We start from the raw sequence: 57,671 nt of genomic DNA, 5'->3' as shown, positions 1-57,671 counted from the left end.
CCCCCGCTCCGGCGAACATCTCGCCCATGTCCATTTGCAGCGCTTTGCCAATGGCCGCGAAGTTGTCGTAGCCGAGCGCAAGCTGGCCACGCTCCGCGCGCGAGATAGTGGTGATGGATACGCCGGACAGCTCCGCAAGGTGGGCCAGCGTCCAGCCGAGCGCCTTGCGCGCGCCGCGCAGGCGCTTGCCGAAGGTCTCCCGGTCCAGCGTGCGCGACGGGTCCACGTGCGCCGAGGCATTAGTCTCTTTCAAGCCAGGATCCTTTCGTGATGACGTGTTGTTGAGCCCGGCACACCCCCCGCGTAGGGGTATGCCCTTGGCATCCGCAATTTATCCGATAATTTGCGTATCCGCAATTTGCGTATTCGCAAATTCTTGAATACACTCGCTGGACCCATGAGCCTGCGCCTCGCCTCGCGCCGGCGTGCAACGTCCCCAAGCACCCCTTGCCAATGACTGCAACCACGGCCCCACTCCGCTCTGACTTTCTGGTAATCGGCGCAGGTATCGCCGGCGCCTCCGTCGCGTACTGGCTCGCGCCGCACGGCAGCGTCACCGTGCTGGAGCGGGAAAGCCAGCCGGGCTATCACTCCACCGGCCGATCCGCCGCGCTGTTCATGGAAAGCTACGGCACGCCTCAGGTGCGCGCGCTGACGATGGCCAGCCATGCCTTTCTCGCAAATCCGCCGCAGGGCTTTGCCACGCATCCGCTGCTGACGCCGCGCGGCGCGCTGATGGTTGCCGCGCCCGGGCAGCAGGCCCTGCTCGACGAGCACTGGGAAATCCTGCGCGCGATGGCGCCCGAGGCCGAACTGCTGACCGCCCAGCAAGCTTGCGAACGCGTGCCCGTGCTGCGCCCGGAGATGGTGATCGGCGCGGTCTACGAGCCCGGCGCGGCCGACATGGATGTCCATGCGATCCATCAAGGCTACCTGCGCGGCATGCGTCAGGCGGGTGGCAAGCTGGTCTGCGACGCTGAGGTCCGCGCCATCACGCGTCATGGCGATGTCTGGCGCGTGGAAGCAGGACATGCCGTCTACGAAGCGCCGGTCGTGCTGAATGCCGCCGGTGCGTGGGCCGACGTGATCGCGCGCCAGGCCGGCGTCTCCCCGCTTGGCCTGCAGCCCTGCCGGCGCTCGGCCTTTGTCTTCCAGCCGCCCGCCGGCATCGACAGCCATGGCTGGCCCATGGTGCATAGCGCCGACGAATCCTGGTACATCAAGCCCGACGCTGGCATGTTGCTCGGCTCTCCGGCCAATGCCGACCCGGTCGAGCCGCAGGACGTGCAACCCGAGGAACTGGATATCGCAATGGCGATCCACCGCATCGAGGAAGCCACCACGCTGACGATCCGCCATCCCGCCCGTACCTGGGCCGGCCTGCGCTCCTTCGTGGCGGACGGCGACCTGGTCGGTGGCTTCGACGATCGCGCGTCAGGCTTCTTCTGGGTGGCTGCGCAAGGCGGCTACGGCATCCAGACGTCCGCGGCCATGGGCGAGACCTGCGCCGCGCTGGCGCGTGGCCTGCCTGTGCCCGCGCACGCCGCGTCCTTCGGGCTGACCGCGGAAATGCTGGGGCCCGCGCGGTTGCGCCGCACAGTGGCCTCATAGCAGCGGGCCCGGCATCCACGGGCCACACGCAGACGAAACGAAAGCACAACGACAGGTACAACAACGACTCCAGGAGACAGCCGTGCGTGTGTTCAGCGCTTCCCTAGCAACCGAGACCAATACTTTCGCGCCGATGCCGACCGGGCTCGCATCGTTCCGCGACCGTGGTTACTTCCCGGCCGGCCAGCATCCGGACCAGATGACCTTCTTCTCCGGGCCGCTGTGGGCCGCGCGCCTGCGCGGCAAGGAGCGCGGCTGGACGTTGCTGGAAGGCATGGTTGCCGGCGCTCAGCCCAGCGGCACCACCACGCGGCACGCCTATGAAACGCTGCGCGAGGAACTGCTGGCCGATCTGCGCGCGGCGCTGCCGGTGGACATGGTGCTGCTCGGCCTGCACGGCGCCATGGTCGCCGACGGCTACGACGACTGCGAAGGCGACCTGCTGCAACGGGTGCGCGCCATTGTCGGCCCCGATGTGGTGATCGGCGCGGAACTCGATCCGCACTGCCACCTGTCGCCCGCCATGACCACGCATGCCGATCTTCTGATCGCCTTCAAGGAGTACCCGCACACCGATGTGCTCGAACGCGCGATCGAACTGGTCGACCTGTGCGCGGCCAAGGCGGCGGGCAAGATCCGTCCGGTCCCGGCGGTGGTCGACTGCGGCATGATCGTCACGGTGCATACGTCGCGCCAGCCTGCGCGTGGCTTCGTCGACCGCATCCAGGCACTGGAAGGCCACAACGGCGTGCTGTCGATCTCGATCGCGCACGGATTCTCCTGGGGCGACGTGCCCGAGATGGGCACCAGGGTGCTCGTCTACACGGACGGCGACGCCACCGCGGCCCAGACGCTCGCACGCCGTCTGGCCGATGAACTGATCGACATGCGCGAGGCGCTCGACGTGCCCTACCCCGGCATCGACGCCGCACTGGACGAGGCACTGGCCTTTGACGGTGGCCCGGTGGTGCTGGCGGATGGCGCGGACAATCCGGGCGGTGGCGCGGCGGGCGACTCCACCTTCATCCTGCGCCGCATGATCGAACGCGGCATAGGCAATGCGGCCATCGGCCCAATGTGGGACCCGATCGCGGCACGCATCGCGTTCGAGGCCGGCGTGGGCGCGCGCCTGCCGCTACGCATCGGCGGCAAGATCAGCCCGCTCTCCGGCGAGCCGCTGGATCTGGATTGCACGGTCAAGGCGCTGATGCCCGACATGGTGATGACCGGCCTGGCCAACGCTCCCATGCAGATGGGCGACAGCGCGCTCGTGGAGGCCAACGGCATCGACATCGTTCTGATCACGCTGCGCAACCAGGCCATGGGAACCGATCTCTTTACCCAGCTTGGCTGCGACCTCGCCGCAAAAAAGATCATCGTGGTCAAGTCGTCGCAACACTTCTACGCGTCCTTCGCGAAGATCGCGCGCCACGTGATCTATGCCGGAGCGCCGGGCGCGGTGACGCTGGACCTGCGCACCCTGCCCTACCGCAAAGTTCACCGCCCGAAGTGGCCGCTCGATCCCGCCTGATTCACGGGACGCTGAGACTCCAATACCAAGACACCTGACAAGCATCAGGACAAAGCAAGACAAGGAGGAGACAAGACATGCAACACCGACCGCTCGCCACGCTCGTCATTGGCACCCTGTTGCTGGCCGGCACCAGCCTGCCGGCGCAGGCACAGGCACAGGCCCCCGCCAGGACGCTGAAGATCGTGCCGCACGCCGACCTGAAGATCCTCGACCCGACCTTCACCACGGCCTACATCACGCGCAACTTCGGCTATATGGTCTACGACACGCTGTTCGCGCAGGACGCGACCGGCAAGCCGCAGCCGCAGATGGTGGAGAAGTACACCAGCAGCAAGGACGGCAAGCAGTGGAGCTTTACGCTGCGTCCCGGCCTGAAGTTCTCCGATGGCAACGCCGTGACCGCCGCGGACGCCGTGGCATCGTTGCAGCGCTGGGGCGCGCGCGACAGCCTGGGACGCTCGATGGGCGAGGCCGGCGCCGAGTGGAAGGTCGTCGACGCGCGCACCTTCACGCTGACGCTGCAGCAGCCCTTTGGGCTGGTGCTGGAAGCGCTGGCCAAGCCCTCCGGCTTTCCGCCGGTGATCCTGCCCGAACGCCTGGCCAAGCAACCGGCCACCGCCCCGCTGACCGAAGTGGTGGGTTCCGGCCCCTATCTGTTCAAGCGTGACGAATGGGTACCGGGCAACAAGGCCGTGTTCGTGCGCAATCCCAACTACACGGGCCGCCGCGAAGCTCCAAGCGGTCTGGCTGGCAACAAGACCAGCCACTTCGATCGCATCGAATGGCTGTACCTCCCCGACGCCAACAGCGCCGTCGCCGCCCTCAAGCGCGGCGAGGTGGACCTGATCGAGCAGCTGCCGCCGGACTACATCACGCCGCTGCGTGCCGATAACAGCCTCAAGGTCGGCTCTGGCGGCACCTACCAGGGAATGCTGGTGATGAACCAGTTGCACCCGCCCTTCAATAATCCGAAGGTACGCCAGGCCCTGCTGCAGGCAGTCAGCCAGGAGCGCTTCACCGCGGCCATGGGTTTCCCGCTGGACATGCGCATGAACTACTGCGCCACGTTCTTCATTTGCGGCAGCCCCAACGACACGGCCGCCGGCGCCGAACCCTTCCGCAAGCCGGATGTCGCCAAGGCCAAGCAGATGCTGGCGGTCTCGGGCTACAAGGGCGAAAAAGTAGTGTTGCTGGTGCCCACCGACATCACCGCGCTGAACGCCGAGGCGCTGATGGCCGCGCAGACCATGCGCAGCATTGGCATCAACGTCGACATGCAGAACATGGACTGGGCCTCGATCGGCGCGCGACGTGCCAAGCGTGACGCGCCGGATGCCGGTGGCTGGAACATGTATGTGACCGTGGCCGGCGAGTTCGACGTCAACACCCCGGTCACCAACGCCTACCTCAGCGCCGCCTGCGGCAACAGCCTGCCCGGCTGGCCGTGCGACAAGCCGCTGGACGAGTTGCGCAGCGCATGGGTGCGCGAGATGGTGCCGGCCAAGCGGCGCGATCTGCTCGATGCCTTCCAGAAGCGCGCCTATGAAGCGGTGCCGTACGTGAACGCCGGGCAGTACTCGTCCGCGTTCGCCGCGCGGGCCAATCTGAAGGGCCTGGACAAGCTGTGGGGCGGCGTGCCCACGGTCTGGGCGCTTGATCGCTGAGCGAGTCTGCCATGGGTTACCTGATCCGCCGCCTGCTGGCCACGCTGCCGGTGATGGCCGTGGTGGCCATCGTGGTCTTCCTGCTGATTCACCTGTCGCCGGGCGACCCGGCGGCACTGATCGCAGGCGACCTTGCCACCGTCGAGGACATCGCGCGCCTGCGTGCCACCCTGGGCCTCGACCAGCCGCTGTGGCAACAGTTCGGGCTCTGGGCCGGCCGGCTCGCCAGCGGAGACCTGGGCACTTCCATCTTCACGCAGATGCCGGTGACCGAGCTGCTGGCGCAGCGGCTGGAGCCGACGCTGTCGATCGCCGCGCTGACCATGCTGCTGACGCTGCTGGTATCGGTACCGCTGGGCACGCTGGCGGCCTATCGCGCGGGTAGCTGGATCGACCGGCTGGTGATGCTGTTCGCCGTGCTGGCGTTCTCGCTCCCGGTATTCCTGGTGGGCTACCTGCTGGTCTATGCGTTCGCAATCCAGTTGCCGTGGTTTCCGGTGCAGGGCTATGCCCGGCTGGCCGATGGCGCCGGGGGTTGGCTGCGTAGCCTGGTGCTGCCGTGCGTCAATCTGGCGCTGGTGTACATCGCCCTGATTACCCGCATGACGCGCGCCACGGTGCTGGAAGTGCTGCACGAAGACTACATCCGCACCGCCCGCGCCAAGGGGCTCGGTGTGCTGCCGGTACTCGGCCATGCGCTACGCAACGCGGCCATTCCGATTGCGACCACGGTCGGCACCGGCATCGCGCTGCTGATCGGTGGCGTGGTGGTGACCGAGACCGTATTCGCGATTCCCGGCGTTGGCCGGTTGGTAGTGGATTCAGTGCAACGCCACGACTACCCGGTCATCCAGAGCGTGCTGCTGCTCTCGGCAGGTGCCTATGTACTGATCAACCTGATGATCGACCTCAGCTACCGGCTGTTCGATCCCCGCATCAAATACTGAGCCGCCATGACCGCTACCCTGCCCTCGCGCCAGGACGCCGCCGCACGGCCGGCGGACGACGACGCGCCGTTCGTGCTGCCCCGCTGGTACTGGGCGCGCAAGCATCCCACCCTCCTCATTGGCGCCGTGCTCCTGCTGGCCGTTGCCGCGCTGGCGATCGCCGCGCCGTGGATCTCGCCGTTCGACCCGCAGGACATCGACCCGCTGGCGCGTATGCAGCCGCCTTCCGCCGAACACTGGTTCGGCACCGATGCGCTGGGCCGCGACGTGTTCAGCCGCGCGGTCTGGGGCGGCCGCGTGTCGATGATCGTCGCCCTCTCGGTCGGCCTGCTATCCACCGTGCTGGGCGTCATCATCGGCCTGACCGCCGGCTTCGTGCGCTGGACCGATGGCTTTCTCATGCGCGTGATGGACGGGCTGATGGCCATCCCGGGCATCCTGCTGGCGATCGCGCTGATGGCACTGACCCAGGCCAGCCTGGGCGCGGTGATCGTCGCCATCACCATCCCCGAGGTGCCGCGTGTGGTGCGGCTGGTTCGCTCGATGGCGCTGACCCTGCGCGAGCAACTCTATGTCGAAGCCGCACACGCGGTGGGCACGCGGCTGCCGGTGATCCTGCTGCGCCACGTGCTGCCCAACATGGTCGCGCCGCTGATCGTGCAGGCCACCTTCGTCGCGGCGGCGGCCGTGCTGACCGAGGCGGCGCTGTCCTTCCTTGGGGTGGGCGTGCCGGCGCAGACGCCAAGCTGGGGCAACATCATGGCCGAGGGTCGCAACTTCGTTGCCGTGGCTTTCCACATCCTGCTGTATCCCGGCCTGCTGCTGGCCGCCACCGTGCTCGCTATCAACCTACTGGGCGACGGCCTGCGCGATGCGCTCGATCCGCGCCTGGCGCGTCAACTCTGAGATGGGAACTGCCATGACGTCCACCCGCAAGGCGCTCCCCGCCGGCACCCCACTGCTGGAAGTGCAGGACCTGCACGTGCGCTTCGACACCCTGACCGGCCCCGCGCGATCGGTCAACGGTGTCTCCTACACGGTGCGCGCCGGCCAGACACTGGGTGTGGTCGGTGAATCCGGCTGCGGCAAGAGCGTGACCGCGCTCTCCATCATGCGGCTGCTGTCCACGCCACCCGCGCACGTGACAGGTGCCGTCCTGCTCGACGGGACCGATCTGCTCACGCTTAGCGAGCGGGAGATGCGCCGCATCCGTGGCAACCGCATCTCCATGATCTTCCAGGAGCCGATGACCTCGCTCAATCCGGTCTTGACCATCGGCCGCCAGATCGCGGAAACCGTGCGCCTGCACCAGGGGGCGAGCCATGCCGAAGCGCTTGCGCGCGCGATCGACATGTTGCGCCTCGTGCAGATCCCCGAGCCCGAGCGGCGCGCGAACGAGTATCCGCATCAGCTCTCTGGCGGCATGCGCCAGCGCGTGATGATCGCGCTCGCGCTGGCCTGCAATCCCGAGGTGCTGATCGCCGACGAGCCCACCACCGCGCTGGACGTGACCATCCAGGCGCAGATCCTCGACCTGATCCGACGCCTGCAGCAGGAGCTGGGCACCGGCGTGGTGATGATCACGCACGACCTCGGCGTGGTGGCGGAGAGCTGTCATCGCGTGGTGGTGATGTACGCCGGGCGCAAAGTCGAAGAAGCGAACGTGGCCGATCTGTTCGACCGCCCGCTGCATCCCTACACACGCGCCCTGATGGCATCCATGCCGTCGATGAACACCGGCAGCAGCCGCCTGACCGAGATCCCCGGGCTGGTGCCGTCGCCCCAGCAACCACAGCGCGGCTGCGCCTTCGCGCCACGCTGCGCCCAGGCGCAGGCCCGCTGCCACACGGAAATGCCCCGGCTTTCGGCACAGGGCGCCGACCACTTTGTGGCCTGCTTCGCCGTCGAGGCAAGTCAATCCGATCGCGTCGCGCCAGTCGACAGTACCCCGGAGACCCTTGCATGAACCCCTCTCAGGAACCTATCGCGGCGACCGCGCAGGCCGCGCCGCTGCTGCAGGTGGACGGGCTGCGCAAGCACTACACTGCGCCGCGCCGCTGGCCCTCGCCGCCGCCCCGGCCGATCCAGGCGGTTGATAACGTCTCCTTCACGGTTGCTCGTGGCGAAACACTGTCCCTGGTGGGCGAATCCGGCTGCGGCAAGACCACCACCGCAAAGTCCGTGCTGCGTCTGGTAGAGCCCACCGCAGGCTCGGTCAGGCTGGACGGCGAGGAACTGCTGACCCTGTCGCCTGCGGAGATGCGCCGCCGCCGGCGCGAACTACAGATCATCTTCCAGGACCCGTACGCTTCGCTGAGCCCCCGTCTGACTGCGGGAGAAATCGTCGCGGAGCCACTGCGCAACTTTGGGATGCGCTCCCGCGCGGAGCGCGAGGCGCGCGTGCAATGGCTGTTCGGCAAGGTCGGCCTGCGCCCCGAGGCCGCCGCGAAGTATCCGCATGAGTTCTCGGGCGGGCAACGCCAGCGGCTCGGCATTGCCCGCGCACTGGCCATGCAGCCCAAGCTGATCGTGTGCGACGAACCGGTCTCCGCGCTCGACGTATCGGTGCAGGCCCAGGTCGTCAACCTGCTGATGGACCTGCAGCAGGAGTTCGGCATCGCCTATCTCTTTGTTGCCCATGATCTGGCCGTGGTGCGCCATATCAGCCGCCGCGTGGCCGTGATGTACCTGGGTCGCATCGTCGAACTGGCCGATCGCGATGCGCTGTTCTCGACGCCGCGCCACCCCTATACCGAGATTCTGCTGTCGGCCGTGCCGGTGCCAAACCCGCGCGCACCGGCACGGCGCATTCTGCTGCAGGGCGATCCGCCCAGCCCGGCCAACCCACCCTCTGGCTGCCACTTTCATACGCGTTGCCCGCTTGCGCAGCCCATTTGCCGCGAGCAGGCACCGGCGCTGACGGCGCGCCCGACGGATGCGCCGGGCGGCCACCAGGTCGCCTGTCATTTCCGTTGAAGGACACACCCATTCCATTTCAGGAGACCCGTAGCATGGCTGAGCAGGCTTCGAACCATCATGATCTGCTGATCCGGGGCGGCACCGTGATCGACGGTAGCAAGGCACCGCGATTCACCGCCGACATTGCCGTGCGCGATGGCCGCATCGCCGCTGTCGGCGACCTTGCCGGTCACACTGCCGAGCACACGCTGGACGCCACTGGCCGCATCGTCGCCCCGGGCTTCATCGACTCGCATACCCACGACGACCAGGCGGTGCTGTCGCAGGCGGCAATGCCGTTCAAGATCTCCCAGGGCGTGACCACGGTGGTGGCCGGCAACTGCGGCATCAGCGCTGCGCCGCTACGCGCCGACATGGACCTGCCGATGCCGCTGGGCCTGATCGATGCACCGCCTGAAGGCCGCTTCACAACCTTCGCCGCCTATCTGGACGCCCTGCGCGCCACCCCCAGCTCGGTGAACGTGGCAGCGATGGTGGGTCACTCCACGCTGCGTGCGGTCACCATGTCCGCGCTGGATCGCCCCGCGAACGACGACGAGATCGCAGCCATGCAGGCGCTGGTCGAGGAAGCGATGCAGGCGGGTGCCATCGGGATGTCGACTGGTACCTTTTACCCGCCGGCGATCAAGGCCACCACCGAGGAGATCATCGAAGTCTGCCGCCCGCTGAGCGCGCGCAAGGCGCTCTATGTCACGCACATGCGCAACGAGTCCGATCAGGTCATGGAAGCGCTCGAGGAGACCTTCCAGATCGGCCGCGCGCTGGACGTACCCGTGGTGGTGTCGCACCACAAGGTGCAGAACACGCCAAACTTCGGCCGCAGCCGCGTCACCCTGCCCTTTATCCAGGAGACGATGCAGCACCAGTGCGTGTCGCTCGACTGCTATCCCTACACCGCCGGCTCCACCATGATCCGCACCGAACCCGCCATGCTCGAGGGTCGCGTGCGCATCGCCTCCAGCGTGCCGCACCCGGAATGCACGGGCCGCGACCTGGATGACATCGCCCGCGAATGGGGCGTCGCCAAGCAGGAAGCCGCGCGGCGGCTGCAGCCCGGCACGGCCATCTATTTCCTGATGGACGAAGCCGACGTGCAACGCATCCTGGCTTTCGACGAAACGATGATCGGATCGGACGGCATCCCGGTCGGCGAGAATCCGCACCCGCGCCTGTGGGGCACTTTCCCGCGTGTGCTGGGGCATTACTGCCGCGAGGTCGGCCTGTTCCCGCTGGAAACCGCGGTCTGGAAGATGACCGGCCTGACCGCGCGCAACTTCGGCCTGCATGGGCGCGGCACGCTGGCGGTCGGCAATCATGCCGACATCGTGGTCTTCGACGCCGGCACCATCCGCGACGCCGCCGACTACGACACGCCCACGCGCCCGGCCGAGGGCATCGACACCGTTATCGTCAACGGCGCCATCACCTGGCACGGCGGGCAGCATACCGGCGCCAGAAACGGCCAGGTCATCAGGCGTCGTCACGCCGCCTGATGACCTGGCGGGAAGCACCGAGGCCGAGTGCCATGAGCCCCGGCCTCGGATGCTTCCGCGTAGCGGCTAGAAGCGGTGGCGCACCCCCACGGCCACGCCGATCATGTTGTCCGCTCCGGCACCCAGGTAGTAAGCATTGGCAAAACTGATCGCCGACGTGTCGAAGTTCAACCCCGAGTTCTTCGAGTAGGCGGTGGTCAGGTAGACGTCGGTACGCTTGGAGAAGGCGTAGTCGGCGATGAAGGTGACCTGCCACGGGTTCTTCACGTTGAAGCCCGCTACGTTCCTGATATCGTCGTAGTAGTAGGCCAGTGTCAGGCCAAGCGCGGCAGTCGCCTGGTAGTTCGCGCCGATCCAGTAGTAGTTGTCGCGCAACAGCGTCGCGTCGGTGGTCCCCTTGTTCAATCCCCAGCGGTATCCACCCATCACCTTGACCGGCCCGGTCTCATAGCTGGCCGCAAGCGCGACTTTCCGGAATGCGCCGGTTGCCCCCGTTGTCGCGGACAGCGTGGGGTTGTATTGGTCGTAGACCACCGTCGCCCCGAACGGTCCGCCGGAATAGCTCAACGAGGCACCGTATCCGGTATCGCGGCGGAACTGGCCCGCGACCTCGCCGGCACCGGCAACACCGTTGCCGAACGACCAGTAGCCACCTGCGGTGACGCCCCCGAACTTGCCGACATACTTGATGACGTTGTCCGAGCGGTAGTTCAGGCCGAGCTGCATGGCAATCGGCTCGTACTGCACGCCGTAGCGGGTAGGCGAGAAGTCGGCCAGCGCGCTGAAGATCGTGGTGTACTGACGGCCCAGCGTGATGGCACCAACGCTGTCGCTCTGCAAGCCCACATACGCCTGACGGCCAAAGATCCGGCCACCCTGCTGCAACTTGCCGTCGTCGCTGCCAAAGCCGTTTTCCAGCACGAACAGCGCCTTCATCCCGCGGCCGAGATCTTCGGTCCCGCGAATCCCCCAACGCGAGCCAGACAAACCGCCGGGCGTCATGCCTATTTTGCTGTGCGCAGGGCCCGGAAAGCCGGGTTGGGTCGGCGCGATGGAGGAATAGTGGCTGACGTACTCGATGTTTGCATCGACGACGCCATATAGCGTGATCGAACTCTGCGCCAGTACGGGCGCGGATGCAGCACTGAGTACAGCAAATACGGTTCCCTGTTTCATGTTTGATGTCTCCTTGTTGGTCTTGGGTGTTACGGGCACTGCACGAAAAAAAAAGGCAAAGCACAGCCAACGCCCCAGGGCGGAAATCCCTGGGGACGGCGTGGTGAAAAAAAGGCAAATGCCGGACTGACCGGGGTCGCGCTGCTACCAGCGCGCCGGCATCATGACCTTCGCAATATGGGGGCGTGAAGAGGAACCTGGAGCTGTGCCTTCAGCTCGGAGGTTGACATTGGCATGGCATCCGGAGATGCCTTTCTAGATTCCAGTGCAGGTACGGGTGCCTGCTGACAATTACTCCGGTTCGATACCTGCTGCCTTGATGGTTTTGGCCCACTTCGCGGTTTCGCTGCGGACAAACGCCGCCAGCTCTTCCGGCGTCGAAGACAGCGGCTGCCCGCCCGTCTTGCCGAAGTGCTCCGCCGCCGCGCTGCTGCCCATGGCCTGCTGGATAAAGCTGCTCATCTGGTCGACGACAGACGTGGGTGTGCCGGCGGGGAAGAATGCCGCCACCCAAGCCGTCAATTCATAGCCCGGCAATCCGCTCTCGTCCATCGTGGGCACGTCCTTGAACAACGGATGCCGCTGTGCGGTAGTCACCGCGATCGCGCGCAGCTTGCCGGCCTGGATCAGCGGCCGCGCCGGCGAGATGTCGGAGATCATGAAGTCGATCTGATGGCCCATCAGGTCGGTCAGCGCCTGGGGCACCCCCTTGTAGGGGACATGCAGCGCTGGCGCTCCGCTCATGATCTTGTAGAGCTCGCTGGCGATACGGGTGGAGGAACTGCCGCTCCCGAACGTCAGCTTCCCCTGCCGTTGCCGGGCCAGCGCCGTCAGATCCGCCACGGTGCGCACCGGGCTGTCGGACGGCACCACCAGTACCAGGCCACTCTTGGCGATCAGCGAAACCGGAGCAAAATCCTTGATGGGATCGTAGGGCAGCTTCTTGAACAACGAGGCATTGGCCGCGTGCGTGGTGTTGGTGGTGATCAGCATGGTGTAGCCGTCGCCCTGCGCAGTGGCAACGGTCTTTGCCGCGATGAATCCGTTCGCGCCGGGGCGGTTCTCGACCACCACGGACTGGCTCGTCTGCATCGTGATGCTTTGGGCCACATAGCGTGCGCTTTCGTCGGTGCCGCTTCCCGCCGGGAACGGCACGACTACGCGTATCGGCTTGTCCGGATACCCCTTGGTCACGGCCGCCGAAGCCATCTCTGGCGCCGTTGCCGATACCGCCAGGGCAGGGAGCAGCCCGAGAAAGCGCCGCCGGTTGATCTGCTGTTCCATTGTGTCTCCTTCTATTTTTGTCTCTGGTAATCCGTCGCAGCGTCGCGCGTCAGGTCACGGCGTCGTGCGCGCGGATGACGATGAATGCCGAGGGAGCACCACCGGCCGCGATGCGTAGAACATGGTTCTCCGGCACGAAGACCCAATCGCCCGCGATCGCGCGGAACGGGTGATCGCCGACCTGGCCGTCCAGCTTGCCGCTGCGCACGAACAGCACCTGTTCCGCGTCCTGTAACGCGTGGGGGGCCACATAACCGTCGGCGGCAAGTTGCACCATGTAGATATCGAGGAACCGGGCGCCCACCGTCTGATGCGAGATGGCCGGGCTGACCCGCGCGCCCACATAGAAGTCCAAGTCAATCGGCGGCGCATCGGTCGGCACGTCACGTACGTCGCCGGCACCGTCCTGGAGGCGCGGATCGTCGATGCCGTCCGCCACCACGGCGGCATTCGGGTTCTCGCTGTAGGGTGGCGCGTAGACCACCATGACTTGCACCGGCTCTTCGCTCACGACTTCGAAGCGGTGAAACATGCCGACCGCGTTGAAGCTCCAGTCGCCCGCCCTCAGCGTGCGACGGTGGCCCGGCAGCACGCCCACGCCCTCGCCGGCCAGCAGGTAACTGGCCTGTTCGAGGTTCGGGTGTGCATGAGGCAATGCGCCATGGCCACGCGTGATGGTGCCAAGCAGCACCTCTACCCGCCGGGCGCCTACCGTTTCCTTGCCGATGATGCGCTGATTGGCGGTACCGGTATGGTTCGCCGGCGAGTAGGTCGCCACGTCCGCTGCACGCAAAACAAATGGGGATGCCATCGTCTGTCTCCTTGTCACGTTGCGATGCAGGACTAGCGACGCGCTTCAGGAATCGTCAAGTCCGGATAGTGTTCGCTCAGTGTCGCCGGGAGCGCGACATCCAGCACGAAGCGATCACCGCGATACCAGAAGAAGCCGGCCATCAGGACATTGCCGTCGACATCGAGAATCGACCGGGCCATCTTCGCGACCGGCGCGCCAAAGATGTAGCCGAGATCGCGCACCAGCACATAGTCCGCGGGCTCGACCGTCAGCGTCATGTACGTGGCACCCATCCGGTCGCCCACGACCTGACGCAGCAGCTGGACAAGCTTGTGCCGTTTCTCGCCACCGCGCGGAAACCGGGCATATACGGAAGTCGCCACGTACATCTCGATGGCGCAGAACGGTGCACCGTCCTGGATATGGAGCTTGCGCACCATCGCATAGGTGTCGTGTGCCTTGCCGAATCTCGACAGCGCTGTCGGCAGGCTGACGCCGTCCCGCTTCTCGAGAATGCGGATCTCGAGATCGGCGGCGCCAACCGCATCATCGTTGATGGCGGCACGCAGACGCTCGTCGAATCCGGATGGCGCCTTGATGACGTGAGTGCCGCGCCCGCGCTGGCTGCTGATCAGCCCCTCTTCGGCCAGCAACGCGAAGGCCTGCCTCACCGTGACCTTGGCGATCCCGTGGGACTGCGCCATCGCGTCCACCGTCGGTAGCTGGTGACCAATCGGGTACTCGCCCGAGACGATCTTGTGCCGAATGACGCTGGCGAGCTGCCGATAACGGGTTACGCCATCGGTGCCGTCTTCGCCCAGCACGCTGTTGTCATTGGCAGACGTGTTAGCCGTGACCGGGCTCATTGCAGTAGCCCTCGCGGCACGCGTACAGGCATGGTCAACAGAATCTGGGCCATGCCCTTGCCCAGGGGGTCGTTGCGCAGAGATGCCATGCCGCCTCCGTCCAGTGCTGACTCACACACGAAGTTCATTGCGTCGAAGCCTGGAAGGTCGTAGCGCGTCACTGGCCCTTCCACGAGATGCGCCAGCCAGTCCGCCACGCGTGCCGGCGTGACCTCCGCACGCAACAGCGGCAGATACTCGGGCCTGCGTGCGATAAGACCGATGTTCGAGATGTCGCCTTTGTCGCCGCTGCGCCCGTAGGCGAGGCGGATCAGGGGTACTTCGATCGTGTCGTGAGGTCCCGCCATCGGGGCAACGACGTCGATGTCGGGGGCTGGCGCGGTGACGGTTGCATCCGCGCTGTCGCCCAAGGGAATCGACACGGCGCTACGCACCCCGTCCATCACGACGACTGGCGCCAGCGCTGCCTTGTCCAGCAGGAAGGCGTACTGCCGGATCGATGGCGATGGGCTGGCACGCCCGCCTCCGCCAGAGCCCGTGGTGCCGGGCGACCAACTCGTTCCCGCGGCGGCGATCTCCCGGGCGAACAGTTCCAGTGGGGCCTTATCCCGGTGCGTGACGGCGATTCGCATGACGACTTCGCGCGTGTGGCGCGTCGCCGCACGCGGCCCGAAGCAGGATTCCGCGCCGAGCACCTCGATGCGGGTGCGGATATAGTCGCCCCAGCCGTTCTCCTCGAAGATCCGGCGCGTGCGCGCGAGGATGGCTTCCCCGGTGCGCTCCGCCTTGGCCACCGCGTCGACACCAATGATCGAAAGCTGGGCATTGCAGCGAAAGCCGTCGATGTAGGTAGCGCTGACCTTATAGGCACCACCGGGTGCGCGTCCACGCGCCCCGCTGACCTCGACCAGATTTTGACCGATCTGCCGCAGTTCGACGCGCGTGAAGTCACACGTGACGTCAGGCAGCAGGTAAGACGCGGGATCGCCGATCTCGTAAAGGACCTGCTCGCCGACGGTGGCGGTGCTCACCAGGCCACCTGTGGCAGAAGGCTTGCCGACCACGAAACTGCCGTCGTCGCGACATTCCACCACGGGATACCCGATGTTCGGCCAGTCCGGCACGCTTTCCCAATCGGTATGCAGCCCTCCGGTTGCCTGGCACCCACACTCGATGATGTGGCCGGCCAGACTGCCCTGCGCCAGCCGGTCATAGTCATCCGGCTGCCAGCCGAACTCATGCATCAGCACACCCAGGGTGACCGCACTGTCGACACAGCGCCCGGTAATGACGATCTGGGCGCCATGATCCAGTGCCTGGCGAATCGGCAACGCGCCCAGATAGGCATTGGCGCTGACGACCTTCTCCGGCAGCGGGCGACCCTTCTGCATGTCGCGCACGCCCGCGTCGCGCAATTGCGGCAGCAGCGGCATCACATCGTCGCCTTCGACCACGGCAATGCGCAGCGAGAGACCCTGTTCCGCCGCCAGCGCGGCGATGGCCTCGGCGCACCCGTGTGGATTCATCCCACCCGCGTTGCTGATGACACGAATGCCACGCTCTGCGATCTCCCCGATCAGGCTCTTCATGGTCACCGTCACGAAATCCGTGGCATAGCCAAGCTCCGGCTTGCGCAGCCGGGCGGAAGCCAGGATCGACATGGTCAGTTCGGCCAGGTAATCGAACACCAGATAATCAATGTTCCCGTGGCGCACCAGTTGCGGCGCGCCTACGCTGCTGTCACCCCAGAAGCCGGATGCGCCGCCGATGCGGATCGTTTTTCCTGTCATGCGTGTGCTCCTATTTGCCGGTCCAGGTGGGCCGGCGTTTCTCACGGAAGGCAAGCTGCCCCTCGCGGGCATCTTCGGTCATGGCCAGCAGGCCGATCTGGCTTTCCGTAAACGCCATCGATTGCGCGAAAGGCATGTCTTCGACGTGCTTGAGGGTGTAAAGGCCGCGACGGATGGCCGTCGGCGACTTGTCGAGCAAGCGCCCCAGCAACCAGTCAATCCTGCCGTCCAGATCGTCATCGACATAGTTGACCAGCCCTGCCGCGAGCGCGTCGGCGGCCGTAATCGGTTCACCGCACAGGCACATCTCGTTGAGCAGCCGGCGCGGCACCAGCGACTGCAGCACGCTCAGCACCTGTGCCGGAAACAGGCCAACCTTGACCTCGGGGAGACCGAAGATCGCACTTCCGCGGGCCACGGCCATGTCGCACATCGCCATCAGCCCCATTCCACCGGCCATGCAGGCGCCGTTGACACGGGCGATCAGCGGAATCGTGGATTGCCGGGCCACACGGAGGAGGTCCGCCAGCCCGAGGTAGGGATCCGAGTAGTCGAACGCGAAGGACTTGCCACTCTGCAAATCCGCGCCGGCGCAAAAGGCCTGTTCGCCCACACCGGTAATGACGATGGCCCGAATCGCGCCGTCACGATTGGCGCCGACGATGGCCTCGCGCAGTCCCTGCACGACTGCCGGGCTCATGGCGTTGCGTCGTTCGGGTCGGTTGATGGTCAACGTGAGAACGGCTCCCCGGACTTCGCTCCTGAGTTCTTCAGTCATTGTCTGTTTCCTTTTCGATCGATGCCATTCTGGTGGCCTGCCTGGAGGCACCCGATGCCATGAGCGCGTCAATCGCCGCATCGTCGTAGCCGGCTTCGCGCAAGACTTCGCGGCTGTGCTCTCCCAGGGCCGGCGCATGGCGGCGCCCCGCCGGAGGCGTTCCGTGCCACTCGCTCGGCACCGCCATCTCGCGGATACGGCCAACCACCGGATGATCCGATTCCGTGAAAAAGCCGATATCGTCCAGATGAGGATCGTCGAGTAGCGACGCGAAGGTATGCATCGGAAAGACCGGTATGTCGGCCTCTTTCAGCAAGGTGCGCCATTCGTCTGTCGTGCGCCGGATCATCTCGTCGCTGACCATGCCGTAGAGCTCGGTGATATACGCGGTGCGGGTAGTGATGTTCGCGAAGCGCGGGTCCGTGTCATACAGCTCCGGCTTGCCGATAACTTTGAGGAAGGTGCGCCAATGATGATCGTGGTAGATCAGGCAGCAGACATAGCCATCCTTGGTCCTGTATGGCCGCCGCTCGGGTGACAGCAGGCGCGGATAGCCGAAGTCTCCCTTTGCGGGAACGAACGTCTCCCCATACAGATGGTCGCCCATGACATAGGGGACCATGGTCTCGAACATAGGAACATCGACACGTTGCCCCTTTCCAGTACGCGCCTGCGAATAGAGCGCCGCGCAAATCACGCCGAAGGCATAGAGGCCCACCGAACGGTCGGCAATGGTGATTGGCAGGTAGCGCGGGATATCGCCGGAGCCGAGCGATACGGCCAGCGGCAGGCCGGTGGCCGCCTGGATCAGATCGTCGAATGCGGCCTGTGGCGCGTAGCGTCCGCGCTGCGAGAAACCGAACATGCCCACATAGACGATGCGAGGATTGATTGCTGCGATCGACTCGTAGTCCAGCCCAAGCCGCTGCATCGCCTGTGGGCGCACGTTGTAGGCCAGGACGTCGGCATCCTTGACCAATCGCAGCAGCGCGTCCTTGCCCGCGTCGGTCTTCAGATCCAGCACGAGGCTGCGCTTGTTGCGGTTGAGACCAAGGAACAGCGGCCCCAGTTTCTCGTCGCCGCAGGGGCCGATGCGGCGTGTGCTGTCGCCCTCTGGCGACTCCACCTTGATCACGTCGGCGCCCAGGTCGGCCAGCATCTGGGTGGCTGACGGCCCCATGAATACGGACGTGATGTCCACCACTTTCACGCCGGCCAATGGGCCGGTTGTCTCCTGTTTCTTCATACTTTTGTCCGCAGTTTGGCTACGTCGACCCATTGGCGAAGCCTCCCATGGGCCAGCGTCAATTAGTTCTATGAATAGAACTATAGATGAAACGCCATCACGGATCAAAGTCCGCGTTTACCCCAGCTGCGGCTTGACGACTCGACGGCCCTGGCCTGTTCCGCGCAGCGGAAGCCCCGCACCACGATGGCGCCACAGGTGCTACGCTGCATCCACTTCCCAACAGACACGCGACCATGACCACCACGACGCCCCCGGCTTTCGAGACGCTTCAGTACGCCGTGCAGAACGGCATTGCCACGATCTCGCTTCACCGCCCCGAGAAGATGAACGCGTTCACACACCAGATGTGTGAAGACCTGATCGCGGCATTTGACGCGACGGATGCCGACGACAATGTGCGCGCCGTGGTCGTGACCGGCAGCGGCCGCGCGTTCTGCGCGGGTGCCGACCTGTCCAGCGGGGGCGCCACCTTCGACTACGAGAAGCGTTATGGATCGACCGGCGTGAAACGTGACGGCGGCGGCCGGGTCGTGCTGCGCATTTTCCGCAGCCTCAAGCCGGTCATCGCTGCCGTGAACGGCGCCGCGGTTGGTGTCGGCGTCACCATGCAGTTGCCGATGGACATCCGCATCGCCTCGACCGACGCAAAGTTCGGCCTGGTGTTCGCACGGCGGGGAATTACGCCGGAAGCGGCTTCGTCATGGTTCCTGTCGCGCGTCGTGGGGATTTCGACGGCACTGGAATGGTGTTTTTCGGGTCGCGTGTTCAGCGCGCAGGAAGCGCACGAGCGCGGACTTGTGCGTTCGCTCCATGCGCCCGAGGATCTGCTGCCGGCGGCCTATGCCATCGCCAGGGAGATCGCGGACAACGCCGCCCCGGTTTCGGTCGCCATGGCGCGCCAGATGATCTGGCGCATGGCAGGAGCCGCTCATCCCATGGACGCCCACAAGGTGGATAGTCGCGCGATCCAGTCGCGCGGTCAGTCGGACGATGCGAAGGAGGGGATTGCGAGCTTCCTCGAGAAGCGTCCGGCACAGTTCCCGAACCGCGTATCGAGCCAGATGCCGGACTTCTTCGACTGGCAGGGCGAGCCAGACTTCGAGTAAGCCGCCAATCGCCGGCGATTCGCGAGCCGAGGCGGTTCGCGAGTCGTCGTCAGAGGATGGCTCGGCTATCGCAGCTTGAGCAGATCCTCATACAGCGTGCGTGGCACCGTCACGCCCGCCTCATCGCTCCTGGCTCGCGCGGCGTAGCGACGTTGCGACGGCAAGCGCGCGCCCTGACTCGTGATTGCCTCGAACAGGCTCTCGGCTTTCTCCAGATACTCGCTGGCCCGATCGCCCAGAAAGACGGTCGGATCGAATGCCAGCAGCAGTTCGCCATGACATGGCGTGGCCCCCGCGCCCGCATCGAACGCCATGGATTCGGCACTTGTCATGTCGCCGATCAGCGGGCCGGCCATCAGTTCGATCATCGCGGACAACGCAGACCCCTTGTGCCCACCGAACGTCAGCATGGCGCCTTTCAGCGCCGCCAGTGGGTCGGTCGTCGGGTTCCCGTCCGCATCGATGGCCCACCCTTCCGGCAGCGCCTTGCCTTGCCGGCGATGAAGCTCGATATCGCCTCTGGCGATCGCGCTGGTCGCAAAGTCGAAGACAAATGGCGTTCTGCCCGGACGCGGCCAGGCGAACGCCAGGGGATTCGTTCCGAATACCGGTTTGGTTCCGCCGGCAGGGGCCACCCACGCGTGGCTGGGCGTCATGGCCATCGCGACCAGTCCTTCACTCGCCAGCGTTTCCACCTCGGGCCAGAGCGCGGAGAAGTGAAAGCAGCGATTGATGGCCATGGCCGCCAGACCGCATTCCCGGGCTTTCCGGATGAAATGCGGCAGGCCGGTCTGAAACGCCAGCAGCGAGTTGCCGAAGCGGGCATCGACCCGAACGATCGCTTTCGCCTGATCGACGACTTCCGGCACCGCGTGGCCATCCACCTTCCCGTTGCGAATGGTATGAACGCAGACCAGCAGGCGATACAGGCCATGAGACTGGCACTCGTCTCGCTGGCCCGCGACAATCACGTCAGTGATCGCCTTGCTGTGCGCCTCGGAATAGCCGTTCGTTTGCAGAACGTTGAGCGAAAGCTCGCGTACCTCCGCGAGCGAGAGCTGGATGGTTTCCGACATTGATCTGCGATGCCTCCTTATCGTTGCCTGGGGGATGTCACGCGCGCTGGAGCAGCCACTCGGGCGCATCCTGAAGCGCCACGGGCCGAAGAAAACGCTGCAAGGCAGCATACCCGACCGACGTGGTCTTCGGATCGGTGGACGCCGGCCAGGGGCCGCCATGTTGCTGAGCGCGTGTTACGGCGACGCCGGTAGGCACACCAGAGAACAGCACGCGGCCTCCAATGTTCTGGGCCACGCGCACGATCTCGCGATTCTCGCGGTTGTCCCGGCCGGCCCCCCAGATCGTGACGGTGAGCGATCCCTTGACGGCGGAAAGTACATCGGGAATCGCATCGACGGATGGTACCGTGACCACCACGGCCGCCGGACCGAACATTTCCTCGTGGAGGCCGGCATCCGCGATAAAGGCGGCGCTGGTCGTCCGGAACAGCCGGGGAGCCGGGCCGGCCCCAACTTCATTCCCTTCCTGCACGACCTCGATATTGGCATTCGCCTTGATACGCGCGGCGGCATCTTCAAACCCGTTGCGGATGCCTTCGCTCAGCATCCGATGGGTGGCCTGGCCCGCCAGCGAATCGCCCAGCGCCGATACGAATTCGCGGCCGCGCTGGTCATCGACCACCACGATAACGCCCGGGCTGGTACAGAACTGGCCGCAGCCTTGCAGCATCGACGCAGCCAGCACCTTGGCCGGCGCAACCGGGTCGTCATGCAGTGCCGCGGGGAGCACCACCACCGGATTGATCGAACCGAGTTCGCCGAAGAATGGAATCGGGATCTCTCGCTCATTGGCGGCGCGCCACAAGGCCACGCCACCCTGATAGGAGCCCGTGAAGGCGACGCCCGCGATCATCGGTTGCTTGACCAGATAGATATTGGCGTCGCGCGACATGTCGCAGTCGAGCATTGAGAACACGCCCTCTCCCACGCCTTGCGCGCGCAGGACCTCTGCGGCAATCTTCGCCACCTCGATCGACAGGCGCGGATGTCCGCCATGCGGCTTCACGATGACCGGACAGCCCGCAGCCAATGCCGATGCGGTGTCTCCGCCCAGGACCGAGAACGCGAACGGGAAGTTGCTGGCTGCAAATACGGCAACCGGACCAATCGGCACCATGACACGGGTCAGACGCGGACGGCCCGACGGAGGCGGGCCGGAAATGGCTTCGTCATCCACCTGGACATAGGGGACGCCCGCCACGACTTCAGCCGCGAAGCCCCGCAACTGGAACGATGTGCGGGCGATCTCCCCCGTCAGCCGTGGGATGCCGAGGCCGGTTTCCTCGTCGGCCATCACCGCGAGTTCATCCGCGCGCGCGTCGAGGGCGTCAGCCAGCGCATGCAGCACGCCACTGCGGACCGTGGGACTCGAATGCGCCCATACCGCGCTGGCCTCGTGGGCGCGCGCGGCGTGCTGGTCGATGATTGCGAAGGCTGGGTTCTGTTCGGAAACGTGCATGAATGGATACGAGGGAATCTGACGGAAAAGCGGAGAGCCGAGCGGAGCGCGGAAGCGCCGCATCACGGAGAAGGAGTACAGATGGGTAGAACAGGCGCCCAAGGCAGCGGACTTTGCCACCTTGGGATGGTCATGCGGATTCAGACAGAATCAGGCGTCCACACCTTTGGACCACTCGCGATACCAGTCACGGAAGAGTGCGTACTGCTGTTCCGCGTAGTTGCGCTGCGCGTCGCTCAGCGCGTCCGTCTCATTGAAATGCAGCGTGTATTCCTTGTCGCCGTTCAGCACCATCAGGTGCTTGTAGAACAGAACCAGATCGGTGCCTTCGTCGAACGAGGACAGGACATGCAGCGCCGCCTCCAGTTCCCTGGCCAGGCGACGCGCCTTGACGTCGCCAGCAGCCGCCTGCTTGCTCAGCTTGACCAGTTGCAGCACTTCACGCGGCAGCGCGTTGCCGATACCGGTGATGGCACCGGTGGCGCCGCAGTTCACAAACCCGTGGAACACTTGCGTGTCGACACCGGCCATCAGGATCACGTTCTCGTCCTGCGAGGTGATGTTCTCCGCGGCATAGCGCATGTCCGCCGCGCCGCCAAACTCCTTGAAGCCAATCAGGTTCGGGAACTGGCGGCGGAGTTCGAAGAACAGGTCCGCCCGGGTGGCGAAGCCATAGTACGGGCTGTTGTAGATCACCGCGGGCAGGCTCGGCGCGGCAGCAAGGATGGCGGAGAAATGCGCCTTCTGCGCGGCCGGGGACGCGCCACGCGACAGCACGCGCGGAATAACCATCAGGCCGTGCGCGCCAACCTTCGCGGCGTGCGCGGCGTGGGAAACGGCTTCCTTCGAATTGACGGCGCCGGTGCCGACGATGGTCGGCACGCCCGCTGCCACGAGGCGGGACACGCCTTCCTGGCGTTGTTGCTCCGTCAGCAGCGGCCAATCTCCCATCGACCCGCAGTAGACGACCGCGCTCATGCCGAGTTCGATCAGTTCCTTGCCCTTGGCGACGAGCGCGTCGAAGTCCGGCTTGCGATCCGGAGTGCAAGGGGTCATGAGTGCGGGGATAGTACCCTCAAAAATCTTGGAAGACATCACGCGGTCCTGAGTCAGAAAGTTTCGATAAGAGCGGAATCGGGGCTCCCGGAAACAGCCTCCGCGAGACTGCTTTATCAGGACAACGATCCCTGCTTCGTGCATATTGTATAAAATCTGTTGAGAAACGTGCTACGAGATTTCGTCAGGGTTTACCCGCCAGAGCGCACCAGCCTGGGTCATCCACCATCCCCCTCCGACTCCACAGATGCACCATTTTCTGGCTTGCAGAGGCCCTTTCCGGGAGATTGATGACGGCTTTCCGGCCCCAGTGGTTCCCGGCCAAAGGGTAAACCCCTCATTCCCGTATATTGCATGTTGTATAAAATCTCACCACTGACGCCGGTGTGGCGAGGCGGGAATCCACCCGCTGGTCAGCAGAGACAAAAGGACGAGCAAAGATGGCGAATCAACTCAGCGAGGCTGTCCCCGAAGCGAGTGTGGGACGACAACGCGGCACGACAACAAAAGATCTGCGCCGCGTTGTCGCGGCTGCGATGGTTGGGTCCGTAGCGGAATGGTATGAGTTCTTCCTGTATGGAACGGCATCCGCACTGGTATTCGGGACGCACTTCTTCAAGAAAACAGGGAATCCGGTCGATGGCCTGATCGCGGCCTTCGCGCTCTATGCCGTCGGGTTCGCCGCACGGCCAATCGGCGGGATCGTCTTCGGTTACTACGGCGACAAGTTCGGCCGCAAGTACCTTCTCCAGGTCAGTCTGGTAGCCGTGGGGATCACGACGTTCCTGATGGGCTGCCTTCCCACGTTCGACGTGATCGGGTACTGGGCCCCCGCCCTGCTCGTCACGCTGCGCCTTATCCAGGGCTTTGCCTTCGGTGGCGAATGGGGCGGCGCCGTCCTTCCGGTGAGCGAGCACAGCCCTGACGACCGGCGCGGCTACTGGGCAAGCTGGCCGCAGGCAGGCGTGCCGGCTGGCAACCTCGTCGCCACACTCATCCTGCTCGCGCTCTCGAGCACGCTGCCGGAACAGGACTTCCTGTCCTGGGGCTGGCGAGTCGCCTTCTGGTTCTCCGCCGTGGTGGTGCTGATCGGCTTCTGGATCCGTCGCAAGGTCGATGATGCGCCGATTTTCAAGGAATCCCAGGAACGGCGCGAAAAGGAACATGCGACCCAGCAAGGTGTCCGCTACGTTCTGCGCTATCACTGGAAGGAAGTGCTGATCGGCATTGGCGCGCGCTTCGCGGAGAACATCCTCTACTACATGGTGGTGACGTTCTCCATCACGTACCTGAAGCTCGTGGTTGGCGCGGACACCACGCGCATTCTCAAGCTGATGTTCTTTGCCAATGCCCTGCACTTCATGATCATTCCGTTCATGGGCTACCTGTCGGACATCATCGGTCGCAAGCCGGTGTACCTGACCGGCGCGGTCCTGACGGCGGCCTGGGGCTTCATTGGCTTCCCGATGATGGACACCGGGAACGACTGGATCATCATGGCTGCCATCGTGCTGGGCCTGGCAATCGAGTCGATGACCTACTCGCCCTACTCCGCGCTCATGACCGAGATGTTCCCGACGAACGTCCGATACACCGCGCTCTCGCTGTGCTACCAGATCGCACCGCTGATGGCCGGATCGCTGGCACCGCTGATCGCGCTGTCGCTGCTGGAGAAGTACCACTCCTCCACGCCGATCGCCCTCTACCTGGTGGCCGCCGCGGTGATCTCTATCATCAGCGTTGCCGCCGCGAAGGAAACGCGCGGCAAGTCATTGCGTGACGTCGACGCCGAGGCGAAAGCCCGTGTGAATGGCTGATCGAAGTCTCCGAGCAACAAAAAAGCCGCCCTTTCCGGGCGGCTTTTTGTTTTCGGGCCTGGCTATCGGCTTGATCCGGGCTGCTTAGCTGGTGCCGCGCCGACGGGAGAGCAGAAAATTCCGCAGTTCCTCGCCGGCATGTTCGATATGCCGCTTCAACAGCGCAGCCGCGCCGCGTCCATCCCCCTTGCGACAGAGATCGACGAGTTGCCGGTGCTCGGCTTCGGCAATCTCCCGGCTGGCCGTGGACAAGGAAAGCTGCAGGCGCGTGTAGCGGTCCGTCTGCTGGAGCAGGGATGCGACGATGCTCGCTGTCTTCGGCTGATCGGCCTTCGACAGCAGCAACTGATGCAGCATGGTATTCAGGTCGCCCCAGCGATCCTGCGCCTGCGCCTTCAGTTCGCCGCTGAACTCGGCCAGAATCGCGTCGAGTTCCTTGAAATCGTCGGCGGAGAGCTTCTTCACGGACTTGCGGACCAGCGTTGGCTCCAGCAACGCCCGCAATTCGAACAGCTCGGTGAGCTCGTCAATGGAAAGCTCCGACACGATGGCTCCCTTGTGAGGGAGTATCTTCACCAGCCCTTCGCTTTCGAGCTGCACCAGCGCTTCGCGCAGCGGGATGCGGCTGATCCCGAGTTCATTGGCGAGCGCGTCCTGCCGGAGTTGATAGCCATCCACGTACTGGCCGGAGAGGATGCGGCGACGAATTTCATCGGCGGCGGCCTCTGCTCGCGTCACATGCCGAAGACCAGGTTTATTGATGACCATTGGAAGTTGACAACGGCGCCACCTGGCGCCGTTTTGCATATTTTCTACATTCTACAGCAGGGCCATCGCGCCTTACGGCCGCCGGCGCTCCCGCAGAAACAGAATCAACTCCTCGCCAGCATGCTCGATATGCCGCTTGAGCAGCGCGCACGCCTCCCTCGATTCGCCCAGCCGGCAAAGGCGGACGAGTTCCTCGTGTTCCGCCTTGGCGCGCTGCACGGCGGCATCGCTGATGGAGAGCTGCACCCGTGTATAGCGATCGGTCTGCCGCAATAGCGACTGCACCAGGTCCAGGGACCTGGGCCGGTTGGCACGCCCCAGCAGGATGTCGTGCAGCTCGGTGTTGAGTTCGCCCCACCGGTGCGAGTGTCCCTCGGCAAGCTCGATGGCATAGCGCTTCAGGATTTCATTGAGGCGGTCGAAGTCATCCGTTGTGAGACGGGGAATCGAATGCCGGAGCAGATGGGATTCGAGCAGCGCGCGCAACGAAAACAGCTCTTCAATGTCCTTCGTCGACAGCTCCGCAACAATCGCCCCCTTGTGGGGGACGATCTTCACCAGTCCTTCGTTCTCTAGCTGGACTAGCGCTTCCCGCACCGGGATACGGCTGATGCCGAATTCTTCCGCGAGAAGATCCTGCTTGAGCTGAAAGCCCTCCACGAGCTCGCCTTCCAGGATTCGCCGCCTGAGTTCTTCCGTTGCCGCTTCGGCGCGTGTCGCCGCGCCTAGCGCAGACGTGGATCTTCCGTTCATATCTGTCTCGTGGATGCCCCTGGGCTAGATGGACGCTTCGGGGTGCGTCTCTGCCATGTTGCATTCTACTGCGCTCGCGTGCGGGACCGGCACCTGACTTGCCGCCGGGCTCAACCCTCCCGCAACTGACCGGCCACCTCGGCCAGCGTGCTCCGCAGCCAGGCAATCGCGGGGTCCGCGTGGTTGCGCGGGTGCCATGCCGCGCTGAGCGAGAATCCCGGCACATCGAACGGCAGCGTGAAGGCATCCAACCAATCGGCATAGCGTACCGCCAGCCGAGCCGGCATGGTGCAGACGTAGTCGCTACGGCGCAGCAAATCGGGGACCACAGTGAATGCCTGAACCGATACCGCAACATCACGCGATCGACCCAGCAACTGAAGCTGCTCGTCAACGAAACCGAAGAAGCTGCCACCACCTGTGGAAACCAGCACGTGACGCAATTTGCAGTACGCATCCAGCGTAAGTCGGCGCGCTCCCCGGGGATGGGATTTCCGCTGTGCCATCACGAAGGTCTCATCGACAAGCTTGCGTGCCCGCATGGTTGGCGGAACCATACGCTCGGACCCGATCAGCAGATCGACTTCACCCGATTCGAGCTGGGCGGCGATCTCGGCCTGCCGTCCATGCACGAACGCCACGCGCACCCCGGCCCCCGCGACAACCGATAGCCGCTCCAGCAAGGACATGCCAAGTGTCGACGTGGCGTTATCGCTCGCGGCGATAACGAACTGGCGCGTATCGACGAACGGGTCGAACTCTGGCCGCCGATGCACGACCGACGCCAGGTCCTTGAGCGCGACGTGCAGCGGCTCCAGCAACGCCAGGGCCCGCGCGCTTGCGATCATGCCGCGCCCCGTATCCGCCGGCATCAGCAATGGATCGTCGAAGATACGCCGCAGCCGCGCCAGTTGGGCCGATACGGCAGGCTGCGTCAGCCCGAGCCGCTCCGCCGTATGCGTGACGTTACGTTCGTCCAGCAAGGCATCCAGGGTCACCAGAAGGTTCAGATCCACGCCCTTGAAATCAACCACGCTTATACCTCTTATATCTGTCATCGATTTCAAAGATAGGTCGCGGGCCCCTACAGTTCAAGCCAGACAACCCGCAGACACCCCAATCAAGGAGCCCCGATATGAAAGCCTGGATGCTCGACCAACCCGGCCAGCCGCTTGTCCTGCGTGACATCGACACGCCCCATGCCCGCCCCGGCGCGGTGCTGGTACGCATGGAAGCGGTGCCGCTGCTCAGTTACACGCGCGACTACCTGAACGGCGCGCTGCCTTACGCCTACCCGCCCGGTCCTTTTACCCCCGGTACAAACGGCGTTGGCACGATCATCGAAACCGGAGCGGGTGTCCATCACTTCCGGGTCGGACAACGCGTGGCCGTCAACCCATACCTGACCAGCGCGGAAAGCGTCGATGCGCCGGCCGAAATCCTGATTGGCCTGACCGGCATCAGCGCGGACAGCGGCCCCCTGCTTCAGGACTTCCCACACGGAACGCTACGAGAGATTGCCGAGTTCCCCGCTGCGACGCTTATCCCCCTCGACGGGCTGGATCGCTTTTCGTCCGACCGGCTGGCCACCCTGTCGAAGTTCGCCATACCTTTCGGCGGCCTGCGCCGCGGTCGGCTGGTTGCGGGCGAGACAGTCGCGATCAACGGCGCAACGGGCGCGTTCGGGTCAGCCGCCGTGCTTGCCGCGCTGGCGATGGGCGCATCGACCGTACTCGCGCTGGGACGCCGCGCAGGCCCGCTCGAATCCCTGGCCCGGATGGGCGACGGCCGGGTGGTGCCAGTAGTAATGACCGGCGATGAGGGTGTCGACAGCGCCGCCATCCGCAATGCGGTATCCGGCGGTGGTGTCGACCTGGCATTCGACATGGTTGGTCAGGCTACCTCGCCAAACAGTACGCTCGCGGCGCTGCTCAGCCTGAAGCGGCGCGGTCGCATGGTGCTGATGGGCAGCATGACCGTGCCGCTGCCACTGCCCTACGGCGCCATGCTGCGCAATGGCTGGGAGCTGATCGGCCACTTCATGTACGCATCCGCCGACTACCGCGCGCTGGTGGCAATGGTTCGCGCCGGCCAGCTTTCACTCGATGCAATCCACGTGAAGCGCTTCCCGTTCGAAGCCATAGAGCAGGCAATCGATGCGGCGGGCACGCTGGCCGGGCTAGAGGCGGCGGTTGTGACGTTCCCACACGACTGAGACGCAGCGCGACGGAGGATTCGCAACGACAAACCTGGCGGAGGATGGCCGGGCGCCCCCGTCACCCGTTCACGCGTCAGACCACCCGGTACGTCGACTGCACCAATCCCGAGGGGAAGCTGCGGCTCGAGACCAGGGCCAGATCGACGTCGCGCGGCAGCGCCCCGAACAACGGCCGCCCGGCGCCGATCAACACAGGAACCGTGGTGACCACCAGATCGGCGATCAACCCATCGCGCAGGAACGATTGCACAACCTGCCCGCCATCGACATAGACCCGGCGTACGCCCTCAGCCGCCAGGCGTTCCAGCGTATCCCTCGGCGAAAGGCTCGCGAATCGGACTTTCCCCTCCAACGCCGCCGGCACCGGCGTGCCCGCCAGTTGCCGGGACAGGACCAGGACAGGCCGGTCATAGGCCCAGTCGCCAAGGGTCAGGACCTTCTCGTAGGTGCCCCGGCCCATCACGATCGCATCCTTGTCGGCGATGAAATCCATATAGCCGTGGTCTTCGGCCGGATCATCGCGCTGGAGCAACCAGCCGATATCGCCGTCGGGTCGGGCGATGAAGCCGTCGAGGCTGGTGGCGATGAAGACGTGTGCGGTGGTCATGGCTGGCTCCGGAGCGAACAAGCCGCATATTCTTCACTGGACAGGACACCGACACAAGCCGCGCAGGCATATCCCCCCTTTTTTCCGTTTGACGCACCGGTGGCGCCGGCATGTTAGTCGCCGGTCCGACGATTGCGTAGCAGTGTCAGGCGGCCTTGCGTGGGTCCCTTGCCGGCATCGGTGACAGGGTCCTTCCTGACATTGCGCCAGGCAGCGTCCATCTTGACAGTCGAGTACTTCATGACGAACGCTGCGCGTCGCGGTTCAGTTGCTGCAGCTATGTCCGCCCTGGGGCCGGCGGCAGTGCTTCCGGCTCCCTTCCATTGCTTCCCAGACCCGATTGATGCAGCATGGCGAGACCAATGCGTCTTGCTGCACGCCCGCGCCATCGGCATTCGCCGGTGGCTGCAAAAGCGGGTGACCTATTCCGGAGTCCCTCTCTTGCGGTACGAACTCACCGATCTCCGCCTTTTCCAGGCTATTGCGGAGGCCCACAGCCTGGCGGGCGGCGCCAGCGCCGCGCATATCACGGCGTCGGCGGCCAGTTACCGCCTGAAGAACCTGGAGCATGCGCTGGGCACACCGCTCTTCGTTCGCAACGCGCGTGGCATGGATCTGACGCCTGCGGGCGAGATGATGCTGGCGCATGTGCGCGAGCTGCTGCAAGGCATCGAACGGATGCACGGAGAAGTTGGCCGCTTTGCCAGCGGGCTCAAGGGGCACATCCGCCTGCTGGCAAACAGCAGCTCGCTGAACGGATTCATCATCCCGAGCGTGAGCCGGTTCCTGGCCGCGCACCCGGCGGTCAACATCGATCTGGAAGAGCGGGCCAGCCAGGCGATTACGGCGGCAGTGGCCGCGCATGAGGCGGACATCGGCATATTTGCCAGTGATATGACCATGGCCGCCGACACCGCCGGCGTTCACGCGGTGCGGTACGCGGTCGATGAACTGGTGCTGGCGGTGGCTCCCGATCATCCATTGGCGCGACAGGGGCGCATCCGGTTTGGCGCCGCGCTCGGGTTCGACTTCGTCTGCATGAGCCGCACCAGCAGCAACTTCCTGTTTCTGCGCGATACCGCGCAACGCGCCGGCAAGCAACCGAACGTCCGCCTGCACGCGCACAGCTTCGAGGCGGTGCTGGCGCTGGCGGCTGCCGGCGTCGGGGTGGCGCTGGTGCCGCGTAGCGTGGCGGCGACGTCGATGCACGAGGGGCGCGTGGTCGGGGTCGCGCTCGACGAGCCCTGGGCGGTACGGGAGCTGACGCTCGTCACCCGCGCCGACGGAAAGCTGCCCGGCTTTGCCGCGGCGTTCGTGCAGTTCCTGCTCAACGACCCGCGCGTGGCCATCACACGCGAGACAGGCGCGGCACCCGAAGCCGCGCCCTGAGTCCCGTTACCGCTTGCGGTTCAGGAAGGTAGCCATGTGGTGCTGCGGCTCGCCCGTATCGAAGGCGCTGCCGAACTCCGCCACGCTGTTGTCGATCGACACGTCGAGTGGCGCTTCTTCCCACTCGCGCAGCAGCCGCTTCTGCTGACGCACCACCTGCGGGCCGAAGCTGGCCAGCAGTGATGCCACACGACCCACCTCGACGTCGAGATCGGCCAACGGCACCACGCGACTCACCAGCCCCGCAGCCAGCGACTCTGCCGCGTCGGCGATCTCGCCCGTCAGCAACAACCACGCGGCGCGCGCGTTGCCAATCAGGCGCGGCATCAGCGCCGCATGAATGACCGACGGGATGCCTACCTTGACCTCGGGCATACCCAGCTGGGCGTTGTCGGCGGCGATGCGGATATCGCATGCCAGCGCCAGCTCCAGGCCGCCGCCGAGGCACCAGCCCGGCATCCGTGCAATCACGGGTACCGGGAAGTGACGCAGCGCATTGCACAAGTCGCGCAATGCGCTGATGAACACTTCCGCGCGCTCGCGGGTCAGCGCAGCCATCTCGTTGATATCGGCGCCCCCGATAAAGCCCTTGTCCCCCGTGCCGCGAACCACCAGCACGCGCACGTCGTCGCGCTCGGCCAGGGCACGCACGGCCTGGGTCAGATCCGCAATGACCGGCGTGCCTAGGATATTCAGCGATTTCGCTTCGCGGATGGTGACGGTGGCTACGCCCTGCTCGTCGACCTCTACGGCGGCGTGGTGATTGGAAAGCGATGCGCTCATCGTGTTCTGCTCCTTACTGCAGCTTTGCGAAATGGATGTCCTCGACTACCTTCTTCCAGTGCTGATTCTGCTCCCGGATCAAGTCGGCGAAGGCCTTGCGGGTGGTATAGGCAGGCAGCGCGCCCTGCTTCTCGATGGCGTCGACCACCTCTGGCTCGGCCAGCACCTGCTTGACCGCCACATTGATCTTGTCGAGGATCGCCGGCGGCGTGCCAGCCGGCGCGCCAAGGCCAAACCACGACGGATTGTTCATCGCGGGCAGTCCGGCTTCCGCGTAGGTTGGCACATTGGGCAGCATCTTGAGTCGATGCTTGGCCGCCACGGCCAGGGGCCGCAGCTTGCCGCCCTGGATCAGGCCGGACGACGACGGGATATTGTCGAACACCACCTGAATCTGTCCAGCCATCGCATCGTTCAGCGCCGGCCCCAGACCCTTGTACGGCACGTGCAGCATCTTCGTGCCCGTGACGCTCATGAACAGCTCGCCATTCATATGGCTCAGGCCGCCGTTGCCCGACGACCCGAACGAATACTTGCCCGGCGACGCCTTCAGCAGCTTGATAAAGGCCGCCATATCCTGGGCGGGGAACGACGGATTGACCACCAGCACGTTGGGCACGTCCGCCAGATTGCTGATCGGATCGAAGTCCTTGACCGGGTCATAGGCCGTCTTCTGATAGACGTTCGGGTTGACCGCGTGGGAGCTTTCCACTTCCATCACGAGCGTATAACCATCGGCCGGCTGCTTGGCCGCGTAGGCACTGCCTACCGCGCCACCGGCACCGGGACGGTTCTCGACCACAACAGGCTGCTTCAGCACTGCGCCAAGCCGCGTGCCGACCACGCGCGCGATGATGTCGGTAGTACCACCGGCCGCGTAGGGCACCACGAGCTTGATCGGCTTGTCCGGCCAGTCGGCGGCGTGGGCAAGGCCTGCCGGGCCCACACAGGCCAGCGCGGCCAGTGCCAGGAAGGTTGGCTTCATATTCATCATGTGTCTCCGTACGATTTGTCGAAATTCGAGTCGGGCCGCCCGCATCTATTGCGCGGCAGCGATGGCGGCCACTGCTGTGGCCCCCGTGTGTTCGCCGAGCAGCGGCGGCGGCTTGAGCGGCTGAGGATTGGCCGGCAGCATCGGATTGCGCACCATTGGCACCTCGCCCATCACCGGGTGCGTGGCCACCTGACGCAATTGCCGATGCTGGACCTGCGGATGCGCGAAGACCTCTTCCATCGTATGAATCGGGCCCCAGGGCACACCGGCGACGTCGAACGCCGCCGTCCAGTCGGCACGCGAGCGCGTCGGGAACAACGCCGTCAGTACCTTGCGCAGTTCGGTGAGATGTTCGATGCGGCCCGAGTTCGTGACGTAGCGCGGGTCTTGCGCGAGATCCGGACGCCCCGCCACATCACAGAAGCGTGCGAACTGCGTGTCGTTGCCGATCGCCAGAATCAGATAACCATCGGCGCATCCGAAGACCTCATACGGCGCGCAGTTCGGATGCGCGTTGCCACTGCGTTGCGGGTTCTTGCCCGATACCAGGTAGTTGGCGCCCTGATTCGCATTCAGTGCCACGGCCACGTCGAGCAGTGCGATATCAAGATGCTGGCCTTCGCCGGTCTGCTGACGCTGGAACAGCGCCGCCAGCACGGCGCTCGTCGCATACATGCCCGTGCTGACATCGACCACTGCCACGCCGGTGCGCAACGGCCCCGCGCCGGGGCTACCATCCGGCTGGCCGGTGTAACTCATCAGTCCGCCCATACCCTGGAACACGTAGTCATAGCCGGGCTTGTCGGCCATCGGGCCGTCCTGGCCGAACCCCGTGATAGACAGATAGATCAGACGCGGATTGATCGCCTTGAGCGACGCATAGTCGAGCCCGTAGCGTTTGAGCGTCCCCACCTTGTAGTTCTCCACCAACACGTCGGCGTTGCGGGCCAGCTCCAGCAATTGCGCGACACCTTCAGGCTGGCCATAGTCGATGCACACCGACTGCTTGCCGCGATTGCAACTGATGAAGTACGCGGAAAGGCGCGCGTCGCTGCCATCCGCGGCATCCAGATAGGGTGGCCCCCAACCACGCGTGTCATCGCCACGCTGCGGATGTTCGACCTTGACGACTTCGGCGCCCAGATCGGCGAGGTTCTGCGTACACCACGGCCCAGCCAGGATGCGCGACAGGTCCAGCACGCGAATGCCTTCCAATGCGCGATGCAACATTGTGACTCCAGATTTTCGGGTTCAGATTCAGGGTAGATGCGGCGCGGACTCAGCGTGGACCGTCGAAGGTCCGCCTACCTTCAGCGACCAACCGTTCGAGCAGTGGCGCAGGCTCCCAATGGGCGCCGTGCACATCCTGCAACGCGCGGATGCGGGTCAGCACGTGCGCCAGACCGAGTGTTTCCGCGTAGAACATGGGGCCGCCACGCCACGCCGGAAAGCCGTAGCCATGCACGTACACCACGTCGATATCGGAAGCGCGCTGTGCGATGCCCTCATCCAGGATGCGCGCGCCTTCATTGATCAATGCCAGCATGCAACGCTCGACGATCTCCTCGTCGGCAACCGGGCGCCGCGCAATGCCCGCCTCGCGCGCGCAGTCTTCGATCAACGCGTCGATCTGCGGGTCGGGGATCGGCGTACGGCTGCCAGGTTCGTAGCGGTAGTAGCCGCCGTTGGTCTTCTGCCCGAACCGGCCCAGTTCGCAGATTCGATCGGCCACCGCCGAGTACCGCAGGTGCGCCGGCCGCGTCGGCGCCAGCCGCTTTCGCGTGGCCCAGTTGATGTCCATGCCGGCCAGATCCGCCATTGTCAGCGGGCCCATCGCCATGCCGAACTGCGTCAATGCCCGATCGACCTGCAGTGGCGACGCGCCCTCTTCCAACAGGAAGCCGGCCTCGCGCCAGTAAGGCGTCAGCATCCGGTTGCCGACAAAACCTTCACACACCCGCACCAGCACCGGTATCTTGCGGATGCGCTGCGCCATCGCCATGCACGAGGCGATGACGTCGGCGTGGGTCGCCTGTCCGCGCACGACTTCCAGCAGCTTCATCACGTTCGCCGGGCTGAAGAAATGCAGGCCGATCACATCGCCCGGGCGTTTGGTCGACGCGGCGATCGTGTCGATGTTCAACCGCGACGTATTCGTCGCCAGGATCGCCGACGGCTTGCACAGCGCGTCCAGACGCTCGAAGATGGCCTGTTTCACGGCCATGTCTTCGAACACGGCTTCGACCACCAGATCGGCATCTGCGACGGCCTCGAACGCCAGCGTCGGCGTGATGCGCCCCATGCGCGCGTCAATCTGCTGCGGCGCCAGCTTGCCTTTCGCGGCGGTAATCTCGTAGTTGCGGCGGATCAGTGCCACGCCGCGGTCCAGCGCGGCCTGCTCGCGTTCGATCAGCATGACCGGAATGCCGGCGTTGACGAACGACATCGCGATACCGACGCCCATCGTCCCAGAACCGATGACGGCAACACGTTCGATCGGCCGCAGCGCCTGTCCCTTCCCTTCGGCAAACTTCGGCGCCTCGCGCTCGGCGAAGAAGATATGGCGCAGCGCCTTCGACTCGTTGCCCGCGACAAGCGCCTCGAACTGGGCGCGCTCGAATGCCAGCCCGTCGGCAATCGGCAGCTGCGTCGCGGCTTCGACGCACCGAATGCACGCATTCTGCGCGATCGCGTTGCGTGCCTTGCCGTTGATTGCAGCGATCCGCGTCCCGAAATCGACATCGCCGCCCGCCTTGACGGCCAACGCACTGGCAACCGGATGCGCCACCGCACGGGCGGCAGCACGCCGGCAAAAGTCGACCGCCAGTGCGACAACAGGTCCGGCATCCCGCGTGCCGCTCGGGCTCGCGTCTGCCACCGCATCGGCGAGACCGATACGCGCGGCGGTCTCGCCGCTGACGGGCACCCCTTGCTGAATCATGTCCAGCGCTTGTTCCACACCAACGAGCCGTGGCAGCCGCTGGGTACCGCCACCACCGGGCACGAGCCCGAGGTTGACCTCTGGCAGACCCAGGCTGGCGTCGGATGCCACCACGCGATAGTGGCAACCCATGGCCAGTTCCAGGCCACCGCCGAGCGCCACGCCGTGAATCGCAGCCACCACGGGCTTGCTTGCCGATTCGATCAGCGCCAGCACATCGCGCGACAGCGGCCGGGCGGTCGCGGCAGGCGTGTTGAACTGCCGGATGTCTGCGCCGCCGCAAAACGCCTTGCCGGCGCCTGCCAGCACAACCCCGGCCACGGTGGCATCCTGCAGCGCGCGCGTGATGCCGGCGTGCAGCCCGGCGCGCGTGGTATCGCCCAGGCCGTTCACCGGCGGGTTGTCGAGCCACAGCACGGCGACATCGCCCTGCTGTTGCCAGCTCACAGTGGAGGAAAGAGGAATGGATTCGATTGCGTGGGACATTGCTGCGATCTCGACTACGTTTCTTTGTAAGGCTGGTTTGGCCTTTACTGGCTGGATGCCAGGATGGCGGTGGCCTGGCTTGACAGCACACCACCATTGCCGTGCACCAACGCCGTTTCCACCTTGCTGACCTGCCGCTCGCCGGCCTCGCCGCGCAACTGGCTGACGGCTTCGATCACAAGAAAGATGCTGTACATGCCTGGGTGAATGCACGACAGCCCGCCACCATTGGTATTCATCGGCAAATCGCCGCCCGGCGCGATGCGGCCGCCCGAGATGAATGCACCGCCCTCGCCTTTCGCGCAGAAGCCCAGGTCTTCCAGAAACAGGATCGGGTTGATCGTGAAGGCGTCATAAAGCTCCACGACGTCGATATCGGCGGGCGTCAGACCCGCCTGCGCGAATGCCTTGCGGCCCGAGTCGATGGCCGGCGTGCGCGTCAGATCGTCCATGCAGGAAATCTGCCGATGCCAGTGTGCGTGTCCGACACCGAGCACATAGATTGGCTTCGCATGAAGACCCCGCGCACGGTCCGCGCGCGTGACGACGAAAGCGCCGGCGCCATCGGTCACCAGACAGCAATCGCGCACCGTCAGCGGGTCAGACACCATCTTGGCGTTGATCACGTCGTCGATCGTCAATGGGTCGCGCATGAAGGCGTCGGGATTGCGCTGCGCCCACTGCCGCGCTGCCACCGCCACTTCGGCCAGTTGCTTGCGCGTGGTGCCGAACTCGTGCATATGCCGGGCCGCGGCCAGCGCATAGCTGGTGACGGGATTGAACGGCTTGTATGGATGCTCGTACGGCTGCGGGTCGAGTTCGGCGCGCATCGCGTTGACGCGCGAACTACTGGGAATGCTGCGAGGATTGCTGCCGTAGCAGATCAGCACGTTGTCGCATTCGCCCGCCTCGATCGCCATGGCAGCGATGCGGATATCCGCGATGAACGACGAGCCGCCGAACATCGTGCTATCGGAGAACCGGGGCCGGATGCCGAGGTACTCTGACATGCGCATCACCCACCATGGCGATGTCAGGCTCGACGTGATAATGCCGTCGATATCGGCCATGCGCAGCCCGCTTGCCGCCACCGCGCGGTACGCGGCCTGGGCGATGATCTCCTGCTCCGTGCGGCCACCCGCATGACCGAGCCCTGCCAGCCCAGTGCCCAGAATCGCCACGCCACCACGATCGGTGGCCTTCAATGCCGCGCTCATTGTCGCTCCCCGGCCGGCGCGAACACCAGCAATGCGTCCTCGCCCGTGCGCAGCACCTGCGCCCTGACGCGGTGCCCGATCCTCACCGCGCCGGGATCCACGCCGATCACGCGGCTCATCATGCGCGGCCCCTCATCGAGATCGACCAGGCACACGTTGTAGTCCCCCTCCTTCTTGCGCACGACCGTGGTCGAATACACGGTGCCAAGACCGCTCGGCGCGACCCACTGCAACGCTACGGAGCCGCAATGGGGGCAAACAACGCGCGGAAAGAAGTGATGACGGCCGCAGTCGCGGCACTGGGGGATTTCGAACACGCCTTCGGAGAGGCACTGGAAATAGTGAGCGTCGGCAGACGTGGCTGCCGGGTCGCCGGATGGATGTGCAATCGTCATGGGGCCCTTATTGCTCGATCTGCACGCCGGTGATCTTGACCATGTTCTGCCACTTGGCCACTTCGGTCTCGACGTACTTGCGGAATTCGACTGGATTCAGATTGCCCGCCGCCTCGGCGTTCTGCTTCCTGAGTTTCGCCACCATGTCCGGCGACGACATGATCCGGTTCACCTCGGTATTCAGGCGCGTGACGATAGCGGCCGGCGTTCCGGCCGGTGCGTACAGCCCCAGCCAGGTATAGGCGTCGAAGTTCTTGTACCCGGCCTCGGCAATCGTCGGCACATCGGGGAACAGCTTGCTGCGCTCCAGGCTGGTCACGGCGATCGGGCGCAGCTTGCCGGCGGCGATGAACGCGGAGACGCTCATCGAATCCTGGAATACCACCGGAATCTGGCCGGCCACGGCATCACTGGTGGATGGCGACGCACCCTTGTATGGCACGTGCACCAGCGGCGCACCGGTCATATGGCGGAACAGCTCGCCCGCGAGATGGGTGGAGCCTCCCACGCCCGCGGAACCGTAGGGCACGCTGCCCTGGGCCTTGGCCCACGCCACGAACTCGGGCACGGTATGCGCCTGCACCGACGGGTTCACCACGAGCATGTTCGGCGCCTTGGCAATCAGGGCAATCGGCTCGAAGTCCAGGACCGGGCGATACCGCACGGTCTTCTGCACGGCCGGGCCAATCACGTGCCCGGTGGCGCTGAGCAGCAGCGTGTAGCCGTCATTCGGCTTGCGGGCGACGTATTCCGTGGCGAGTTGTCCGGCAGCGCCGGGGCGGTTCTCCACCACGAAGCTCTGCTTGAACGTCTGGCTCAGTTCGGCCGCGAGCATGCGGCCAACGATATCGGTCATGCCGCCGGGCGCGAACGCCACCACGATCGTGACCGGCTTGGTTGGCCACGTATCGGCATGTGCCGGAGCCAGGGAAGTACCGCCTAGTGCGAATGAAAAGCCAATGGCCGCCATGAGGCGACGGCGCCGAAAGCCGTGTTGCATCGATGTCTCCTGCCTTGTCGTTATTCGCCAGGGCTGTGCCGCCCGTGCGTTGGGAATGCCGGGCGCCAGTTTATTTTTGAGGACAGGAAACCACTATCCGAAAGTTTCGAAGCGCGCGTTCGTGGATTTTCAAGGCTTGCATGTCCGGCGCAGGGTGCACAATGCTGCACAGGGATCGGGAGCCGCATTCGGGGGCGCCTCAGCCGGTCTGGCAGACCGTGCCACCCCACCGAACAGCGAACTGTTTTTCCCTCCACTTTGATGTTTTCGATGTGGGGTGCCCCACTCTGGTGCTAAGCTTCGTGCCTGTTCGAAACATCCAGCCACAAGCTCAATTGTTAGGACATTTCGGCTTGCCTCCCAGTCCCGCCGCCTGACGCGGGGTCCCCATCGGGATTTCCCGGGTTTCCATGCCGCGGCGCCCACCAGACACGCCATTCGGAGCGACCCTTCCGCCACACCCACTGCGTGGCGCAGGCGCCGCACATCGCATCAAGAAAATTCAGAGACATCGTGACTTCTCGCACCCTCGATTCCTTCCTGGCCGGGGTCTCCCGGCGTGACCCCAACCAGCCCGAATTCTTCCAGGCCGTGAAGGAGGTCATGATGACCTTGTGGCCGTTCGTCGAGCGCAACCCGCGCTATGGCGATCAGGCCCTGCTGGAACGGCTGGTGGAACCGGAACGCGTGATCCAGTTCCGCGTGGCATGGACCGACGACCGCGGCCAGGTGCAGGTCAACCGCGCCTTCCGCGTGCAGCACAGCTCCGCGATCGGCCCGTACAAGGGCGGGATGCGCTTCCACCCGACCGTGAACCTGTCGGTGCTGAAGTTCCTGGGCTTCGAGCAGACTTTCAAGAATGCGCTGACCACCCTGCCCATGGGCGGCGGCAAGGGCGGTTCGGACTTCGACCCGAAGGGCAAGTCCGACGCTGAAGTCATGCGCTTCTGCCAGGCGCTGATCACCGAGCTGTATCGTCACCTGGGACCGGACACGGACGTGCCGGCCGGTGACATCGGCGTGGGCGCGCGGGAAGTCGGCTTTATGGCCGGCATGATGAAGAAGCTGTCGAACCAGTCAGCCTGCGTGTTCACTGGCAAGGGTCTGGCCTTCGGCGGCAGCCTGATGCGTCCCGAGGCCACTGGCTACGGCACGGTGTACTTCGCGCAGGAGATGCTGCATCGTCGCGGCCGTGAGTTCGACGGGCTGCGCGTGCTGCTGTCCGGCTCGGGCAACGTGGCGCAATACGCCGCCGAAAAGGCGATCGAACTGGGTGCCAAGGTGCTGACGGTGTCGGACTCCGGCGGCGTGTTGCACTTCCCCGAGGGCATGAATCGCGAGCAACTGGACGCGCTGATGACGTTCAAGAACGACACCCGTGGCCGCCTGTCCGACTTCGCCGAGCAGCATGGCCTGCGCTTCGAATCCGGCAAGACGCCGTGGCACGTGCCCGCCGACGTAGCGCTGCCGTGCGCCACCCAGAACGAACTGAACGGTCACGATGCCGAGCGCCTGCTGTCGAACGGCGTGTTCTGCGTGGCCGAAGGCGCCAACATGCCGTCGACGCTGGACGCCGTGGACCGCTTCGTGGCCGCGCGCATCCTGTACGCACCGGGCAAGGCCAGCAACGCTGGCGGCGTGGCAACCTCGGGTCTGGAGATGTCGCAGAACGCAATGCGCATGGCCTGGCATCACGCCGAGATCGACGAGAAGCTCCACGCCATCATGAAGGACATCCACGGCAACTGCATCCACTACGGCCAGAAGGAAGACGGCTACATCAACTATTTGGAAGGCGCCAACATCGCCGGCTTCGTCAAGGTGGCGGATGCCATGCTGGCGCAGGGCGTGATCTGATCCCGCGGTCGGTCGGGCAGCTGGTCTAACCAGACACCCCGATTGCCAGCCGGGGGAGGAATGCGACGAGGCTTGCCTCGTCGCATTTTCTTTGTCCGCTGCGCAGCCACGCATCGTCAGGTAGGATTGGCGCTCACCCTGATCGCGTCGGTCGGCTCCACGCGCTCCGTGTGCAGCGGAGAACACAAGATGGAATACATCAACACCCTGCTGGCACTGACCGGCGTCATGATGCTGAGCGTCGCCAGCCCGGGACCGAATTTCATGATCGTCACATCGACGGCAGTGGCGTCTCGGCGTGCAGGGGTGATCACCGGCCTCGCGCTTGGCGCAGCCTCGGGCACCTGGGCCCTGATCGCGATCGCCGGACTCGGCCTGATCGTCACGCACGTGGCATGGATCGGCACGGCGCTCCGGATCGCAGGCGCCGCCTACCTGATCTGGCTCGGGGCAAAGATGATCCTGACCGCGCGCCACCCGCTAAACGCGCCGCCCCTCATTGCGCCAACCGGCTGGACCGCCGCGAAGAAGGGGTATGTCGTCAGCATGACCAACCCCAAGGCCGTGGCGTTCTACGGCAGCATCTTCGCGTTGATGGTTCCCGCGCACGCGCCGGCATGGTTCCACGTCGCTGTCATCGCCATTGCTGTCGCGGTATCGTCCGCGTGGTACTGCGGCATGGCGCTGCTCGCTTCGCACCCTGCGGTTCACCGGTTACTGATGCGGCGCAAGGCCGTGCTGGATTCCGTGGTTGGAGGACTGCTGATAGTACTTGGCGGACGGATGCTGGCGGCGCGCTAAAGCCATGCCTTCCCCGCCAATTCACCGGGAATGCGACGGGGACGGGAGAAAATCGCCATCGGCCACCATCGGCCACCATCGGCCTACTGATAGTCGAACGTAAAAACCATCGTACCCCTCACGGTGCCCGGACTGGGTCTGGCCGAAAGACTGTGGTACCGGAACGCATAGCGATACGAGGACATGCCGTTGGCTGGAATGTTGCCAAGAGGATTGCGCGCTTGCAGGGGTACGGGGGAATAAGTGCTGCCATCGATCAATTGCACGCCGACCCCGCTGGCCATGTCGGCCGCGCCTTCGTTCTGGATGCCCAGCACGCCCATGGAAGCGGACCTGACAGGCGTCCCGCCGGCGCCATCGAAGGATATGCCCACAACTGCCGCGCCATCGCATGTAAGCCCGATGGAGAATGGCGCAAAGCCCGTCGTCGAACCGTTCCCGGAGAGACTCGATGCCGTGGCATCCGGAAGGGTAACGGTCGTCGGAGCACGCCTGGTGCAGGTAATCTGACGTGGCGTGGCGCTGCCGGTGAAGCCGATGTGGTTCCCCCCACGGCCCAGGCCGACTGCTGAACGATAAACGCCAAAACCAAAAAGCGTTTGTGCGGGGTCCAGGCTGCCTTGACCGATCGCTCCCGTTTTCACGAATTCGATGGAAACGGACACCGCATACGAAAGGTCAGCCGCCAGCGCTCCCAGAGCAGCCGCTCTTGTATCGCAGGCAACACCGATAGCATTGATCATAGGCTGTCCCACGGCGTTCCGTAGCCGAATGCCAATGCCGGCGACACCTGTCGAATACACGCCTGGGGTGATTTCTCTACCGCTGCCGTAATAGCACGCAATGATCGGCGCCCCCGCATAGATCGATTGATTGCCATCCGCGACACATCGACCGCTGAACGTGTAGTTTCGCCTCGTACCCGGGATCTCCGCGCCGACCGCAAGGTTAACCGCCACAGCCATATTGTTCATGGCCTGCAAGTACGGCATGGAAGTCGATGACGAGCAGGCTCCCAGTGCATGGGCAGCGCCAGGAACAGCCACGAAGGCCAGTACACACAGCATCTTCTTGAGTGTCTCAATCCATACTCGTCGAATCATCACGCTCCCCCAGTTCACGCCATCCTCACAGCCACCACCGGCTACGACCATTTGTTGCAATCCTGATGCAATGGCTTCCGACGTGAAATCGTAGAATCCCTAAATTGCCGCCCAGCGGTCAGGTTCACAATGAGGTGCGGCAATGCGAGCACACGGAGAGAATCGACTAAGATGGCGGCCTCTATCGATCCACGCTGCCCTGCCAGCCCTATCATGGCCCGCCTCAAACTCGACCTGCCCGCCGAGCAGTTCTGCTATTCCACTCACCTGACCGTTCGCGTTACCGACATCAACTCGGCCAATCACCTGGCCAACGACTCGATGATTTCGATGATCTCGGAGGCACGGGCCCGCTTTCTCTTCGAATACGGCAGCGAGGGCGACCGCGTGGACGGTGCGGGCATCATAGTCACCGACCTGGCCACGATGTATCGCAAGGAAGCCCACGCACGCGACCAACTTCTGTTCGAAGTGGGCGTGATGGATTTCAACAAGTACGGCGGCGACATCATCTTCCGCATCACGCGCCCGCAGGATGGCGCGCTGATCGCCATGGCCAAATCCGGCTTCGTCTTCTTCGATTACGCCACTACGCGCGTGGTGCCGATGCCCGATGGCTTCGCCGCGCGCTTCCCAAAGGTGAACTGGGTCGATTGAGCCGACCGAATCAACACAAGCCCCGCGCCCAAAGGCGTGGGGTAGTCCTGCCCTCCCCCCCTTTTTGCCTGCCCGCGCCCGGAACGATGCGGCTGTAATCTCGCCGCAATCGAAGCGAAATGTCTGCATTTCTATACTCGCCGCTCCAATTCAATAACTGGAGAGAGAGTTCATGAATGTTCGTCACGGCGTTGCGATGGCAACCCTGGGGATGATTGCAGGCACCGCATCCGCGCAATCCAGCGTCACGCTTTATGGGGTCGCCGACGTTGGCATCGAGTACCTCAGCAACGTGCCTTCCGCCAACGGCGGCGCCAGCCAGGTACGAATGGCGTCCGGCAACATGTCCACATCCCGCTGGGGCATTCGTGGTGTCGAGGATCTCGGCGGCGGCCTGAAGGCGATCTTCGATCTCGAAAGCGGTATTTCAGTTGATACCGGTGCGCAGAACAACCGGACCCGGCTGTTCGATCGTACCTCTATCGTAGGTCTGAGCAGCAAGTACGGAACCGTCACGCTGGGCCGCCAGACCACCCCGCTGTATGACACCGCGATCCAGCTCGACCCGATGGGCTTTGCGCCGCGGTACTCGCTCTACAAGAGTGACGACGTGCTGGCCGGACGCGCGGACAACTCGATCAAGTACCGTGGCACGTTCAACGGACTGACCGCCAGCGGCCTGTACAGTTTCAGCCGAACCGGCGGCGGAGAGGTTCCCGGCAACTACACCGTCGACCGCAATCTCGGTATCTCGCTGGCCTATGAGGTGAGTTCCTTCGCGATCGGCGCGGTATATGACGAGTACCAGGGCTCCACACTTGCTACCGCCGAACGCAAGGACCGCCGCATGCTGGTCGGCGCGAGCTACGCCTTCGGCCCGGCGAAGGCCTTCATCGGCTATCGCTGGTACAACGGCAATGTCGGCGCCATGCCGACCGACCGCTCGGATCTGTACTGGGCGGGTCTGCGCTACAGCGTGACGCCCGCGCTGAAGCTGACCGGCGCGGCGTACTACACGAACATGCGCAACTCCGGGGCCGACCCGATCATGTTCGTCGCCTCGGCGGACTATGCATTCTCCAAGCGCACGGACGTGTACATGAATGCCGGCTACGCGCTGAATCGCGGCAACTCCCAGCTCGGCATGAACGGATTCAACGCGCCGAGCGGCAGCCCGACCAACGTCGTTCCCGGCAAGGACCAGACTGGCCTGGTGGTCGGCGTGCGCCACAAGTTCTGAAGCGCCGAACGATCGGCAGCATCGACACTTTCTTGCGAGGGCAAGAGGGTTCTTGGCCTCCGGCTTCCGGAGGCCTTTTTTGTTTGCCATCGCCCGGGAAGGACGTGCGCGCGATCCACCAGCCAACGCACATGGCGACCTGCCGCGGCGCCGTTTTCCTTGATCGGTATCAAACGGAGGATTACCAAGCCTCGCCACTGTCATCAGACGCAATGCTTATGGCATGAAATGCAAAGTCTGGCGTGCACGCAACTCCTACCTTCATGCCAACGCCACGCGCGTTGAATCACCACATCAAAACGATAGGAGACAGATCTTGGCAACGTCCGGCATTCCCTTTCGCATTTTCCTTCGCAATACCCTTTGCGTTCCCCCTCGCGCCACCCAGTGCGCACCCGTGACCTTCGAGGAGGCACGCTGATGCGCATCGAACCAATGACCGCCAGCATCGGCGCCGAACTCGTGGGCGTCAGGCTTTCCGATGCGATTCATGACGATGGCCTGTTCGACGAAATTCGTGCCGCGCTGCTGCGACACAAGGTGCTGTTCCTGCGCGACCAGGACATCTCCCGCGCCGAACATGTGGCATTCGCCGAGCGCTTCGGCAAGCTCGAGGATCACCCGGTCGCCGGCAGCCATCCCGATCATCCGGGGCTCGTGCAGATCTACAAGCGGCCGGACCAGCCGATGGATCGCTACGAGAACGCCTGGCATACCGATGCCACGTGGCGTGAGGCGCCACCTCTGGGTTGCGTGCTGCGCTGCGTGGAATCACCCGAGATCGGCGGCGACACAATGTGGACCAACATGGTGCTCGCCTACGAGAACCTGCCCGCTCATATCAAGACGCAGATTGCCGGCCTGCGCGCGCGGCACAGCATCGAGGCGAGCTTCGGTGCTGCCATGCCGATCGAGAAGCGCCTGGCGCTGAAGGCGCAGTACCCCGACCCCGAACATCCCGTCGTGCGGGTCCATCCCGAGACTGGCGAGAAGGTCCTCTTCGTCAATGCGTTCACCACGCACTTCTCCAACTTTCATACGCCCGCGCACGTGCGCTACGGACAGGACTACAACCCGGGCGCGGGCGAACTGCTGCGCTACCTGATCAGCCAGGCATTTATTCCCGAGTACCAGGTGCGCTGGCGCTGGAAGGCCAACAGCATGGCGATCTGGGACAACCGGAGCACCCAGCACTACGCGGTGATGGACTACGCACCGTGCCATCGCAAGATGGAGCGCGCCGGCATCATCGGCGACAAGCCCTTCGGCATCGGCGAAGGCGAAGTCAAGGCAGAGTCGGCGCAGCCGGCCACGGCCTGAACGTTCAATTCCACGGAGAGAGACATGGATTTCATCGACGGTTCGATGTTCCCGGAAAACCAGCAGAAGCTCGTCATTACCGCCGCGCCGTATGGGCCCGAGTGGATACCTTCCGATTTTCCGGAAGACATCCCGGTGACGATGGAGCAGCAGATCCAGAAGGCGGTGGACTGCTATAACGCCGGTGCCACCGTGCTGCACGTTCACGTGCGTGAAGTGGACGGCAAAGGTTCCAAGCGGCTGTCCAAGTTCAACGAACTGCTGGCCGGCATCCGTGCCCGCGTGCCGGACATGATCCTGCAGGTGGGCGGATCGATCTCGTTCGCGCCGGAGACCGAGGGCGACGTGGCCAAGTGGCTGTCGGACGATACGCGCCACATGCTGGCCGAGCTGAAGCCGACGCCGGACCAGGTGACCATCGCGATCAACACCAACCAGATGAACGTGGTGGAACAGATGTGCGCGGCCGACGTGGCGGGCACGTCGCTGGCCGAACCGGCCAACTACCGCGCCTATCGCGAAATGACGATTCCGGCCGGCCCGGAGTGGGTGGAGGAGCATATCCGCCGGCTCAGCATCAACGGCATCCAGACCCACTTCCAGCTTGCCAACATCGCGCAACTGGAAACGGTGGAACGGATGATGCGCCGGGGCAGCTGCAATGTGCCCCTGATCCTGACCTGGGTGGCGATTGGCGGCGGCTTCGAGGCGCCTAACCTCTACAACCTCGCCAACTTCGTGCGCGCTTGCCCGAACGGCTCGGTGCTGACGCTGGAAACGTCGATGCTGAACGTGCTGCCGCTGAACATGATGGCGATTGCCATGGGACTGCATGTGCGCTGCGGCATCGAGGACAACCTCTGGGCGCAGCGACGCGACCGCAAGATCGGCACAGTCGAGCAGATCGAGCAGCTCGTGCGCATCTCGCGCGAGTTCGGCCGGGATGTCGCCAACGCGAAGGAAGCGCGCGAGATCTACAAGATCGGGACGTTCTACGACAGTGCCAACGAGACGTTGGCGGAGAACGGCTTCGCGCCGAACCGCAAACCCGGCCAGGTAGGCTTTACACAGCACGCACGCCGCTAAGGCCCTAAGACCCTAGGGCCATCCTGCTCGCCAATGCCCCGACAGCCGACCTGGCAGTCGGGGCATTGGTCGTCCCACGGATTGCAAGTGACTCCGGCAACGCGGTAATTCCCACTGGGTGATAGGTGTCATACGCACCGGCACCTTGTCACGACCTACCGATCCGCGCAAACTTCCCCAGATCGACAGCTTTCCTTCCTGGGGTAACGGGTATGCAGACCAGCGCGCGCAATCAGTTTTCCGGTGTCGTTGCACAAGCCACGGCTGGCGCCGTCAACGACGAGATCATCATTGCCATCAACGGTGGCCAGCAGATCGTCGCCACCGTCACACACGACAGCGCCGCCCGCCTGGGCCTGAAGACCGGTGCCAAGGTCGTCGCGCTGGTCAAGGCAACGTCCGTCATCGTGATGGTCGATGCGGATGCCACCAAGGTTTCGGCCCGCAACTTCGTGCAAGGCAAGGTCACGAATCTGACCAAGGGCGCCGTCAATGCCGACGTGACAATCACAGGTGACAACGGCATGGCCGTCGCCGCAATCATTACTAACGCAAGCGTCGACCGGCTGGGCCTGGCTGTCGGCAAGCCGGCAGCAGCCATGTTCAAGGCATCGAGCGTGATCGTTGGCGTGGACAACTGAGCCGACTTCCGCGCGACCAGAACGGTCAGCGGAAACATGAAAAAAGCTCCGGTGACGATGCCGTCCACCGGAGCATGGGCCTTGCCATAGCGATCAGCAATCGGCAATCGGCAATCGGCAATCAGCCCTGCATGACGTACTCGCCGGGCGCATCCCGGAGCGAACCCGGCGCGGAGTCGCGTAGCGCGCAGCGGCCCGAGGACTGCTCGGCCAGCCACTCGTGCCAGCACGGCCACCATGAACCGTCATATCTGGTGGCCTCTTCGGCATAACGATCTGGATCCTTGTATTCACCGTTCGGCGCCCGGGTGGCCACACGGTAGCGGCGACCCTTGTGGCCCGGCTCCGAAACAACACCCGCGTTGTGACCGCCAGACGTCAGCACGAAGGTCAGCGCGTTGTGCGTCAGCAGATGCAGCTTGTAGGCGGATTTCCACGGCGCCACGTGATCGTGCTCGGTGCCAACCACGAACATCGGCGCCTCGACATCGGCCATGGCCACGGGGTAACCATCCACGCAGAACCGGCCTTCGGCCAGTTCATTGCGGAGGAAGAGCCGTGACAGCACTTCGCTATGCATGCGATACGGCAGGCGTGTCGTATCGCGGTTCCAGGACATCAGGTCATTGGGGCGATCGCGCTCGCCCAGCAGGTACTCCCGCAGCACCCGAGACCAGACCAGATCCCTGGCACGCAGCATCGAGAAGGCCTGCGCCATCTGGAAGCCATCGAGGTACCCCTGCTTGCGCATCAGCGCATCGAGCGTCGACAACGCGCTGTCATCGATGAACAGGCCAAGCTCGCCGGGTTCGTCGAAGTCGGTTTCCGTTGCAAATAGCGTCACGCTGCGCAGGCTGTCGTCCTTGTCGCGCGCCAGCTTCGCGGCGGCAATCGCCAGCAGCGTGCCGCCCAGGCAATACCCCACGGCGTGTACCTGTTCCTGGCCGCAGCGCTCGCGCACGGTGGTCAGCGCGGTGAGCAGGCCCTGCTTGAGGTAGTCATCGAGGCTGGTATCACGTGCCTCGGCGCCCGGGTTGCGCCATGACAGCATGAACACCGTGTGACCCTGGTCCACGAGGTACTTCACCATCGAGTTCTGAGGCTGAAGATCGAGGATGTAGTACTTCATGATCCACGACGGCACGATCATGACCGGCTCGCGATACACGGAATCGGTAGTCGGACTGTACTGGATCAGCTCGAACAGATCATTGCAGTAGACGACCTTCCCCGGCGTGAGCCCCACATCGCGACCCACCACATACGCGTGCGGCAGCCGCCCGATCGGCAGATGCAGCCGCTCGCCGACCGCGTCATAGAGATCCTCGACGAAGTTCCCGGCGCCGCGAACGAAGTTGGCGCCCCGCGTCTGCATCGTGGCATCCAGAACCGTCGGGTTCATCCACCAGACATTGCTGGGAGACATCATGTCGAGCCATTGGCGCGCGCAGAACGCCGCGATCCGCTGATGATGCGGAGAGAGCCCGTCGATGTCGCTGGTCAGCGCCATCCACAAGGACTCAAGCCGCAGGAAGCCATCGCGCAAGACGCAGTACGGCCAGTTTTCCCAGCCCGGCGCGGAAAAGCGCTGATCGGTGACGACCGGCGGACGCGGCATGAACGGCGGCGCCAGCGAATACTCGGCGGCGGCCGTGGCCTGCCATTGCAGCGCGGCCCGCCAGCGCTTGCCTGGCGAAGCTGCCAGATGCATGGCCCAGTCGGTCCAGGCTAGCGCCAGCGACCCGAAGGAAACACCACCGGTCATCGAGGCGAGCAATGCCCTGACCTGTTCGTCATAGGCGACGTCGGGCCGCAGCGGCTGGGGTTCCGGGCAGGTAGCAGCCGCCGGAGCAGGGGAAGCCGCCGGCGCCAATTTTGCCGGTGCCGATACGGCAGCCTTCCGTGCAGCCGGAACCGAAGGGGTTGATGTCGATGGCTTGGGTGAGGTGGCCTTCGCCCGTTTGGCGGGCGGGGCCTGTTCGATCAGCGTATCCGTGGCGTGTTCGAGGGCGACTGGCTTCTTGGGGCGCATGGTTCAATCCATATGTTGGCCACCATTGATGGCAAGGTTGGCGCCGGTCACGTACGCGCCATCGTCCGAGCAGAGGTAGCTGATCAGCGCGGCCACTTCTTTCGGCTGGCCCAGGCGGCCGACCGGAATCTGAGGAATCACGTGCTGATCGAGCACGTCCTGCGGCACTGCCCTCACCATCTTCGTATCGAGATAGCCGGGAGAAACGGTGTTGACCGTCACGCCCTTGCTGGCCAGCTCCAGCGCCAGCGATTTGCTGAATCCGTGGATGCCTGCCTTGGCCGCGGCATAGTTAGTCTGGCCAAACGCGCCCTTCGAGCCGTTGATCGACGAGATATTCACGATCCGGCCCCAGCGACGCTCCACCATGCCTTCACAGAAAGGCTTGCTCATGTTGAACACCGAATCGAGGTCCGTGGACATCACGGCGCGCCAGGCTTCGTGCGTCATCTTGCGCAAGGTGGAATCGCGCGTGATGCCGGCATTGTTGATCAGGACGTCCACCGGGCCCACCTCGGCCAGAATCCTGGCCGCGCATTGCTGGCAGGATTCGAAGTCGGCCACATCCACCGGGTAGGCCACGAACTCGCGTTGCTGCGTACTGTGTTCGCGCAGCCAGGTCGCGACATGATCGTTGCCAAGCGAATGCGTGACGACCACGCGGAAACCGTCGCTCAGCAGCCTTTCAGCGATGGCCTCGCCCAGACCGCCCATGCCGCCCGTCACTACCGCAATGCGTCCGGAGCTCATGATGCCGCACCGCCCTTGGCGGAGCGCGAGCGGGCGGCGCTGGTCGCAGTCGTGGTGGACTCGCTGGGCGGTACCACCCCAAACGGCGTCATCTTTCCGAGTCGCTCGTAGAACTCGGCCAGGGATGCTGACAGCGGATCGAGCACCGCAGCAGCAGCGCCATTGACGTTGCCGTTGCCCCTTGCCGTCTCGCTGGTGGTCTCGACTCGCTTCACCCAGTCACTGCCACATTCCCGGCACTGCTCAAGCCACGCCGACGTCGCTTCGACCAGGACCTTGCCGTAGGCCCGTGCCAGCGCGGCCTGGGCCTCTGCCTGATCTGTCAGTGTCTGTGCCTGCGCGGCTTGCAACGAGGCCCAATCGGCCACCCCCGCCATACGGCTTTGCGCACTATGCATCGCGGTCAGGCGATGCTCCAGGCTCTTCAGATGGGTCTCGATCAGGTTGCGGCGGGTTTCAGCCGCAAGCGCCGCGAACTTGTAACTGTTCTCGAGAAACGCACGGGCCGCATCCAGCATCGGATCGGTGGTCGCAGAACGGAGCATTGCCATTGCTATCTCCTTGAGTTGACGTGATGGGGTGACGATCCGTCATTCGATCGAGTCTAGGCATAGGGCTAGGCCACCAATTGACGTATGTCAAGTTTGATGGGAATGTAGAAATCCATCGAACATTGCAGAAAGTCCGACACCCTTTTACCCAAAGGGTTGCACTTGAATGCACTAAACTTGGCCGATTCCTGTATTGAACGCGCCGGTCAAGTCGAATAGCTCCCGCGCCGCCGATTCGATCTCCGGCTTGTGGAGCGCGCAGGCCTCCATTCCGGCCTCGTATGGAAGTGGGGACGCTATGCACATGCAACCTGCCGTGCTACCGGAAAGTCTGGGGATCGTCTGATCCAACCGCATCCACCTACGCCCCCTTAAATTGATGCGAATCAATCTTGCTGACCCTCTTCCCACTACGCTGAGATACAAGAACGCAAGGGCATTGAATAAGGAAGCGCGCATGGATGACGCAGCATTGACCTACGCCTTACTGCAACCCAGTGCATATCCCCCGCCGGTTCAGGACGTTCAGGTCATCGAAACGCATATCTCGCGGGTGTTCCTGGCGGGGCCATTCGCCTACAAGGTCCGCAAGCCCGTCAAATTCGATTTCGTGGATTTCTCGACCCCGCAAGCCCGGCACGCTGACTGCGAGGCAGAACTGCGCCTGAACCGCCGCTTCGCCCCGGCGCTTTACCTTGATGTTCTGCCAATCGTCGCGGGCGAAACCCCGGGTGCCGTCGTCGTCGGTGGCAGGGGCACACCGCTGGAGTACGCGGTCAGGATGCGACGGTTCGCACAGCACGATCTACTCATCGACATGATCGGCGCAGGCCGCCTGGGGCCGGATCACATCGACGTGCTCGCCAGGGACATCGCGATCTTTCATGGTGCGCAACCGCGCGCTGCCCCACACGAAGGCTTCGGCACGCCGGCCAGTATCGACGCCACGCTTGAAGAATGCCTGGACGGCCTGGCGCGGCTGACCTTCGACCGAAACATGACAGACCGCGTCGCGAACGCCGCGCGCGCACGGGTTGCGGCACTGCAAGACGCATTTCAGGCGAGACTGCGCCACGGCCATGTTCGCGAGTGTCATGGCGACCTGCACCTGGGCAACATCGTCCTGCTCGACGGCAATCCGACGCCCTTTGACTGCCTCGAGTTCGAACCGCGCCTGCGCTGGATCGACACGGCCAGCGATATCGCATTCCCGTTCATGGATCTACTGCACCACGGCCGGCCGGACCTTGCCTATCGGTTGCTCAACGGCTATCTGGAGCGCCATGGCGACTATGCCGGGCTGGCAGTGCTGCCGTTCTACGTCGCCATGCGGGCGCTCGTACGCGCGCGCGTGCGACTGGAGCGTGCCCGGCAACGCCATGTCGAAAGCACTGCGCTTGATCTCGTACACGTCGAATGCCGCGCCCTGCTGAATCTGGCGCTCCGGTTTCTGACGTTGCCCGCCGCCCCCCTGTGGGTGATGCACGGCCTCTCCGGTAGCGGGAAATCGACCGTCGCGGCAACCATGAGCGAAACACGCGCCATGGTGCGCGTCCGCTCCGACGTGGAACGCAAGCGGTTGCGCAACGCAAATGCGCAGCAGGAAGCCAGGTATTCGGACAGTGTGACGGCACGCACGTATCATCGCGTGCTGGCCATTTGCAGGCTGGGCTGCACGGCAGGCTTTCCGATGATCGCCGATGCGACATTCCTCTCGCATGACCAGCGCGCCCGCTTCGCAAATCAGGCACGTCGATTGGGAGTACGGTTCTTCATCGTCGATTGCAAAGCGCCAGTCGAAACCTTGCGCGCGCGCATCGTCGCCCGGGCACAGGCACGCCAAGACCCGTCGGACGCGGATCTGGCCGTGCTTGCCCTGCAACTGCGCGCGCATGACCCTCTGACCACGGAAGAACGCACCCACGTGGTGCCCGCCGATCACCCGGGCTAGTGCCATCGGCATCGGCATCGGCATCGGCATCGCCCTGCCTGTCCCTACGACCGCACTCGCTGCAGTTCGTCAATGCGGCGTTGATAGCTCCGCATCAGGCAGGCCTTGTCCACACACACGTTGCGTGAATCGCGGAGCCACGTCCGTTGGTCTGCCCGCAGCCGCGCCTTGTTGCTCGATGTCTTCATCTTCTGATCGTAGATCCGCGCCAGCTGGTCGTCGGCGCGGGTCAACTCCGCATCTCCGCATATGAGCTGCCCCGCGACGGATGTCAGCTTGCTGCAGCCAAAGCTCCGGGCAAGCGCATCCTTCGCGCCGCTCCGCCCTTCCAATCGCCCTGGCTTGCATAGCCCCTGCAGCGACTTGCAAGCGATGTTCGGGCCGACCCAGGCCATTTCGGTAGCGCCATACTTGTCAACGAAGCGATTGATGGCCGCGTGGCTGACGCCTCTCAGCATTGCGTTTGCCGCGATGATCTCATTGCAGAGCGAGTCCTCTGCATAGGTATTGCCCTCGTGACGGTAGCAGCTATGGAAGCCCAGCATGCCGCTCCCGACAACGCTTCGACGTGCCCCCGAGGCGAACAGGATCGACGCACAGGCGGACGCGCATTTCGCGCCATTGGGGACCACGGTATAGATGCGCGCCTTGTCCATGACGTCGACCATGCGGAAGGCGGCCTCGACATTGCCACCCGGACTGTCCAGGATGAACACGACGAGCCCTTCGTCGTCGCGATCGGCCCGTTTCACTGCTGACTGAAACCGCTTTGCATCACCGTCGTCGATCCGTCCTTCCCCGACCACCATTTTCATGTTGAGCTGTGGCTGGTAGTAGATCCTGAAGCCCATTGCCGCAGCCACGCCGGGAGCAGCCAGCACCGCGACCAAGCAAAGCCACGGCAGCAGCCGCTGCAGCACGGATCGCGCCGCACTGTTATTGCTTGCCTGGCCCACGATGCCTCGCATTCGCCATCTCCCTGGAAAGCGGACAGCATAGCCTCGAATCCGTCTCCCGAGCGCATGCGGCTTCGCGGCGCCTCGCCGCGGTTGCCGCCAGTCCGCCATGGATTATCCGGACGCCATTCGGCGCCGAGTTAGGGTAATGTGTGCGTGTCCACAGCCTGCGGCGTCACTTCGCCTGCGCGGTTGCGGGCGATCCCCCGGCCAGACGCGCGCGGACACGGGGCGACTTAAAGGAGACATCCATGATTTCCCACGTGGCCGCCGCCGGGCGCGCTTCGCGAGGCGGCACGTCCAGTGAGGCCCCGGAGACCGATCAGCCCGGACTGATCGCCCAAGCGCACGAGCGTTCGAAATCGTATGGCCTGCGGCCCCATGAATCGCCCGAGTTCTTCCCCGCGCGGCCAAGCGAGCTGAAGACGCAGATCGAGCGCAGCCAGTCGCTGTTCACCCACGCGCTGCCTGTCATGGAGACGCTCCACAACCAGATCGTCAACACGCAAAGCATGGTGATCCTGACCGACTCGGCTGGATTGATCCTGCATTCGCTTGGTGATGATGACTTCCTGGCCAAGGCCAGCAAGGTGGCCTTGCAGCCGGGCGCGCTATGGTCCGAGGAGAGCCGGGGCACCAACGCCATCGGCACGGCGCTGGCCGAGGGCCGGCCCACGCTGGTCCACGCCGCCGAGCACTACCTGGAAGCCAACCGGTTCCTCACCTGCTCCTGCGCGCCGATCCTCGACCCGTACGGCAGGACCGTCGGCGCGCTCGACGTCACCGGCGATCATCGCGGCTTTCACAAGCACACCATGGCCCTGGTGCGCATGTCGGCGCAGATGATCGAGAACCAGTTGTTCGCCAATGCCTTTCAGGACGTGGTGTGCGTGCACTTCCACTCGCGGCCGGAGTTCATCGGCACACTGGTCGAAGGCATCGCCGCTTTCACGCCCACCGGGCGCTTTCTCTCCGCCAACCGGAGCGGCGTCTTCCAGCTGGAATTGTCGATTGGCGCATTGCAGGTGCATACCTTCTCATCGCTGTTCGGCATGTCGATGCCCCAACTGATCGACTCGGAACGCGGCGCGCCCGCCGGCACCGTCCAATTGCAGCTGCAGAGTGGCGTGAAGGTGTACGCGCGCGTGGAGTGGAAGCGGCCCGCCAGCCAGATCGCACGCGTCACCATAAACCGCGATGTGGCCCGCCAGCGCGATACAACGCCAGCCCGCCGACCGGGCGACGGGACGTCGCAGCCAGACGGTCTGGATGCCCTCGATACTGGCGACACCCAGATCAAGAGCGTCATCGGCAAGCTGCGCAAGGTCATCGGCAAGGACATTCCGATCATGGTGCTGGGCGAGACCGGCACCGGCAAGGAGTTGCTGGCCCGTGCCATCCATGCCGACAGCCCACGCCGCGCCGGGCCATTCGTCGCCGTCAACTGCGCGTCGATTCCCGAGGCATTGATCGAGTCCGAACTGTTTGGCTACGAAGAGGGGGCATTCACGGGCGCGAGAAAAAAGGGCGGCATCGGCAAGATGGTGCTGGCCAATGGCGGCACACTGTTCCTCGACGAGATCGGCGATATGCCACTGCATCTGCAAGCGCGGCTGCTGCGCGCGCTACAGGAGCGTACGGTGTCGCCGCTGGGCAGCAACAAGCTGGTTCAGGTCGACGTCGCCGTGGTTTGCGCCACGCACCGTAACATGCGCGAGATGATGGCCAGCGGCCAGTTCCGCGAGGACCTGTACTACCGCCTGAATGGATTCGTGGTGCGTCTGCCGGCGTTGCGCGAGCGTGACGACCTGGATGCCGTGGCGCAGAGGCTGCTGCAACAGGACCATGCGAATGCGCTGCCGCTCAGCGAACCAGTGGCACGGATGCTGCGCGGCTATCACTGGCCCGGCAATATCCGCCAGCTCGCCAACCTGCTGCGCACCGCGCAACTGATGGCCGAGGGATCGCCTGAAATCACGGAAGACCATCTGCCTGACGACTTCCTCGAAGACTGGCGCGCGCGACACGCGGCGGAGCCGAACGGAGACGATACCCGCCCCAGTCGCCTCGCCGACATCGAAAGCATGGCCATCCTGACTGCGCTGAAGGCCCACGACGGCAATATCTCGGCGACGGCCAAGGCGCTCGGCGTTTCACGCAATACCGTCTACCGCAGAATCGAGGAAGCGGGCGGCCTGCCGCCGCAAAGCGACTGACCACCCTTCCCGATGACGGGAGCGGAAGCATCCGCCCCCGTCAGCCATCGGAAGGAGATCAGAAGAAGCCCAGCGGCTGCGTGTCGTAGCTGACCAGCAGGTTCTTGGTCTGCTGGTAGTGGTCGAGCATCATCTTGTGGGTCTCGCGGCCCACGCCCGACTTCTTGTACCCGCCGAAAGCAGCGTGAGCGGGATACAGGTGGTAGCAGTTGGTCCACACACGCCCCGCCTGGATGGCGCGGCCCACACGGTAGGCGCGGTTGATGTCGCGCGTCCACAGCCCCGCGCCCAATCCGTACTCGGTGTCGTTAGCGATCCGAACGGCCTCCGCCTCATCCTTGAATGTGGTCACGGCGATGACCGGCCCGAAGATTTCCTCCTGGAACACGCGCATGTCGTTGCGGCCCTTGAGCAGCGTCGGCTTGATGTAGTAGCCCTTGGCAAGGCTGCCGGGCATGACCTCCACATCGCCACCGACCAGGCATTCGGCGCCCTCTTCCCGGGCGATGTCCAGATAGCCGCGAATCTTGTTGTACTGCTGCTCGGACGCCTGCGCGCCGACCATGGTCTCGGTGTCGAGCGGATCGCCGCGTTTGATGGCGGCCACCTTGGTCATCACGGCATCCATGAAGCGGTTGTAGATGGATTCCTGCACCAGCGCGCGCGACGGGCACGTGCACACCTCGCCCTGGTTGAAGAACCCCAGCACCAGCCCCTCGGCCGCCTTCTCGATGAAGCTCGGCTCCGCCTGCATGATGTCCTCGAAGTAGATGTTGGGTGATTTGCCTCCCAGCTCCACGGTCGAAGGGATGATGTTCTCGGCCGCGCATTTGAGAATGTGCGAACCGACGGGGGTCGACCCGGTGAAAGCGATCTTGGCAATGCGCTTGCTGGTTGCCAGTGCCTCTCCGGCCTCCTTGCCAAAGCCGTGCACCACGTTCAGCACGCCCGGCGGCAGCAGGTCGCCAATCAGCTCCATCAGTACGTTGATCCCCAGCGGGGTCTGCTCGGCCGGCTTGAGCACGATGCAGTTGCCAGCAGCCAGCGCGGGCGCCAGCTTCCATGCCGCCATCAGCAAGGGAAAGTTCCACGGGATGATCTGGCCCACCACGCCCAGCGGTTCGTGGATGTGGTACGCCACGGTGTGCTCGTTCAGCTCGGCCGCCGAGCCTTCCTGCGCGCGGATGCAGCCGGCGAAGTAGCGGAAATGGTCCACGGCCAGCGGAATATCGGCATTGAGCGTCTCGCGCACTGGCTTGCCGTTGTCCCACGTCTCGGTGACGGCCAGCAGTTCGAGGTTTTGTTCGATGCGGTCGGCAATCTTCAGCAGGATCAGCGAGCGGTCCTGTACCGCGGTGCGGCCCCAGGCGCCCGCCGCGGCGTGGGCGGCATCGAGCGCAAGGTTGATGTCCTCGGCGGTCGAGCGCGGAAATTCGGCGATCGCCTCACCGGTCACCGGCGTGGTGTTGGTGAAGTACTGGCCCTTGACAGGCGGCACGAACTCGCCGCCGATGAAGTTGCCGTAGCGCGGCTTGAACGAAACGATGGCGCCGGGGGTGCCGGGATGGGCGTAACGCATGGACTGTCTCCTGATGGATGAGTGACGACGCCAGCGTTCTGGTCTGATTCTGCGTGGCGTCCATGCGTTATCTGCAAAACCCGGGCCACCTTCCGTCGTGGCCCGTTCAAGCCGGAATCCGGTCGATACGCCCCGGTGGCAACGGAAAAACTGTTCAAGAATGGAACACCGGCTGTTCCAGGGATCAACAGCCGGCGGCTGCCGCCCTCACCGCTCAGCGGCTCAGCGCTGCGACGGCGTCGCACCTGCGGCAGGGAACCGCATCCGCGCGGCCAGACCGCCCAGCGAGGAGCGCTTCAGTTCGAACGCCCCGTCGTACATCGCGCAGATATCGCGCACGATAGACAGGCCCAGCCCACTGCCCTCGACGGATTCGTCCAGCCGGGAGAAGGGCTGCATGGCCTGATGCATGGAGCTTGCGGGCATGCCCGGGCCATCGTCGTCGACGCAAATCTCGATCCCCGATTCCTGCGATACCAGCGTCACGCGGATATGCGTGTTCGCCCATTTCCAGGCGTTGTCCAGCAGGTTGCCGAGCATCTCGACAAGATCCTGCCTGTCACCGAAGAAGTCGGCATTGCCTTCCACACTCACTTCAATCGGCTTGCCCGCATGAAGCCGCACAAGCGCGCGGGCCAGTTCCTCGACCGCCGGGCGGATCGCAACGCTCCGCCCGCCCGCGCCGGCGGCACCCACTGC

The 57,671-nt window shown here is 64.5% G+C and carries 50 protein-coding genes and 1 pseudogene (1 of these 51 running past the window's edge); 21 read left to right on the top strand and 30 right to left on the bottom strand.

Annotated features, from left to right (window positions below; genetic code table 11):
• Positions 1 to 253: the 5' portion of an XRE family transcriptional regulator gene (locus tag D769_RS04700; protein ID WP_035883936.1), read on the bottom strand. Its footprint begins 503 nt before the window's first position; 253 of the gene's 756 nt are visible here — the first part of the coding sequence; it begins with the start codon at positions 251 to 253; its stop codon lies beyond the left edge, outside the window.
• A gap of 200 nt (positions 254 to 453) precedes the next feature.
• Between D769_RS04700 and D769_RS04695 the strand changes: the two genes are divergently transcribed.
• The 8 genes from D769_RS04695 to D769_RS04660 all read left to right on the top strand — a co-directional run bounded on the left by D769_RS04695 (position 454) and on the right by D769_RS04660 (position 10,228).
• Positions 454 to 1,611 (top strand): FAD-dependent oxidoreductase, encoded by a 1,158-nt coding sequence (locus D769_RS04695; protein ID WP_008642566.1) that lies wholly within the window; start codon positions 454 to 456, stop codon positions 1,609 to 1,611.
• Positions 1,612 to 1,693: 82 nt separating this feature from the next.
• Positions 1,694 to 3,142: a M81 family metallopeptidase gene (locus tag D769_RS04690; protein ID WP_008642565.1), complete on the top strand. Its 1,449-nt coding sequence runs from the start codon at positions 1,694 to 1,696 to the stop codon at positions 3,140 to 3,142.
• A gap of 77 nt (positions 3,143 to 3,219) precedes the next feature.
• Positions 3,220 to 4,809: an ABC transporter substrate-binding protein gene (locus tag D769_RS04685; protein ID WP_008642563.1), complete on the top strand. Its 1,590-nt coding sequence runs from the start codon at positions 3,220 to 3,222 to the stop codon at positions 4,807 to 4,809.
• Between the two features lie 11 nt (positions 4,810 to 4,820).
• Positions 4,821 to 5,756: an ABC transporter permease gene (locus D769_RS04680; RefSeq protein ID WP_008642556.1), complete on the top strand. Its 936-nt coding sequence runs from the start codon at positions 4,821 to 4,823 to the stop codon at positions 5,754 to 5,756.
• 6 nt (positions 5,757 to 5,762) lie between these two features.
• A complete protein-coding gene (locus D769_RS04675; RefSeq protein ID WP_008642553.1) occupies positions 5,763 to 6,662 on the top strand; it encodes an ABC transporter permease in 900 nt (299 codons plus the stop codon).
• A gap of 13 nt (positions 6,663 to 6,675) precedes the next feature.
• Positions 6,676 to 7,722, top strand: coding sequence for an ABC transporter ATP-binding protein (locus D769_RS04670; RefSeq protein ID WP_040010885.1), 1,047 nt, complete (start codon positions 6,676 to 6,678; stop codon positions 7,720 to 7,722).
• Positions 7,719 to 8,732, top strand: coding sequence for an oligopeptide/dipeptide ABC transporter ATP-binding protein (locus D769_RS04665; RefSeq protein WP_008642550.1), 1,014 nt, complete (start codon positions 7,719 to 7,721; stop codon positions 8,730 to 8,732). Before D769_RS04670 ends, D769_RS04665 begins: the two co-directional genes overlap by 4 nt.
• A 35-nt stretch (positions 8,733 to 8,767) precedes the next feature.
• Positions 8,768 to 10,228, top strand: coding sequence for a D-aminoacylase (locus tag D769_RS04660; protein WP_008642547.1), 1,461 nt, complete (start codon positions 8,768 to 8,770; stop codon positions 10,226 to 10,228).
• A gap of 66 nt (positions 10,229 to 10,294) precedes the next feature.
• Here D769_RS04660 and D769_RS04655 read toward each other — a convergent pair whose 3' ends face one another.
• The 7 genes from D769_RS04655 to D769_RS04625 all read right to left on the bottom strand — a co-directional run bounded on the left by D769_RS04655 (position 10,295) and on the right by D769_RS04625 (position 18,161).
• Positions 10,295 to 11,404 carry a porin gene (locus tag D769_RS04655; protein WP_008642545.1) on the bottom strand — a complete coding sequence of 370 codons (1,110 nt, stop codon included), beginning with the start codon at positions 11,402 to 11,404 and terminating at the stop codon, positions 10,295 to 10,297.
• Between the two features lie 291 nt (positions 11,405 to 11,695).
• Positions 11,696 to 12,688: a tripartite tricarboxylate transporter substrate binding protein gene (locus D769_RS04650; protein ID WP_008642544.1), complete on the bottom strand. Its 993-nt coding sequence runs from the start codon at positions 12,686 to 12,688 to the stop codon at positions 11,696 to 11,698.
• 49 nt (positions 12,689 to 12,737) lie between these two features.
• Positions 12,738 to 13,499, bottom strand: a complete 762-nt coding sequence (locus D769_RS04645; RefSeq protein ID WP_008642542.1) for a cupin domain-containing protein — start codon at positions 13,497 to 13,499, stop codon at positions 12,738 to 12,740.
• A gap of 32 nt (positions 13,500 to 13,531) precedes the next feature.
• Positions 13,532 to 14,347, bottom strand: a complete 816-nt coding sequence (locus tag D769_RS04640) for a GntR family transcriptional regulator (RefSeq protein ID WP_008642541.1) — start codon at positions 14,345 to 14,347, stop codon at positions 13,532 to 13,534.
• Entirely contained in the window at positions 14,344 to 16,137 is a 1,794-nt protein-coding gene (locus D769_RS04635) for an acyclic terpene utilization AtuA family protein (RefSeq protein WP_008642539.1), read from the bottom strand. The genes D769_RS04640 and D769_RS04635 overlap by 4 nt, the downstream gene beginning before the upstream one ends.
• Before the next feature lie 10 nt (positions 16,138 to 16,147).
• Entirely contained in the window at positions 16,148 to 16,915 is a 768-nt protein-coding gene (locus D769_RS04630; protein ID WP_008642538.1) for an enoyl-CoA hydratase/isomerase family protein, read from the bottom strand.
• Positions 16,908 to 18,161, bottom strand: a complete 1,254-nt coding sequence (locus D769_RS04625) for a CoA transferase (RefSeq protein ID WP_008642537.1) — start codon at positions 18,159 to 18,161, stop codon at positions 16,908 to 16,910. Before D769_RS04625 ends, D769_RS04630 begins: the two co-directional genes overlap by 8 nt.
• A 236-nt stretch (positions 18,162 to 18,397) precedes the next feature.
• On the opposite strand from D769_RS04625, the gene D769_RS04620 reads away from it, so the two are divergent.
• Positions 18,398 to 19,270: a crotonase/enoyl-CoA hydratase family protein gene (locus tag D769_RS04620; protein WP_008642536.1), complete on the top strand. Its 873-nt coding sequence runs from the start codon at positions 18,398 to 18,400 to the stop codon at positions 19,268 to 19,270.
• 65 nt (positions 19,271 to 19,335) lie between these two features.
• Here the strand turns inward: D769_RS04620 and D769_RS04615 are convergent, their stop codons facing one another.
• The 3 genes from D769_RS04615 to D769_RS04605 form a co-directional block, all read right to left on the bottom strand.
• On the bottom strand, positions 19,336 to 20,346 hold the full coding sequence (locus tag D769_RS04615; RefSeq protein ID WP_008642535.1) for an Ldh family oxidoreductase: 1,011 nt from the start codon (positions 20,344 to 20,346) through the stop codon (positions 19,336 to 19,338).
• 37 nt (positions 20,347 to 20,383) lie between these two features.
• Complete coding sequence (locus tag D769_RS04610; protein ID WP_008642532.1) at positions 20,384 to 21,808, bottom strand: aldehyde dehydrogenase (NADP(+)); 1,425 nt, start codon at positions 21,806 to 21,808, stop codon at positions 20,384 to 20,386.
• A 150-nt stretch (positions 21,809 to 21,958) separates the two neighbouring features.
• Entirely contained in the window at positions 21,959 to 22,903 is a 945-nt protein-coding gene (locus D769_RS04605) for a dihydrodipicolinate synthase family protein (protein WP_008642530.1), read from the bottom strand.
• 401 nt (positions 22,904 to 23,304) lie between these two features.
• On the opposite strand from D769_RS04605, the gene abaF reads away from it, so the two are divergent.
• Positions 23,305 to 24,681 (top strand): fosfomycin efflux MFS transporter AbaF, encoded by a 1,377-nt coding sequence (abaF, locus tag D769_RS04600; RefSeq protein WP_008642528.1) that lies wholly within the window; start codon positions 23,305 to 23,307, stop codon positions 24,679 to 24,681.
• 84 nt (positions 24,682 to 24,765) lie between these two features.
• On the opposite strand, the gene D769_RS04595 is transcribed toward abaF, so the two are convergent.
• The 3 genes from D769_RS04595 to D769_RS04585 all read right to left on the bottom strand — a co-directional run bounded on the left by D769_RS04595 (position 24,766) and on the right by D769_RS04585 (position 27,236).
• A complete protein-coding gene (locus D769_RS04595; RefSeq protein ID WP_008642526.1) occupies positions 24,766 to 25,449 on the bottom strand; it encodes a GntR family transcriptional regulator in 684 nt (227 codons plus the stop codon).
• Between the two features lie 72 nt (positions 25,450 to 25,521).
• Complete coding sequence (locus tag D769_RS04590) at positions 25,522 to 26,202, bottom strand: GntR family transcriptional regulator (protein WP_008642524.1); 681 nt, start codon at positions 26,200 to 26,202, stop codon at positions 25,522 to 25,524.
• A gap of 110 nt (positions 26,203 to 26,312) precedes the next feature.
• Positions 26,313 to 27,236, bottom strand: coding sequence for a LysR family transcriptional regulator (locus D769_RS04585; RefSeq protein ID WP_008642523.1), 924 nt, complete (start codon positions 27,234 to 27,236; stop codon positions 26,313 to 26,315).
• A 101-nt stretch (positions 27,237 to 27,337) separates the two neighbouring features.
• On the opposite strand from D769_RS04585, the gene D769_RS04580 reads away from it, so the two are divergent.
• Positions 27,338 to 28,417, top strand: a complete 1,080-nt coding sequence (locus D769_RS04580; protein WP_008642522.1) for a zinc-binding dehydrogenase — start codon at positions 27,338 to 27,340, stop codon at positions 28,415 to 28,417.
• Positions 28,418 to 28,493: 76 nt separating this feature from the next.
• Here D769_RS04580 and D769_RS04575 read toward each other — a convergent pair whose 3' ends face one another.
• Together D769_RS04575 and D769_RS32600 are read right to left on the bottom strand one after the other, a co-directional pair.
• Complete coding sequence (locus tag D769_RS04575) at positions 28,494 to 29,027, bottom strand: dihydrofolate reductase family protein (protein WP_008642521.1); 534 nt, start codon at positions 29,025 to 29,027, stop codon at positions 28,494 to 28,496.
• Between the two features lie 116 nt (positions 29,028 to 29,143).
• Positions 29,144 to 29,304: pseudogene (locus D769_RS32600) on the bottom strand (nicotinate phosphoribosyltransferase); the annotation flags it as partial.
• Between the two features lie 164 nt (positions 29,305 to 29,468).
• Between D769_RS32600 and D769_RS04570 the strand changes: the two are divergent.
• Entirely contained in the window at positions 29,469 to 30,416 is a 948-nt protein-coding gene (locus D769_RS04570) for a LysR family transcriptional regulator (RefSeq protein WP_008642518.1), read from the top strand.
• Positions 30,417 to 30,422: 6 nt separating this feature from the next.
• On the opposite strand, the gene D769_RS04565 is transcribed toward D769_RS04570, so the two are convergent.
• From D769_RS04565 to D769_RS04535, 7 genes are read right to left on the bottom strand one after another with little or no spacing between them, the layout of a single operon-like run.
• Entirely contained in the window at positions 30,423 to 31,199 is a 777-nt protein-coding gene (locus tag D769_RS04565; RefSeq protein WP_008642517.1) for an enoyl-CoA hydratase, read from the bottom strand.
• A gap of 13 nt (positions 31,200 to 31,212) precedes the next feature.
• Positions 31,213 to 32,184, bottom strand: a complete 972-nt coding sequence (locus tag D769_RS04560; protein ID WP_008642516.1) for a tripartite tricarboxylate transporter substrate binding protein — start codon at positions 32,182 to 32,184, stop codon at positions 31,213 to 31,215.
• A 54-nt stretch (positions 32,185 to 32,238) separates the two neighbouring features.
• Positions 32,239 to 33,423, bottom strand: a complete 1,185-nt coding sequence (locus D769_RS04555) for a CaiB/BaiF CoA-transferase family protein (protein ID WP_008642515.1) — start codon at positions 33,421 to 33,423, stop codon at positions 32,239 to 32,241.
• 49 nt (positions 33,424 to 33,472) lie between these two features.
• Positions 33,473 to 35,620: a 3-hydroxyacyl-CoA dehydrogenase NAD-binding domain-containing protein gene (locus D769_RS04550; protein ID WP_008642514.1), complete on the bottom strand. Its 2,148-nt coding sequence runs from the start codon at positions 35,618 to 35,620 to the stop codon at positions 33,473 to 33,475.
• Positions 35,621 to 35,664: 44 nt separating this feature from the next.
• Positions 35,665 to 36,837, bottom strand: a complete 1,173-nt coding sequence (locus D769_RS04545) for a thiolase (protein ID WP_008642511.1) — start codon at positions 36,835 to 36,837, stop codon at positions 35,665 to 35,667.
• Positions 36,834 to 37,232 carry an OB-fold domain-containing protein gene (locus D769_RS04540; protein WP_008642509.1) on the bottom strand — a complete coding sequence of 133 codons (399 nt, stop codon included), beginning with the start codon at positions 37,230 to 37,232 and terminating at the stop codon, positions 36,834 to 36,836. Before D769_RS04540 ends, D769_RS04545 begins: the two co-directional genes overlap by 4 nt.
• A gap of 7 nt (positions 37,233 to 37,239) precedes the next feature.
• Positions 37,240 to 38,232, bottom strand: coding sequence for a tripartite tricarboxylate transporter substrate binding protein (locus tag D769_RS04535; protein ID WP_008642508.1), 993 nt, complete (start codon positions 38,230 to 38,232; stop codon positions 37,240 to 37,242).
• A 513-nt stretch (positions 38,233 to 38,745) separates the two neighbouring features.
• Here D769_RS04535 and gdhA point away from each other — a divergent pair.
• Both gdhA and D769_RS04525 read left to right on the top strand, forming a co-directional pair.
• Positions 38,746 to 40,089, top strand: a complete 1,344-nt coding sequence (gene gdhA, locus D769_RS04530; RefSeq protein WP_008642507.1) for an NADP-specific glutamate dehydrogenase — start codon at positions 38,746 to 38,748, stop codon at positions 40,087 to 40,089.
• Between the two features lie 189 nt (positions 40,090 to 40,278).
• On the top strand, positions 40,279 to 40,890 hold the full coding sequence (locus D769_RS04525; RefSeq protein ID WP_008642506.1) for a LysE family transporter: 612 nt from the start codon (positions 40,279 to 40,281) through the stop codon (positions 40,888 to 40,890).
• 83 nt (positions 40,891 to 40,973) lie between these two features.
• Here D769_RS04525 and D769_RS04520 read toward each other — a convergent pair whose 3' ends face one another.
• A complete protein-coding gene (locus D769_RS04520; RefSeq protein ID WP_008642505.1) occupies positions 40,974 to 42,044 on the bottom strand; it encodes a fimbrial protein in 1,071 nt (356 codons plus the stop codon).
• A gap of 162 nt (positions 42,045 to 42,206) precedes the next feature.
• Here D769_RS04520 and D769_RS04515 point away from each other — a divergent pair, with 162 nt between their 5' ends.
• The 5 genes from D769_RS04515 to D769_RS04495 all read left to right on the top strand — a co-directional run bounded on the left by D769_RS04515 (position 42,207) and on the right by D769_RS04495 (position 46,937).
• Positions 42,207 to 42,650 carry a thioesterase family protein gene (locus D769_RS04515; RefSeq protein WP_008642504.1) on the top strand — a complete coding sequence of 148 codons (444 nt, stop codon included), beginning with the start codon at positions 42,207 to 42,209 and terminating at the stop codon, positions 42,648 to 42,650.
• Positions 42,651 to 42,822: 172 nt separating this feature from the next.
• Complete coding sequence (locus tag D769_RS04510) at positions 42,823 to 43,890, top strand: porin (RefSeq protein WP_008642502.1); 1,068 nt, start codon at positions 42,823 to 42,825, stop codon at positions 43,888 to 43,890.
• 420 nt (positions 43,891 to 44,310) lie between these two features.
• Positions 44,311 to 45,210 (top strand): TauD/TfdA family dioxygenase, encoded by a 900-nt coding sequence (locus D769_RS04505; RefSeq protein WP_008642500.1) that lies wholly within the window; start codon positions 44,311 to 44,313, stop codon positions 45,208 to 45,210.
• A gap of 24 nt (positions 45,211 to 45,234) precedes the next feature.
• Positions 45,235 to 46,296 (top strand): 3-keto-5-aminohexanoate cleavage protein, encoded by a 1,062-nt coding sequence (locus D769_RS04500; protein ID WP_008642499.1) that lies wholly within the window; start codon positions 45,235 to 45,237, stop codon positions 46,294 to 46,296.
• Between the two features lie 212 nt (positions 46,297 to 46,508).
• Positions 46,509 to 46,937 (top strand): TOBE domain-containing protein, encoded by a 429-nt coding sequence (locus D769_RS04495; RefSeq protein ID WP_008642498.1) that lies wholly within the window; start codon positions 46,509 to 46,511, stop codon positions 46,935 to 46,937.
• 121 nt (positions 46,938 to 47,058) lie between these two features.
• Here D769_RS04495 and D769_RS04490 read toward each other — a convergent pair whose 3' ends face one another.
• Genes D769_RS04490 through D769_RS04480 form a run of 3 tightly spaced genes read right to left on the bottom strand, consistent with a single transcriptional unit; the run spans position 47,059 to position 50,270 of the window.
• Complete coding sequence (locus tag D769_RS04490) at positions 47,059 to 48,969, bottom strand: alpha/beta fold hydrolase (RefSeq protein WP_008642497.1); 1,911 nt, start codon at positions 48,967 to 48,969, stop codon at positions 47,059 to 47,061.
• A 3-nt stretch (positions 48,970 to 48,972) separates the two neighbouring features.
• The gene (gene phbB, locus D769_RS04485; RefSeq protein WP_008642495.1) at positions 48,973 to 49,719 is read right to left on the bottom strand and encodes an acetoacetyl-CoA reductase; all 747 of its coding nucleotides are present in this window, start codon (positions 49,717 to 49,719) and stop codon (positions 48,973 to 48,975) included.
• Positions 49,716 to 50,270 carry a hypothetical protein gene (locus tag D769_RS04480; protein WP_008642494.1) on the bottom strand — a complete coding sequence of 185 codons (555 nt, stop codon included), beginning with the start codon at positions 50,268 to 50,270 and terminating at the stop codon, positions 49,716 to 49,718. The genes phbB and D769_RS04480 overlap by 4 nt, the downstream gene beginning before the upstream one ends.
• A gap of 457 nt (positions 50,271 to 50,727) precedes the next feature.
• Between D769_RS04480 and D769_RS04475 the strand changes: the two genes are divergently transcribed.
• Positions 50,728 to 52,221, top strand: coding sequence for a bifunctional aminoglycoside phosphotransferase/ATP-binding protein (locus tag D769_RS04475; RefSeq protein WP_008642492.1), 1,494 nt, complete (start codon positions 50,728 to 50,730; stop codon positions 52,219 to 52,221).
• 44 nt (positions 52,222 to 52,265) lie between these two features.
• Here the strand turns inward: D769_RS04475 and D769_RS04470 are convergent, their stop codons facing one another.
• Positions 52,266 to 53,189, bottom strand: a complete 924-nt coding sequence (locus D769_RS04470; RefSeq protein WP_008642491.1) for a lysozyme inhibitor LprI family protein — start codon at positions 53,187 to 53,189, stop codon at positions 52,266 to 52,268.
• Positions 53,190 to 53,428: 239 nt separating this feature from the next.
• Between D769_RS04470 and D769_RS04465 the strand changes: the two genes are divergently transcribed.
• Complete coding sequence (locus D769_RS04465) at positions 53,429 to 55,393, top strand: sigma-54-dependent Fis family transcriptional regulator (RefSeq protein WP_008642489.1); 1,965 nt, start codon at positions 53,429 to 53,431, stop codon at positions 55,391 to 55,393.
• Positions 55,394 to 55,451: 58 nt separating this feature from the next.
• Here the strand turns inward: D769_RS04465 and D769_RS04460 are convergent, their stop codons facing one another.
• Complete coding sequence (locus D769_RS04460) at positions 55,452 to 56,972, bottom strand: aldehyde dehydrogenase family protein (protein WP_008642488.1); 1,521 nt, start codon at positions 56,970 to 56,972, stop codon at positions 55,452 to 55,454.
• Between the two features lie 222 nt (positions 56,973 to 57,194).
• On the bottom strand, positions 57,195 to 57,671 hold a 477-nt coding region (locus D769_RS04455), incomplete at its 5' end, for an ATP-binding protein (RefSeq protein ID WP_008642486.1).

This window comes from Cupriavidus sp. HMR-1 (genome assembly GCF_000319775.1).
Classification (GTDB): domain Bacteria; phylum Pseudomonadota; class Gammaproteobacteria; order Burkholderiales; family Burkholderiaceae; genus Cupriavidus; species Cupriavidus metallidurans.
This window is presented reverse-complemented; position numbering and strand designations above follow the sequence as displayed.

Excerpts from the sequence above, each read along its gene's own strand:
- D769_RS04695 (WP_008642566.1), top strand. The coding sequence starts at position 454 with ATGACTGCAACCACGGCCCCACTCCGCTCTGACTTTCTGGTAATCGGC.
- D769_RS04685 (WP_008642563.1), top strand. The coding sequence starts at position 3,220 with ATGCAACACCGACCGCTCGCCACGCTCGTCATTGGCACCCTGTTGCTG.
- D769_RS04680 (WP_008642556.1), top strand. The coding sequence starts at position 4,821 with ATGGGTTACCTGATCCGCCGCCTGCTGGCCACGCTGCCGGTGATGGCC.
- D769_RS04675 (WP_008642553.1), top strand. The coding sequence starts at position 5,763 with ATGACCGCTACCCTGCCCTCGCGCCAGGACGCCGCCGCACGGCCGGCG.
- D769_RS04670 (WP_040010885.1), top strand. The coding sequence starts at position 6,676 with ATGACGTCCACCCGCAAGGCGCTCCCCGCCGGCACCCCACTGCTGGAA.
- D769_RS04665 (WP_008642550.1), top strand. The coding sequence starts at position 7,719 with ATGAACCCCTCTCAGGAACCTATCGCGGCGACCGCGCAGGCCGCGCCG.
- D769_RS04660 (WP_008642547.1), top strand. The coding sequence starts at position 8,768 with ATGGCTGAGCAGGCTTCGAACCATCATGATCTGCTGATCCGGGGCGGC.
- D769_RS04655 (WP_008642545.1), bottom strand. The coding sequence starts at position 11,404 with ATGAAACAGGGAACCGTATTTGCTGTACTCAGTGCTGCATCCGCGCCC.
- D769_RS04650 (WP_008642544.1), bottom strand. The coding sequence starts at position 12,688 with ATGGAACAGCAGATCAACCGGCGGCGCTTTCTCGGGCTGCTCCCTGCC.
- D769_RS04645 (WP_008642542.1), bottom strand. The coding sequence starts at position 13,499 with ATGGCATCCCCATTTGTTTTGCGTGCAGCGGACGTGGCGACCTACTCG.
- D769_RS04640 (WP_008642541.1), bottom strand. The coding sequence starts at position 14,347 with ATGAGCCCGGTCACGGCTAACACGTCTGCCAATGACAACAGCGTGCTG.
- D769_RS04635 (WP_008642539.1), bottom strand. The coding sequence starts at position 16,137 with ATGACAGGAAAAACGATCCGCATCGGCGGCGCATCCGGCTTCTGGGGT.
- D769_RS04630 (WP_008642538.1), bottom strand. The coding sequence starts at position 16,915 with ATGACTGAAGAACTCAGGAGCGAAGTCCGGGGAGCCGTTCTCACGTTG.
- D769_RS04625 (WP_008642537.1), bottom strand. The coding sequence starts at position 18,161 with ATGAAGAAACAGGAGACAACCGGCCCATTGGCCGGCGTGAAAGTGGTG.
- D769_RS04620 (WP_008642536.1), top strand. The coding sequence starts at position 18,398 with ATGACCACCACGACGCCCCCGGCTTTCGAGACGCTTCAGTACGCCGTG.
- D769_RS04615 (WP_008642535.1), bottom strand. The coding sequence starts at position 20,346 with ATGTCGGAAACCATCCAGCTCTCGCTCGCGGAGGTACGCGAGCTTTCG.
- D769_RS04610 (WP_008642532.1), bottom strand. The coding sequence starts at position 21,808 with ATGCACGTTTCCGAACAGAACCCAGCCTTCGCAATCATCGACCAGCAC.
- D769_RS04605 (WP_008642530.1), bottom strand. The coding sequence starts at position 22,903 with ATGTCTTCCAAGATTTTTGAGGGTACTATCCCCGCACTCATGACCCCT.
- abaF (WP_008642528.1), top strand. The coding sequence starts at position 23,305 with ATGGCGAATCAACTCAGCGAGGCTGTCCCCGAAGCGAGTGTGGGACGA.
- D769_RS04595 (WP_008642526.1), bottom strand. The coding sequence starts at position 25,449 with ATGGTCATCAATAAACCTGGTCTTCGGCATGTGACGCGAGCAGAGGCC.
- D769_RS04590 (WP_008642524.1), bottom strand. The coding sequence starts at position 26,202 with ATGAACGGAAGATCCACGTCTGCGCTAGGCGCGGCGACACGCGCCGAA.
- D769_RS04580 (WP_008642522.1), top strand. The coding sequence starts at position 27,338 with ATGAAAGCCTGGATGCTCGACCAACCCGGCCAGCCGCTTGTCCTGCGT.
- D769_RS04575 (WP_008642521.1), bottom strand. The coding sequence starts at position 29,027 with ATGACCACCGCACACGTCTTCATCGCCACCAGCCTCGACGGCTTCATC.
- D769_RS04565 (WP_008642517.1), bottom strand. The coding sequence starts at position 31,199 with ATGAGCGCATCGCTTTCCAATCACCACGCCGCCGTAGAGGTCGACGAG.
- D769_RS04560 (WP_008642516.1), bottom strand. The coding sequence starts at position 32,184 with ATGAAGCCAACCTTCCTGGCACTGGCCGCGCTGGCCTGTGTGGGCCCG.
- D769_RS04555 (WP_008642515.1), bottom strand. The coding sequence starts at position 33,423 with ATGTTGCATCGCGCATTGGAAGGCATTCGCGTGCTGGACCTGTCGCGC.
- D769_RS04550 (WP_008642514.1), bottom strand. The coding sequence starts at position 35,620 with ATGTCCCACGCAATCGAATCCATTCCTCTTTCCTCCACTGTGAGCTGG.
- D769_RS04545 (WP_008642511.1), bottom strand. The coding sequence starts at position 36,837 with ATGAGCGCGGCATTGAAGGCCACCGATCGTGGTGGCGTGGCGATTCTG.
- D769_RS04540 (WP_008642509.1), bottom strand. The coding sequence starts at position 37,232 with ATGACGATTGCACATCCATCCGGCGACCCGGCAGCCACGTCTGCCGAC.
- D769_RS04535 (WP_008642508.1), bottom strand. The coding sequence starts at position 38,232 with ATGCAACACGGCTTTCGGCGCCGTCGCCTCATGGCGGCCATTGGCTTT.
- D769_RS04525 (WP_008642506.1), top strand. The coding sequence starts at position 40,279 with ATGGAATACATCAACACCCTGCTGGCACTGACCGGCGTCATGATGCTG.
- D769_RS04520 (WP_008642505.1), bottom strand. The coding sequence starts at position 42,044 with ATGGTCGTAGCCGGTGGTGGCTGTGAGGATGGCGTGAACTGGGGGAGC.
- D769_RS04515 (WP_008642504.1), top strand. The coding sequence starts at position 42,207 with ATGGCCCGCCTCAAACTCGACCTGCCCGCCGAGCAGTTCTGCTATTCC.
- D769_RS04510 (WP_008642502.1), top strand. The coding sequence starts at position 42,823 with ATGAATGTTCGTCACGGCGTTGCGATGGCAACCCTGGGGATGATTGCA.
- D769_RS04505 (WP_008642500.1), top strand. The coding sequence starts at position 44,311 with ATGCGCATCGAACCAATGACCGCCAGCATCGGCGCCGAACTCGTGGGC.
- D769_RS04500 (WP_008642499.1), top strand. The coding sequence starts at position 45,235 with ATGGATTTCATCGACGGTTCGATGTTCCCGGAAAACCAGCAGAAGCTC.
- D769_RS04495 (WP_008642498.1), top strand. The coding sequence starts at position 46,509 with ATGCAGACCAGCGCGCGCAATCAGTTTTCCGGTGTCGTTGCACAAGCC.
- D769_RS04490 (WP_008642497.1), bottom strand. The coding sequence starts at position 48,969 with ATGCGCCCCAAGAAGCCAGTCGCCCTCGAACACGCCACGGATACGCTG.
- phbB (WP_008642495.1), bottom strand. The coding sequence starts at position 49,719 with ATGAGCTCCGGACGCATTGCGGTAGTGACGGGCGGCATGGGCGGTCTG.
- D769_RS04480 (WP_008642494.1), bottom strand. The coding sequence starts at position 50,270 with ATGGCAATGCTCCGTTCTGCGACCACCGATCCGATGCTGGATGCGGCC.
- D769_RS04475 (WP_008642492.1), top strand. The coding sequence starts at position 50,728 with ATGGATGACGCAGCATTGACCTACGCCTTACTGCAACCCAGTGCATAT.
- D769_RS04470 (WP_008642491.1), bottom strand. The coding sequence starts at position 53,189 with ATGCGAGGCATCGTGGGCCAGGCAAGCAATAACAGTGCGGCGCGATCC.
- D769_RS04465 (WP_008642489.1), top strand. The coding sequence starts at position 53,429 with ATGATTTCCCACGTGGCCGCCGCCGGGCGCGCTTCGCGAGGCGGCACG.
- D769_RS04460 (WP_008642488.1), bottom strand. The coding sequence starts at position 56,972 with ATGCGTTACGCCCATCCCGGCACCCCCGGCGCCATCGTTTCGTTCAAG.